Genomic DNA, 56,935 nt, shown 5'->3' with positions numbered 1-56,935 from the left:
CTGATGGTGGTCGGATGGTTGTAATGTGGAATAAGGGCCAGGGTTTTCATAAATATTTTTTAGACGACGTTAACACAATGCAGAGTATAGCAAATAAACATGCTATGGCGTTTGAAAAGGCCGTCTGAAACGGCGAGGACAAAATCGTTTGATTTCGTTTCTCACTGTTTCAGACGGCCTTTGGTATGCCCTTAATTCAGCATTGTACATGACCGACATCGAGGCATAAATCATGGAACTCGTTGAGCGTGCTGCGGTGTCCGATGCTGATGATGATGCTGTCGGGCAGTTTTTGTTTTAAAGCACGGTAGAGCATGGCTTCGGTCGGCTCGTCCAAGGCGGCGGTGGCTTCGTCGAGCAGGATGACTTTAGGCTGCGAGAGCAGGGCGCGGACGAAGGCGACGCGTTGCAGTTCGCCGGGGGAGAGTTTGTGTTGCCAGTCGTCGGTTTTGTCCAATTTATCAACGAGATAACCTAGGCGGCAGATATTCATGGCTTCGGCTAACTCAGGATGCTGTTTGTCGATGTCGGGGTAACAAATCGCGTCGCGCAGGCTGCCTTGCGCCGTGTACGGGCGTTGCGGCAGGAAGAGGATGTCTTGATGCGGTGGATGGCTGATTTTACCACTGCTGCCGAAAGGCCAAAGCCCAGCCAGCGCGCGCAGCAATGAAGTTTTGCCGCAACCGCTCGGGCCGCGTATCAACAGGGAATCGCCGCTTTTAAGGTTGATGTTGATGCTGTCCAATAAAACTTCGCCGTTGTGGCGGTATAGGGCGACGTTTTCCAAGATCAGGCCGTCTGAAACTTCGGTAAGGTCGGGTTGTCGTGCGGTGTGTTTTTCTTCCGTACTTAGCAAAAAGCCGTACAGACGCTCCAATCGGGCGCGGTAGGCGGTGAATTTGTTGTAGAACATCCGGAAGAAAGACAGCGCGTTTTGCAGTCGTGCGAAGGCTTGGACAGTCTGCTGGATGTCGCCGATTTTGATTTGTCCGGCAAACAGGCGCGGGGCTTGCAAAATAATGGGGAAGAGTTTGATGCCGTTGGTGAACATATCGTTAAAGCCGCTCAGGTAGACGCTTTGTCGCGCAATGCGCCAACGGTTGCGGATAATGGCTTTAAAGCGGTCGGAAAGCTGGTCATGTTCGTGTTTTTCGCCGCTGTAAAACGCCACGCTTTCGGCGTGGTCGCGTACGCGGATGAGGGAATAACGGTAGTCGCCGTTGAGCTTTTCGTTTTCATAGTTGTAACGAATCAACGGGTTACCTATCCACATGGCGATAAAGGTCGCCAAAATCACAAAGATAAAGACGAACCAAACAATGCCGCGCGGAATGTCAAAGCCAAACACGGTCAGGATGCCTGCCAAGCCCCACAAAACAACGGCAAATTCCAGCGAGGTAACGACCGAATTGACCATGCCGCGCACAAATTCTATGGTCGAGGCGATGAAATCCTGCGCGTCCTGTTGGATACGCTGGTCGATGTTGTCCGGCGCGTGGCGGCGCATTTGCAGGCGGTAGTAGTTTTTGTCGGCAAGCCAGCGTGAAGTCAAAACTTCATTGAGCCGCTCCGACCATTTAATCGCCAAGCCTTGATCGAGAAAGTCGTTGACGACGTTGTTAAACGCCCGTATCAACACCACGCCTGCATTCATCGCTGCAAACATCCAAAACGCGGAGGCATTCAAATCTTGCATCGAGTCGTAAAGCCCTTTGGACATAAAGGTACTCAACACATTCAGCCGTACTTCGGTTAACAGCAGCGTAATCATCGCCGTAATCAGCAGCAATACTTTAACTGCACTTTTCGGCGTCAGACACAGCCGCAGGATATAGCTAAACTCGCGCCCGAAGCGTGTATTGCGTGCAAAAAACAGAATTACCGCCGAGGCTGCAGCGACCATCAATAAGGTCTGCAATAGCCAAGACGGCGTGGAATAAAGCTCGATTTGCCATTTTTGCATGGAGTGTTCTCTGAAAGGATGTAAAGGCCGTCTGAAAGGACGGCAAATTTATTTGACTATGGTAACTGTAATAATAGTTTTCTGAACTGTTGTATTTTTTGTATGTACAAACGGTTCTTATTTGTTTTTGTGGAAGGCGGAAATCTTATCAAATATAATCGCAAAACCAAATTACTTTGTAATTTTTTACTCGATATAAGAATTATTAATATTTCAAACCAGAAGGTATTTTATGAACAGCAAATTAGCCCTGATGCCGCTTGTGGTTGCAAGCGCATTCGCCTACGCCGCCGATGAAGCCACTTCTGCTCCCGAAGCATATGCAGAAGTGCAGGAAGTCAAAGTCCACGCCGACGCTAAACGCGTGAAGGCCGCACGCTCGTATTCTATTGCCAGTGACGGCGATATGCGCGACCGTGTGAATTTGGGTGTGTTAGGTAAAGCCAATGCCTTTACCGCTCCGATTACTGTGGTAAATTACGACGAAAAAGCCCTCAACAATACCGAAGCGCGTACTTTGGTAGATGCCGTAGCGAAAAAAGACGCTTCGACTTGGCAGTTCGGCGGTGAAAGCAACACCTTGACCGGCCTGTATTTCCGCGGTTATCAGCTTGATGCGCGCCAATTCAGCGTCAACGGTTTGGCCGGTATGTACGGCACACAAGGCACGGCCAGCGTGCAAGTCGGTTCCGCACAGCTGATTAAAGGCGCGTCCACCGCCGTAAACGGTATGGATCCTGAAGGTGCGGTATCCGGTTCCGTCAACATCGAAACCAAAAAAGCCGCCGACGAAGGTAACCGCAAAATCGGTTTGGGCTGGTTCAGCAACAACCGCGCCCAAGGCACATTCGACTTGGGTCAACGCTTCGGCGAAAACAAAGAATTCGGTGTGCGCGCCAATGGCAAACTGCGCCACGGCGATACCCCGCGCCACGGTTACAGCGAAGACAACAAAGAATTTGCATTGAATGCCGATTATCGCGGCGAAAAAGTGCGCGTAGCGCTCGACTCTATCTACGCGAAACGCAAAACCAACGGCGGCCGCGCGCGTATGCAGGATATTCAAAACGCCAACGGCCGATTGTTTGATGCACCTGAAGGCAAAGTGAATCTCGCTCCGAGCTGGCAGGCTCAAAACACGCGCGGTCAAACGAATATGCTGACCTTCGAATGGGATGCGTTTGAAAATGCCCAAATTACAGGCGGCATCGGCTACAACAATGCACGTTATTACGGTAATTTCGCCTCTCCTACAGTTACAAGCAGCGGTTTGACCTACAATTCAGGTCGCGCGCGTTTGACTGACCAGCGTTTCAAAACACTCAGTATGAATCTGACTGCGCGTGGAGAATTTGAAACCGGTCCGGTAAGCCACAACTGGAGTACCGCATTTGACCGCATCGACCGCAAACGCACTACTTATCAAGGCGCACGTCAAACAAGAAGCAGCGTTATCGATCCGAGCATCGACATTCCTACTCAATTGGCAAAATTGGATTCCAACTTAGGCAGCGCATGGAATACAACACCTTCATTGGATACCGTGATCAAAGTAAACAGTTTGGCGGTATCTGACACGCTTGGTTTTGCCGACAATAAATACCGCCTCACTTTGGGCGGACGTTTCCAAGCCGTCGAGCAGAAAAATAAATTAAACGGTCGCAAAGCGGATGCGAGCCGTTTCAGCCCGATGTTGATGGCGGCATGGGTTCCGCAGCCTGACTTGGTGGTTTACGGCAACTATATGGAAGATTTGGAGCCGTCCGACATCCGTACCGATGATGACGGTCATGTAACGATGGCAGATCCGCGCGTCAGCCGTCAGTTTGAAGTCGGCGTACGCAAAAACTGGGGCGATTTCGTAACGACGCTGAACGCATTCCAAATCAAACGTCCGGGTTACTGGCGCGGTAACACGACTTCAGGTACTGACTTCGCAATGCGCAAAAATGCAGGCTTAGCTTATAGCGGTTCCGAGCAAGGCATGGAACGCAGTCGCGGTATCGAGTTCAATACCTATGCCAACTTGTTGGATAAAACCCTGCGTCCAAGCTTTGGTTTGATGTATCTGCAATCAACCGTAAAAGATTATCCGAATTTCGCCGACAATCTTGTTAACGGCGTACAAGTCGCCAACCCGCGCGTGATTGCCAAAGCGGGCGTGGAATGGGATACCCCGTTTGCTAAAGGCTTGACCTTGAACGGCAACGTTTCGTACTTCGGCAAGTCTTACCAAGACACGCAAAAAAAATACGCCTTCCCGTCCTATACCTTGGTTGACGTAGGCGCGCGCTACAAAACCAAGCTCGGTAAAAACACCCTGACCGTCAGCAGCTCGGTAGAAAACCTGTTCAACAAAAACTACTGGCAGGTACAGCGCGGCCAATACGACCGCAGCTTCGCCGTTGTCGGTATGCCGCGTACTTACTGGCTGAAAGCGGAATTGGATTTCTAATCTGATTTCGGTTTGACCGTAATAGCAGGCCGTCTGAAAGGGAATGATAAAAAGCAAAAATTTGTTTTTTTATCCCTTTTCAGACGGCCTGATTTGATTGCCTTATGTTTTTTGCTTGAAAAATCTTACATGTTTTTTATGGATTTCACGCGAAACAAGGTTAATATTCCATTTTCACAATACATTATTCGAGAAGACATATGAAAAAATCCATCAAACTGACCCTGTGCGCCCTCGCACTGTCACTTTCCGTGCAAGCGCAAGCGGTTACCCATGCCGTGATTGAAACCAATATGGGCAACATCCAACTGGAGTTGGATGAAGTCAAAGCGCCGAAAACCGTGGCAAACTTTGTCAATTATGCCAAAAAAGGTTTTTACGACAACACGATTTTCCACCGCGTTATCGACAATTTTATGATTCAAGGCGGCGGATTTACCGAGAAAATGGTTCAAAAGTCCACCGATAAAGCCATCAACAACGAAGCAGACAACGGCCTGAAAAATAATGTCGGCACCATCGCCATGGCGCGCACCGGCGATCCGAATTCCGCAACCAGCCAGTTCTTTATCAATACGGCCGACAACGACTTTTTGAATTTCAAAAGCAAAACCCCTCAAGGCTACGGCTATGCCGTTTTCGGTAAAGTCACTTCCGGCATGGACGTGGTCCGTAAAATTAGCAAAGTGAAAACTGCGACACGCGGCTATCATCAAGACGTTCCAACCGAAGCCGTGATTATCCGCAAAGTCAGCATCAAATAATTTTGATTGCTTGAGTCCAAACAACAGGCCGTCTGAAACATTCAGACGGCCTGAATTTATTTATTTGATAATAAGCGGCAATTTGGGCGATAATTCAGCATCCACAATTTAAGGAGTCGATTATGCAAACCCGCCTGCCTTTTTTCGGCGTTGTCCGTGTCAGCGGAGAAGACAGAGCTTCATTTCTTCATGGTCAATTATCCAACGATATTAATAATTTAGCTATCGGTCAGGCATGTTACGCCACATACAATACGCCTAAAGGCCGTGTGTTGGCGAATATGTTGGTCGTCAATCGCGGAGAAGATTTACTGTTGGTCATGGCGCAAGATTTGACCGAAGCCATCGTCAAACGCCTGAGAATGTTTGTCTTGCGTGCAAAAGTCGTCTTCGAGCTGATGCCTGATTTAGCAGTAAGCGGCGAGTTGGCAGACAATGCAGAACCTCATCCTGCTACCGAACCGCAACTGTCTTTTCCGGCCCAAATTCAAGAAAACACCGTAGAAATTACCTTGCCGCACACAGGCCGTCTGAAAATTTCAGCAGCCGAAAACGCAGCAGAATATCAAGCAGAAGCCGAAAACGCATGGAACCTGCACGAAATACGCAGCGGCTATCCGTGGATTTGCGCCGCAACCAAAGAAGCGGCCGTTGCCCAAATGCTCAACCAACACATCATCGGCGCAGTCCATTTCCGTAAAGGCTGCTACCCCGGCCAAGAAATCATCGCCCGCGCCCAATACCGAGGCCAAGTCAAACGCGGTCTGGCCGTATTAAGCGGCGATTCTTTAGAAGCCGCCGGTATTGCCATCAAAGTCGGCGAGGAAGAAGCAGGCGTCATCCTCAACACAGCACTGACTGAACAAGGCAGCCTCAGCCTTGCCGTTATCAAATTTTCCGCAGCAGAAGCAACATTGACCGATGCAGATGGTAATGCTTTGAAACAGGAAGAACTGTTTTTTACGGTAGAGAAAGATTGATTGTCAGATGATTGAATAAAAAGCTTAAATATTAGCTTGAAATGAAAACAGAAAGGCCGTCTGAAATTCAGACGGCCTTTGATATTGAGTTTTGTTGGTACATGACCCAAGCTGCGTTTGCTGCTGACTGGATTACGGCATGGTTTGGAATCATTCGGTAGCAACAAAAACCGCGTGCGTGCGTACTGCACACATCCTACACCTCAATCTTAAGGTTTGCGTCACCCGCAGGTAGGGTGTGGGGCGTAGCCACGCACGCGGTTGACAGGGGTGCGGGCTACGGCTTGCTGAAAATGGGAAATGGCGTTTTCAGGTTGCCTAATAACAGAATAAATATATTACTTATCCAACAACCTTTTTTTAATTTCTTTACTCACCAATTTGGCTCGCTCCTCAAAAAAGGTATCATAATCATCATCCCAGATACCAAATTTTTCTAAATCAGGAATTAAATGGGTCTTCATTGTTTGATCTAATTCATCATTTTCTTGTTGGAATTTTTTCATGTATTTAGACGGTTTTTGTGCTCCGATTTCTCTTTTATTCAAGAAGTCATCCACAATAGTAATATTAAGAATATGATTGATATAGAACTCTTCTTCTCCTTGTTTATTCAGATATGATTTAGGGAAAAAGTGGTGGTAATTTTTGCTATTTGCCTGTTTTAACCAGTCATTTCCAATATTAATATTGGCATTATTGCTAAATGATTTTGGTTGCTGGTAGGCATAAATACATAAGATTGCTTTAATATAGCTTTTCCCAGCACTAAACCATCCATTTTTTTCAATGGCTTCTACTGAGCTATCAACATCCCAATCATAATTAGGTTTCTCATTTTTAATAATTTTATTAATTCTTTTTATATCTTGTGCTAGCTTACTTTCAACCGCTGAGGAATACCGCTCTGCCAACGCACATCGCCAGAAAAAATCTTGTAGATATTTGGCTTGCTCTTTTGATGGTTTGGCATTCGGTTCTTTATAGAAAAAGTAAGAAAATGGAACAAGTAATGCGTTATAGGGTAATAATTGAGATACTGGAATGCGATAACTACTACGGAAGTAATCCACGGCATTTTTCACAGCTTCGACTAAATCATTCCACGTATCGATAAATTTTTGGCGAGGAATTTTTAAAATATCATGTCTTTTGCATTCATCTTGTAAAATTAACGACATAATTTGTAGGATAGAAGCATCAGATATGGTTTCGTATCCAACTTCACTTAATTCTTCTAGCAATTTTTCAAATTTTTCAGACAAGTCAAAATTTTGTTTTTCATCAAAAGTTTTTGCAACCATAATTTCAAATAGCGTAAGAGATTTTCCTCCTGTGTTAATCCGAGTGAAAACCTCAGTTGCAATTTCTATTGGCGCTTCTTTAAATTGGACAATAGAAAACTCATAAGTCTTGATACTATTTCTGTATTTATCTATTTTGCCAACATGGCTAGCATATTCTGAAACCAATTTTACTAAATCAGCATTAAGTAAATCTAGAATACTAATGTAATTGGTAGCATCTAATTTTGATACATCAGTAATAACAATATCTTGATTGTAATCGGCTGTTAGGTCAATATAAATTTTTGAAAAGTCATCTTCTGTGTTATCACGTTTAATAATTGCACCACGCAAACAAGCTAATAAACTAGTCAAACGTTGTTGCCCATCTAAAACATAATCAACGTATTCCCCATCTTCGCTATTGGGTAATGTGATATTGCCCAAGTTACGCACGGAACGCAGCTGTTCTTTCGTGCGCCAGAAAATAAATGTTCCTATGGGATACCCTTTGATAATACTATCCATCAGTTTGGCAGAATCAGAAACTGACCAAACAAAATTTCTTTGAAATTGTGGAATTTTAATTTGCCCTTTTTCAATTTCTTGTAAAAGTGATGGATAAGATTGACTTGAAGGTTTAGGTAGATACATTTTTGTCTCCATGAATATAAAAATAAAATTTTTAAAAAGGCAGCCTGAAAACCAATTTCCCATTTTCAGGCTGCCTTTCTACATCAAGCCAGCTTCGCACCAACCCAATCTTTCACGCTATTCAGCACTTCGGGCAGTTTCGCGACATCCGTGCCGCCGGCTTGCGCCAAGTCAGGACGGCCGCCGCCTTTGCCGCCGACTTGTTCGGCTGCAAATTTAACCAGATCGCCTGCTTTGACTTTAGCAGTCAACGGTTTGGATACGCCGGCGCATAGGGAGACTTTGCCGTCGTTGACTGCGGCGAGCAATACGATGGCTTGTTCTGATTTGCCGGTCAAGTCGGTCACGATTTCGCGCAGGGCGGCGGCATCGGCTTCGATTTGTGCGGCAACGAGTTTGGCTGAACCCAAGTCTTTTGCATCGTCCAAGAGTTTGGCGCCTGCATGGACGGCGAGTTCGGCTTTGGCGCGTGCCAATTCTTTTTCCAATGCTTTGGCGTGTGTTGCGCCTGCTTGGATTTTCGCCAGTACGTCTTTTTCGGTTTGGGCTTTGGTTTCGGCAATAATGTCTTTCACCAAACGCTCGAGTTCTTGCGCCCATTTGAGTGCGTTCAGGCCGGTGATGGCTTCGATACGGCGTACGCCTGCGGCAATACCGCCTTCGCTGATAATTTTGAAGAGGCCGATGTCGCCGGTGCGTGAAACGTGTGTACCGCCGCACAATTCGGTAGAGAAACCGCCCATTTGCAGTACGCGTACTTCGTCGCCGTATTTTTCGCCGAAGAGCATCATCGCGCCGGTTTTTTGGGCATCTTCCATGCTCATAATGGCTGCGTTGACGGCAACGTTGGCCAAAATGGCTTCGTTGACTCGGCGTTCTACTTCGGCGATTTCTTCGGCAGTGACCGCTTGAGGATGGGAAATGTCGAAACGGGTGGATTCGGCGGTAACCAAAGAGCCTTTTTGTTCAACGTGTTCGCCCAATACGTCGCGCAGGGCTTTGTGCATCAAGTGGGTCGCGCTGTGGTTGCGCATATTGGCATTGCGGATTTCGTCATCCACTTTGGCGGTAACGCTGTCGCCGACTTTCAGACGGCCTGAAGTCTGTACGCCGAATTGGCCGAATACGGCCGCTTTGATTTTTTGGGTATCGCGTACTTCAAAGCGGTTTTCGCCTGCGAAGATATAGCCGACGTCGCCGACTTGGCCGCCGGATTCTGCATAGAACGGGGTAAAGTCGATAACGACGGCACCTTCGTCGCCTTCGTTCAATTCGTTGACTTGCTCGCCGTTTTTGTAGAGGGCGAGGACTTTGGATTCGGTTTGGCGTTCGCTATAACCTTTAAACTCGGTGTCCTGACCTTCGTAAGGCAGTTGAGCGTTGGCTTTGAAGCTTTGTGCGGCGCGTGCGCGTGTGCGTTGGGCTTCCATCTCACGCTCGAAGCCTGCTTCGTCCAGTTCGATGCCCAGTTCGCGCGCCATGTCGGCGGTTAGGTCGTAGGGGAAACCGTAGGTGTCGTAGAGTTTGAAGATGTGTTCGCCGCCGATAACGAGTTTGCTGTTGGCGATGTTGTCCATCAAGTAGGTATTCAAGGCTTCGGCAAACGGTTTTTTCGCGTCGGGAATATGGGCGGTTTCCAAAGCAGCCTGCAAATCGATATACATGCCTTCGTTCAGGCTGCCTGAAACTCGAGGACGGATAACGATTTGCTTTTTGCTCGGAGCAACACGGGAAGCGGCGGTAAATTCCACACCATCTGCGGTTTTCAATGTCAGAGGTTTGCCTACACCGTCTTGCGGCAACAAGCTTTCCAGTTTCAGGAATTTCATGCCGTTGAGCACTTGGTTGAACAAGCCCATGCCTTTTTCCAGCGTTTCGCCGAAGCGGCTTTCTTCCGCGCGCAAGGCTTCCATAATCTGTGTCTGTTTCTCTTTCAACTCAGGATACGCGGCGCCCATTTCTTTCACCAAATCGGGCACGAGTTTGTAGAAAAACGCCTGTTTCTGGCCTAGTTTGTAACCGTGGCGCACGGCGCGGCGGATGATGCGGCGCAATACGTAGCCGCGGCCTTCGTTGGAAGGCAAGACACCGTCTGCAATCAGGAAGGAGCAGGATCGGATGTGGTCGGCGATGACTTTCAGGCTGGGTTCTTCCATGCTGAAAGCTGCGCCGGTTTCGCGGGCAACGGCTTTGAGCAGGTCTTGGAACAAGTCGATTTCGTAGTTGCTGTGAACATGCTGCATGACGGCGGCCATGCGCTCCAAGCCCATGCCGGTATCGACGGAAGGCTTAGGCAGTGGATTCATATTGCCTTGTTCGTCGCGGTTGAACTGCATAAATACGCAGTTCCAAATTTCAATCCAGCGGTCGCCGTCTTCTTCAGGGCTGCCCGGAATGCCGCCCCAGATTTCTTCGCCGTGGTCGTAGAAAATTTCGGAGCAAGGGCCGCAAGGGCCGGTGTCGCCCATTTGCCAGAAGTTGTCGGATGCGTATTTCGCACCTTTGTTGTCGCCGATGCGGACGATGCGTTCGGCAGGCATACCGATTTCGTTCAACCAGATGTTGTAGGCTTCGTCGTCTTCTGCGTAAACGGTCGCCAAGAGTTTGTCTTTAGGGATGTTCAACCATTCGGGGGAAGTCAGGAATTCCCAAGCGAAGTGGATCGCGTCGCGTTTGAAGTAGTCGCCGAAGGAGAAGTTACCCATCATTTCAAAGAAGGTGTGGTGGCGGGCGGTGTAGCCGACGTTTTCCAAGTCGTTGTGTTTGCCGCCTGCGCGTACGCATTTTTGCGCGGTAGTGGCGCGGTTGTAGGGGCGTTTGTCAAAGCCGAGGAATACGTCTTTAAATTGGTTCATGCCTGCGTTGGTAAACAGCAGGGTCGGGTCGTCGTGTGGCACGAGCGAGGAGGAGCGGACGATGGTGTGGCCTTTAGATTCGAAAAATTTTAGGAATTTTTGGCGTAGTTCGGTGGTTTTCATAATGTCTCGATAAATTTTTTACAAGGATTTCAGACGGCCCGGACGGCGCGTTGCGATTAAAAACGAATGGGCGTTATCTTACCGCAAAACCATATTTCAAGCTATCGGCAGAAAGGTTTTAAGTTGGCTGCAACCTATCTTTCAGACGGCCTTAAGCGGGACGATATCTTTTAACAATGAAGCCTATCCGCTCGGGCTTGCCTGCTTTATAATGCCTCTCTATTTTCAACCGGATACGCAAGGAATGATAATGACCAAACATCTGCCCCTCATCGTACTGACTGCGCTGGCGCTGGCCGGCTGCGGCGGCTCGGACAAAACTTCTGCCGACAAGGCGGCTCAAACCGATAATCAAAAGGTATTGAGCATTTACAACTGGTCGGAATATGTCGATCCCGAGACGGTTGCCGCGTTTGAGAAAAAACACGGTATCGCAGTAACTTACGATGTATATGACAGCGATGAAACGCTGGAAAGCAAGGTATTGACCGGCAAGTCGGGTTACGACATCGTGGGTCCTTCCAATGCGTTTGTCGGTAGGCAGATTAAGGCAGGTGCGTATCAAAAAATCGACAAATCCCTTATTCCCAACTATAAAAACTTGAATCCACAACTGATGAAGCTGATGGAAGGTGTCGATCCGGGGCATGAATATGCCGTTCCGTTTTATTGGGGTACTAACACCTTCGCTATCAATACCGAGCGTGTGAAAAAGGCTTTGGGCACGGATCAGCTGCCGGACAATCAATGGGATTTGGTGTTTAACCCCGAATACACGTCCAAACTCAAGCAATGCGGCATCAGCTATTTGGACAGCGCGGCGGAAATTTATCCTATGGTGTTGAACTATATGGGTAAAAATCCAAACAGCAGCGAAACGGCTGATATTAAGGCGGCTACGGAAGTCTTGAAGAAAAACCGTCCGTACATCAAGCGGTTTACCTCGTCCGGTTTTATCGATGATTTGGCACGCGGCGATACTTGTGTAACGATTGGTTTTGGCGGTGATTTGAACATTGCCAAACGCCGTGCGGAAGAAGCAGGCGGCAAGGAAAAAATCCGTGTGATGATGCCGAAAGAAGGCGTGGGGATTTGGGTGGATTCGTTTGTGATTCCGAAAGATGCCAAACATGTGGCCAATGCCCATGCATATATCAATGATTTCTTAGATCCTGAAGTTGCGGCGAAAAACGGCAATTTTGTTACTTATGCGCCGTCCAGCAAACCGGCTCAAGAGCTGATGGATGAAGAGTTTAGAAACGACAATACGATTTTCCCGACTGATGAAGATTTGAAAAACAGCTTTATCATGGTACCTATCCAACCGGCGGCGTTGAAATTTATGGTCCGCCAATGGCAAAGCGTGAAAGCAGGGACATAAGCTGATTTAAACGTATTAAGGCCGTCTGAATGGTGTAACCGAAATCCTTAATTTCATTTTACGGCTGTTCAGACGGCCTTTGTTTTGTGTCAGATTGGCTTGGGTAAGGTTTAAAAACAAAGGGCGTGTCTATCAATCACGCCCTTTGTGTTTGTTTCAGACGGCCTTAGAATTTCACGCCTTTATGCAGGGCAACGATGCCTGCGCTCATGTTGTGGTAATCCACGCTGTCGAAGCCTGCATCCAGCATCATTTGCTTCAAGGTTTCTTGGTCGGGGTGCATACGGATGGACTCGGCGAGGTATTGGTAGCTGTCGGCATCTTTGGCAATCAGTTTGCCCATAATCGGCAACAGTTTGAAAGAGTAGAGGTCGTACACGCCTTCCAAAGGTTTGTACACTTTGGAGAATTCCAACACCAGCAGGGTGCCGCCCGGTTTCAATACGCGGTACATTTCTTTCAGCGCGGCATCTTTGTGCGTCATGTTGCGCAGGCCGAATGCGACGGAAACCAGATTGAAATAGTTGTCGGGAAACGGCAATTTTTCAGCGTCTGCCAACGATACGGGCAGAATCATGCCTTCGTTGAGCAGGCGGTCGCGGCCGACCGTCAGCATGGAGGAGTTGATGTCTGTCAGCCAAACTTCGCCTTCTTTGCCCACACGTTTCGCCCAGCCTCGGGACAAATCGCCAGTACCGCCGGCGATGTCCAATACTTTGTCGCCTTTTTTCAGGCGGGCGGTATTGATGGTGAAATGTTTCCAAACACGGTGCAGACCGCCGGACATTACGTCATTCATAATGTCGTAGTTTTTTGCCACGGAGTGGAAGACTTCGGCAACTTTGCCTGCTTTTTCGTCTTCGTCAACGGTAGAGAAGCCGAAATGGGTTTTGTGGTCGCTCATAGTGTCTGCCTTCTTAAAATAATACGGATTCAGATATTGAATACGTCGAAATCGCCAACCACTTTCGACGCGGGAAATATAGTTTGTGGCTGCCGCTCCAGCATCAGGCATTGCTCTTCTTCGGTATAACGTGCGCTGATGTGGGTCAGGTAAAGTTCTTTCACATTGGCTTGCAAGGCCAGCTTGGCGGCATCGGATGCGGTCGAATGGAATACTCGTTCCGCTGTTTCTTCATCGCCTGCCGCAAAGGTTGCTTCATGCACCAAAACATCTGCGTTTTGCGCGGCGCGCACTGCCTGCGGGCAGGCTTTGGTATCGCCGAAGATGGCCACTACCCATCCTTTTTTGGGCGGGGAGATGAACGCTTTGCCGTCAATGATTCTGCCGTCGTCCAATGTCGGCTTCGCCTTTTTTCAGACGGCCTTTCCGCCGCAACCGCCGCTACCGCAGGAATGTGTGCGTTTGGGTTTTAAATCTTCTGCACTTGGCGTTCTAGACGCGCCTGCTTTCTCGAGGCGGTCGAGATAGTCTTGCCAAAGCGCGTCTTGATTGTGCGCCAGTCGGTAGAGATAGTCCCAGTCGTAAAGGCCGCTGTCGTGGCCGTCTGAAAAAGTAATTTTCAAGGCGTATTGGCCGACGGGGTCTAAATCGGTAATGCTGACTTCGGCTTTGCCTGTTTGCAAAACATCTTGGCCGGCACCGTGTCCGCGCACTTCCGCGCTGGGCGAGTACACGCGCAGGTATTCGGCAGGAAGGCTCTTGGCACCGTCAACATAGACCAAAGTCAGTACGCGCCGCTCTTGCTGGAGGCGGATTTCTTGTGGGATTTTATCGGCTTGGGTCATGTCATGCTCCGTTCTTTTTACGCAAATAGGCAACGCGTACAGAAAAAATACCGCCAAGTACGGCAAATAGCACGATTGCGTAGAGTGAAAACCGTATTAGGCTCACTTGGGTGTCCGCCGTCAGCCCCAAAGGCAGCAACATCACGGCAACGAACAGTAAAAATGCGGCCAACATGGCGGCAATGCTGGCAAAGGCATAGCGGGTATTGGCTGCTGTTTGCGGATGTTTGGTCATATTGGATAGCTTGCCATAGGGGGGTGAGGCGGTATTTTATCAGCTTTTTGGTGCTTCATGCCGTCTGAAAACGGCTTTATTTCCATAAATAAAGTGTAATGGCGCGCCTGTCTTCGCCTTCGGGCATTAAGCGGATGCTGCTGCCTTTGCTTCCGTTGACACGGATAATAATACCGCCGGCCTGTCGTTCGATAATGTCGATTTGGGTGTCGCGGTTCATGCGGTAGTTGTAGCGTTCGCATTGCTTCAAGCACCAAAAATCCTGCCAATGGATAAAATATTTTTGTCCGGATTCGATGGCCAGCGTTTCACCGCCTTTGACGATGAAGTAAGGATAATCGGGTTTTTGCGTGCTGAATGTCCATTCGGCCGTTTTGTCTTTTCCGTTTTGACGGTATTCGAACACGGCTCGGTAGTCGGTGTCGTATTCCAATGGTTGTAAAGGAAACAGCGCAAATTGACGTTCGGTCAGGAGGCGGTTCGGGTCATTATCTTTATCTAAGATTTTGACGTCTCTGATTTCTTTTGTGTCCTGATACAGTTTGAACGAACGCATTTTGACCGGAGGCGATTGTTCTGAGAAGGCGATGCTGATCGGATTGCCGGTCATTTCATAATGCGGCATAGGGTCGGGACGTTCGCCGTGGAAAACCGGCGAAGCGAAGTTGCCTTGCGGATAGGTGATGTAAGGCTGGGTTTTGCGGTTGGAAATTTCATCCGCATAAACAATGGCATGACCATGACAGGCATCTTGATAAAACGAACGGCTGAGGTCGGATAGGGGGCGGTTTTTTTGGCAGAGGCTGTTGAATCTGCTGTCGCCTTGATTGATGCTTAACGCGATTTGTTTGCCTTGTGATTCAAACGACGCTCCGGCCTCGTCGATATTTTGATCGAGTAAGGAGAGACGGTGGTAAATCGCCGTCATTAGATTGTCCAGCTGATGTTGGGCAGGCAGATGGTCGTTGATTTTTTCGTTTGGCGGGTGCTGGCCGGTGCTGACGTTTTCGTGCACGCCTTTATAGGCATAACCGGCTTTGCGCGTGCGGTCTGATGGGCGTGGGCCTGTATAAAAGGGATTGCGTATATTTTTTTCGTCATGTCCGTCGTCAGGGTTTTGCAGCAGATAGCGGGCATGATTACGCGCGGCGCGTTCGAGTGTGGCTGAGTGCGCCAGTGCGGGCAGATTGGCTGAGGCGCGGAGGAAGTTTAAATACGCCAAGGCGTCAAAATCGGCAACGGCAGAACGATTTTGCGGCGGTTGGGCGTAGATGAGCTGGTCTTCGGAATAGCGATGGGTTTCGTAGTATTGGAATATACCGAGGGCGACGGCAAAACCACCCAGCCAGTAAAGAATGTGTTTCATTATATGTACTGCGTTCAGACGGCCTTGAGCTACGGCTCTTTTTCTTTGAAACTCATGCCGTTAAATGATTATTTTGATAGCGGCTTGACTTGGAATGCTTCAGGATGGGATTTGAAATATTCGACAGCGATAAATCCGCCGCCAATAATAATCAACAGGGCAATGGCCATGCCGATCATCGCTAAAATGAATTTGTCCATATTTGTCCGTTTGAATGAAGGCCGTCTGAAACACTTGAAAGCGTTCAGACGGCCTTAAAGTCAGGTTAATTAACGTTCGATTTGCGATACGTCGCGTACTGCGCCTTTGTCGGCGGAAGTCGCCATCGCGCCGTAGGCACGCAGGGCTGCGGAGACGTAGCGGTCGCGGTTTTCCGGTTTCCACGCTTTGCTGCCGCGTGCTTCCATTTCGGCACGGCGTGCGGCAAGCTCTTCATCGGAAATGACAAGGTGGATGCTGCGGTTTGGAATATCGATTTCGATGGTGTCGCCTTCGTGTACCAAACCGATTGCGCCGCCTTCTGCCGCTTCAGGCGAAGCGTGACCGATGGACAGGCCGGAAGTACCGCCGGAGAAGCGGCCGTCGGTCAGCAGGGCGCAGGCTTTGCCCAAACCTTTGGATTTCAGGTAAGAAGTCGGATACAGCATTTCTTGCATACCCGGGCCGCCTTTAGGGCCTTCGTAGCGGATAATGACGATATCGCCGGCCACGATTTGATTGCCCAAAATACCTTCTACTGCGTCTTCTTGGCTTTCAAACACGCGGGCGCGGCCGGTAAATTTGAGGATGCTCTCGTCCACGCCTGCGGTTTTCACCACGCAGCCGCGCTCGGCGATGTTGCCGAACAATACTGCCAAACCGCCGTCTTGCGAGTAGGCATGTTCAACATCGCGGATACAGCCTTTTTCGCGGTCGAGGTCGAGGGTTTTCCACATACGGTTTTGCGAGAACGCCTGAGTAGTGCGCACGCCGCCGGGAGCTGCTTTGAAACGCTCGATGGCATGGGTGTTTTCAGGGTTGGTCACGTCCCATTTTTCAATTGCGTCTTTCAGGGTCGGCGCGTGGATGGTGTACACGTCGGTGTGCAGTTTGCCTGCTTTGTCCAATTCTTTCAGGATGGCGAAAATGCCGCCGGCGCGATGCACGTCTTCCATGTAGTAGTCGTGGTTGTTTGGCGCGGTTTTACAGATGCAAGGTACAACGCGGCTCAGGCGGTCTATGTCGGCCATTTTGAAATCCACGCCCGCTTCGTTGGCAACGGCGAGCAAATGCAGGATGGTATTGGTAGAGCCGCCCATGGCGATGTCCATGGTCATGGCGTTTTCAAACGCTTTTTTAGTGGCAATACTGCGCGGCAATACGGTTTCGTCGTCTTGCTCGTAGTAGCGTTTGGTGATTTCGACAATCATGCGGCCGGCTTCGAGGAACAATTCTTTGCGGCCTGTGTGGGTCGCCAAGTATGAACCGTTACCCGGCAGGGAAAGGCCGAGTGCTTCGGTCAGGCAGTTCATGGAGTTGGCGGTAAACATGCCGGAGCAGGAGCCGCAAGTCGGGCAGGCGTTTTGCTCGACTTCTTCGACTTGTTTGTCGCTGATATTGTCGTCAGCCGATTCGATCATAGCGTCAATCAAGTCCAAACGGCGTTCTGGTTGAATATTGGCTACGCCGATAACTTTACCGGCTTCCATCGGGCCGCCGGAAACGAAGATGGTCGGAATGTTCAGGCGCATGGCGGCAATCAGCATGCCTGGGGTGATTTTGTCGCAGTTGGAAATGCAGACCAGAGCATCGGCGCAGTGGGCGTTGACCATGTATTCGATGGAGTCGGCAATCAGGTCGCGGCTGGGCAGGGAGTAGAGCATGCCGCTGTGGCCCATGGCGATGCCGTCGTCAATGGCGATGGTGTTGAATTCTTTGGCAATGCCGCCGGCTTTTTCGATTTCACGGGCAACCAGTTGGCCCATATTGTGCAGGTGCACATGGCCTGGGACGAATTGGGTGAAGGAGTTGGCAATGGCGATAATCGGTTTGCCGAAGTCGGTTTCCATGACGCCGGTCGCACGCCACAATGCGCGCGCGCCTGCCATATTGCGGCCGTGGGTAGAGGTTTTGGAGCGGTATTCAGGCATTTTTGTTCCTTTGTTTTATGCTGAGGCCGTCTGAAATAGGCTGGTTGGTTGGCGGCCCGTTGTAGAAATAACTGGCTATTTTATACCAATTACGAGCGATGAAGCACGCTATTTTGTAATAAAACTAAACTGTGTTTGCTTCACCTGAATTTGCTGTCCTCTCGTTCAGACGGCCTGAAGTTTTCTTAGGATGAAACGTTGTCTTTCTCATTTGCAAAAAATGTTGGCATCAAAAAGTGATATGATAGGGAACTTCTCACATTTCTAAGGATAAGACGATGAAAAAAATCATGTTTGCATTGTGTTCGGCCATGTTGGCTTCTGCTGCGTCTGCCGCTGTTTATAAAGTGGACGAATTCCATGCCAATGCCCGCTTTGCCATCGACCATTTCAACACCAGCACCAACGTCGGCGGTATTTATGGTTTGACCGGCAATTTGGAATTTGACCGTGCCAAACGCCAAGGCTCAATCGATATCGTATTGCCTTTGTCCAAACTGCAAACCGGTTCTGACCGCTTTACCCAACACTTGAAATCTGCCGATATTTTCAATGCAGACAAATACCCTGAAATCCGTTTTGTATCCACCAAATTCAATTTCAACGGCAAAAAACTGCTTTCCGTTGATGGCAATCTGACTATGAACGGCAAAACTGCGCCGGTGAAACTCAAAGCCGACAAATTCAACTGCTACCAAAGCCCGATGTTAAAAGCAGAAGTGTGCGGCGGCGATTTCAGCACCACCATCGACCGTACCAAATGGGGCTTGGATTATTTGGTAAGTGCCGGTATGAGCAAAAAAGTTAACATAAATATCCAAATCGAAGCAGTGAAACAATAATACTGCTTGATTTCAAAATAAAGGCCGTCTGAACAGGTAAGGCAGAAATCGTTGATTTCGTTTATCCCTGTTCAGACGGCTTATGATTAAAGACGTTTAGGATTCTTTATTTTTATCGGCTTTGGCTGCCCAATAAGTTGCCAGAAGCGAGCCGGAGATATTGTGCCACACGCTGAACAATGCGCTGGGAACGGCAACGACCGGCGCGGCGGCAAAGTGTGCGGCGGCAAGGGCGGCACCCAAGCCTGAGTTTTGCATACCGACTTCGATGGCCAGCGTTTTTTGTGCATCATAAGGCAGGCCGGTCCATTTGGCGGCAAAGAAGCCGAGCAGATAGCCGATGCCGTTGTGGAGTACGACAACCGCGAAAATCAGCAGGCCGCTTTCAATAATCTTGCCTTTGCTGGCGCCGACTACCGCGCCGATAATCAGTACGATGGCGGCAACGGAAACCAGCGGCAGCGCGTCGGTCAGTTTTTCAGTTTTGTTGCCCAAGGCTTTATGGACAATCAAGCCCAAAACGATGGGGAATAAAACCATTTTGACGATGGACATCAACATACTGCCCGCTTGGATTTCCAGCATTTCACCGGCAAGCATCAGGAAGATAGCGGGGGTCAGCAATGGAGAAATCAGAGTAGAAACCGATGTAACGGCAACCGACAAAGCCACATTGCCGCGCGCCAGATAAGTCATTACATTGGAAGCCGTGCCGCCCGGGCAGCAGCCGACCAAAATCACACCGACTGCGATTTCGGCAGGCAGGTTTAACAGCTTGGCCAGCAGATAGGCGGTTGCCGGCATGATGGCGAATTGTGCAATCACGCCGATGATGACGGCTTTGGGGCGTTTGAACAAAATATCGAAGTCGGAAGGTTTGAGCGTCAAGCCCATGCCGAACATAATGATGCCCAGAAGCCAAGGAATGTAAGGGCCGACCCATTTGAAGGTGTCGGGTGCGAAAAAAGCGATGCCGGCAAAGAGCGCCGCCCAAAGGGAAAATGTTTTTCCAATAAAGTTGCTGATTTTATTGAGGATACTCATGATAATATGTTGTGAAGTTGTTTTTAAGGGAAATCAAGGATACACGCCTTAACCTTAATTTGCAAAATGACTTAAAAATAAACCAGGCCGTCTGAAAATAGAGATTGATTTTCAGACGGCCTGCAATTTGTATTTATGATATAGATAGTATTACTCTTTTGATAAAATATTGCGCAGCCATCGGGCGGCAGGTGCGATTTCTCCGGCGAGCATACCGGTTTCGATTTGGCCGCTGTGTTTGATAACATCGGCTGCCGCTCCGTGCAGCCATACGCCGGCGCAGGCGGCTTGGAATGTCGGAATGCCTTGTGCCAGCAGGCTGCCGATAATGCCGCTCAAGACATCGCCGCTACCTGCGGTGGCCAAACCGGCATTGCCGCTGGTGTTGGTATAGACTATGCCGTCTGCCGTGGCCACCAATGTATGATGGCCTTTCAATACGACGGTCGCGCCATATTTACGGCTGATTTCGGTTACGGCTTTTCGTCTGTCTGCCTGAACTGATTGGGTATTGGTGCCGAGTAAGCGGGCAGCTTCGGCCGGATGAGGTGTCAGGACGATATGTTTGTACGATTTGAGGCGTTCTGCCAATTCGGAAGAGCGGGCAAGCAGTGTCAGGGCATCGGCATCGAGCAATAAAGGCTGGTCATGGTGTGTAGATAGAATTTGGGGCAGCAGCTGCTCTGATAATCCGCCCAAACCAAAGCCGCAGCCGATTACGCGCGCGCTGACATCGTTACACTCCATTAGTTGGGTCGCAGTGGCGAGCATGATTTCAGGGCGTTCGGGAATAATGGCAAAGGGCAGCGTGGCTTGGTTGAAGCCTGCCCAAACCTTGCCGCATCCTTGATACATGGCGGCTGTGGCTGCCAAAACCACCGCGCCGCTCATTCCCGTTGCGCCGCCGATAATGGCAAGCGTGCCGTATGTGCCTTTGTGCGACTCTTGGGCGCGGGGGCGGAATACGTCGGGAAATGCTAAGGCCGTCTGAAAAGCTTGAAGCGATTCGGGAAGCGTGTAGATGGGCTGCATGGCGTAACCTTCCAAGATAAGAAATTTAATTTTAAATCAGAAAGTAAAAGGTAATGAAGCAAAAAATAAAAGTTTGGGACGCACCTACGCGCCTGTTCCATTGGCTCTTGGTGTTATTGATGGGATTCATGTGGTACAGCGCAACCCAAGGCGGCGATATGCTGGTATGGCACTTGCGCGGCGGCTTGTTGATGCTGGCTTTGGTGGTTTTTCGCTTGTGTTGGGGGATTTGGGGCAGCGATACGGCAAAATTCAGCCGATTTGTGCGCCCGTTTTCCGAAATCCGCCGCTATACGCAAGGCCAAATGTCTGAAGACGAATTGGTCGGCCACAATCCTTTGGGCGCGCTGATGGTCATCGCTTTATTGGCTGCCTTGGTTTTTCAGACGGCCACAGGCTTATTTGCCGCCGATGAAAATACGTTTACCAATTCCGGCTTTTTGAATCATTTGGTCAGCGAACACGCCGGTACGCTGGCGCGAAAAATCCATGTCAATTTTTTTAATGTTTTAGCCGTTTTGGCGGGCGTACATATCGCGGCTGTTTTGCTGTATCGCTTTGTGAAAAAACAGGATTTGATTACGCCGATGATGAGCGGCTTTAAAACCATTGATGCTAAGCAGCCTAAATTGGCCGGAATGGGACAACTGCTTGCCGCTTTGTTGGTGGCGATTGCTTTAGTGTGCGCAGTATGGATGTTGCGCGGCTGATGTTTTAAGGAGGACACCCAAAAACAAACCGACCCCGATAGCTGCAATGGCTGTTGGGGTCGGTTGCTTTTTAGGGTTTAAAAGATGATGTTCAGACGGCCTTAACGCAGCGCAGGATGCTGTGTCCGCGGCCGATGCCGTCTGAAATTTCCGCTACTTTCAATCCGGCTTTTTCAACGCAACGGATCAGGTCTTCAGAATGGAAGATTTTGCTGTTGCCGTTGGCCATGGCAGTGAAATACAGGCTGGTCATGGTCAGGCAGTAGGCGGCGGTTTCGTAGCGTTGTCTGTCCCAGAAAGGCTCCATAATGTAGAGGCTAGTGTTTTCGCTCATAGATGCAGCGGCGCGTTGAAGAATGCTGGTAGCTTGTTCTTCGGTAAAACAGTCTAGGAATTGGCTCATCCAGATCGCATCAAAACCGGTTGGGAACGGAATCTCAGGATCAAGCAGGTTGGCCGGATGGGCGTGGATACGGTCCGCGCCGTTTTTGCCTTTGGTCGCCTCACGCATTAAGCCGATTTGTTGCGGCAGATCCATGATGGTTACTTCAACTTCGGCATTGTGGTTGACACATTGTTCCGCCCAGCGACCGGTATTGCCGCCGACATCGAGCAGTTTTTTAACCGGTTTGGCGAACACAGTGTTCAGTGCTTCGGCGAAGGAATTGTCGGAATAATAATGGTCGAATGCAAACCATTTTTCCTGCGCAATGCTTGGCAATGAAGACAAGCCTTCGTAAATAGTCGGCCAGTCGCCGAATACTTTCAGGCCTTCAGGCTTGCCGGTTTGCAGGGTTTTTTCCAAATCAAACATGCCTAGGTAGCAGATTTCCTGCGTGAAATCCATGTTGACGCGAGCCATTTTGTCTTTGAGGACAAACCAACCGGCCTTGCTGATGAAATAGCGGTTGTCGCGAGTTAAGACAGTGCCGATAGAAAGTGAAGCTTCCAGCAGGACTTGTGCCGCGTAGTTGCTGATTTTCGCTTTTTCAGCGATTTCGGCTTGAGTGAGGCCGTCTGGATGGTCGTTCAGCAGGTCCAGAATGCCAAATTTCACCATCAGGCGGGAAACTTGGAACACAATCGGTGCAAAAGCGATTTCTTGAGCCAGACGTTGAGCCTCGCCTGCGGACTGGTGTTCGTGGGAGTAGCGTTGTTCTAGGGCGGGGAAGAGTTGCATATTGTTGGTTTTCCACTAAAAAGTTAATAGGTATATTCAGACGGCCTCAAAGACAATCCGTCCTGATGCACACGGATGCTCTCCGTTGTTGATTTTAAAGCTCAGTTTGTTTTTGCCTTCATCGTATTTCAGCGCTACCGACACTTCATCATGAGGACGGATAAACTGCTGATATTTTAGATTTTCGATGCGGATGATGCGCTGTTTGCCCCATGGCTGGGGCGCGATCAGGTTGCGCACCCATTGTAGCTCGACCACGCCGGGAACCAGCGGGAAGGTGGCAAAATGGCCGCCGAAATAAACCAAATCCAAAGGCACGCGGCCGATGAAGGTTTCGCTATTGGTTTCATCGTCAGATGATGTTTTCGACCAAACGGGTGAAGTTTGGGCAACGGTAAAGGCCGTCTGAAAATCCGCCGCGGCGATTTTGGCTTGGGCGTTGCGCGGCAGGCTGTCGGTAAAACGCCAGTAGCGCGGCAGGGCGATGGTGTCCTGCGTGGCGGCTAGGTGGCGTTTGAGCGTATCGGCAACCGCAGCGCGGCCTTTCTCGCGCAAGGCGGCGATACCGTCTGCGTTCAATGCCGACCATATGGCAATGCGTTGATGTTGCGGATGACGGCCGCAGTGGGCGTCGGCAATCCAAGGATGTTGTAAAAGTTCGTGTTCGATTTGGGTCAGCGACACGCGTTTGTCCTCAAATTTAATAATGCGGTCTTGCCGACCGAGTAACAGAAAACCGTCATCTTGCGGCTCGATCAAATCGGCTGTTTGACGGCGTTCGGGCGACCAAGGCGAAGAAGCCCAAAGTGCGCCTTCTTCGTTTTGCCCGATTTCCACGCCTTCGAAAGGCTGCCATTCTTGGCGTTCGCAACGTGAGGCAATCACGCCGGTTTCGGTACTGCCATAAACTTCAAACGGGCGGACGGCAGCCTGTTGCAGCAAATCCGCCGTGGCTGCGGGCAATGCGCCGCCGGCCGAGACAATGCCTGCAATTTTATGGCCGATACTCTGCCAGTTGCGGTTTTCGCCCAAGCGGTTGAGTACGGCTGGGCTGGCAATCCAAACCACTTTATCATGTGCGGCCGTGCTGGAAAGCAGGTTTTCCGGATAAACCGCCTGCTGTCGTTCCATAGTCCAACCCATTGTCAGCGCGAGTGCGAAGCGGAAAGTGAAGCCGTAAAGATGTTGCGGAATCACGCTGCCGATCACGGTTTCACTGTGTTGTCCAAATGGCAGCGTATTTGCCAAAGTCAGAGCTTCTGCCTGCATTTGCGCGGCGGTTTTCACAATAATCTGCGCTTCGCCGCTGGAGCCCGATGTTTTCAGCCATGCTTCGGCATGGTCGGGAATCAGATAGTTTTCAGGATAGGTGCTCAGTCCTTCCGATTCTGTTTGAGTCAATACATCAGGCAAGTGCCAGACGTTCAGGCCGTCTGAAGACAGCTTTTTATCTGTTGAATCTGTTAAAAACGCCTCTGCCGTTTTCCCCCACTCCAAATTGTCTTGCGCCAAATTGGGCAGCAATAAAACCTTTCCGCCAGAATGCCACACTGCCAACACGGCACAGGCAAACAGCGCGGCATCGTCAAACCACAACGCGGCAGTTTGCACGCCTGCCTGTTTCAGACGGCCTGACAGATGAAAAACCGCACGGTTGAAATCAGCACGCGTCCAATTCGGATGGGCGGCGATAAGGTCGTGTTGGGGTAGGTCGGGGGATAGGATTCGGATTAGGTGCATGATGGTTCTAAGGTTTTATAATTTTGATGTATTTGCCTTGGTATCTTCTTTGAATTGGGCCAAGCATTCATCGTATTGTTTGTTTGTCGTTTGGCGTATCAATTCGTAATCATTTGCCTGCCACTCTTCCAATGAATGGCTTTCACTTCGTTTGAAACAATGGAGTAAGTGATCGGTTTTGCCGCTTTGTCCGTCTAAAAAAAGGCTGACTTCATTGTTCAGAAAGAATCGGTCTCGTTTATTGAATTTTTCATAAACCAAATAGAAACGACCCGGTTGGACAAATAGTTTTTTATTGGCACTATTGCCTTTAAATGACCATTTTGCCGCCCAATCGCGAACTTTTGGGGTGAATTGTTCAAAAACGGGATTCGCAAAATTCGGTTTAATAGGCTTCCCGCTTAAACTGTGTTTGTCCAGCAGGTCAGGACCTTCATATCCAATATGATTGCTGTTGCGGGCAAGAATAAGTAATGCAAAAGTTGCTGTAAATACGGCTGTTTGTGCAGCTCTTGCTTTTACCGTATTGGATTTCCGAATAATCATCAAATTCATGCTGCTGGTTGTAGTATCGTCAGAATAACGATTGTGTATTCGGTCAATGACGGTCAGGTTTCCCGAGCGCGTTTTGATGGTGTGGCTGGCAACTTCCGTATAATTTTTCTTGTATTCGGCTTCTGCCTTTTCTTCTGGGGATAAAGGCGTTTTAGATGTCGAAGAACATGCGGTAAATGTGAAGGAAATCAGGGTAAGTAGGATGATTTTTTTCATTATGGTTATTCGTCTAATTGATAAAATATTTTTAATGGATTAAACCTTCAAAACCAATTTCCGATAAAGCCACTCTCCGGCAAATAAGATTCCCATTAACACATAAGACACGATGCCCGTATAAGCCGCCCACCAGTCGTAATATTGCAAGCCAGCCAAAATGGCGGCGGTTGCGCCGTTGAAAATGAAGAAGGCGCACCAGATTTGCGTAACGCGCCGAGTGTGGCGCACGCCTTCGGGGGAAAGGTCGGGATGTTGCAGTCGGGCGAGACGTTCAATGACGGTTTGTTTGGCAAACAGGCTGCCGCCGAAAACGGCAAGCATCAGCGCGTTGACGGCAACGGGATACCAATACATCGAGTCAGGCCGTCTGAAAACCAGTACCGCCGCAAAAAAAGCAGCAAGGATAATCGCTGTAATGCGTTGGGCTGTGGTTTGCGGCATGGCGGCGCGTATCAGCCATAACACACACATAGCCGCTGCAAGCCAGAAAAATGAGCCGTTTTCCCTGCCGTAATACCATAGGAGCGGATACGCGAGACTGGCAAGGGTCAGTAGGAGTTTTCCTAGTATTTTCATGGTTGTGATTGATTTTCAGACGGCCTTGCGGATTGACAAGGCCGTCTGAAAATATGCTGATTCAAAGCGGAATCAGGAATCTTGTTGTACTTTTAAGACCGCTTGAACCACGTCTTCTACGGTGCGCACGTTGCGGAAGTCTTCGGCTTGCAGTTTGCGGCCGGTTTCGCGTTTGATGTGGTCGATAAGGTCGATGGCGTCGATGCTGTCGATTTCCAAATCTTCGTAGAGGTTGGTTTCGGGTTTGATGCGTTCCGGTTCGATTTCAAACAGGTTAACTAGTGCATCGGTCAGCAGGGCGCGTACTTCTTGTTCGGTCATCTTCTCTCTCCCTTATGCTTGGCGGCTCTTGACGAACTCGGCCAGTGTTTTGACGTTGGCGAAGTTTTCGCGCAGGTTGTCGTTTTCTCCGTCGAGCTGGAAGCCAAAGGTTTTTTGTACGGCCAAACCAAGTTCCAATGCATCAACCGAATCCAGACCCAGGCCGTCGTCGCCGAAAAGCGGATCTTCGCTGCCGATGTCGGCAACGGTAATATCTTCCAGACCTAAGCTGTCGATGATTAATTGTTTGATTTGGTTTTCTAAATTGCTCATGTGGTTTTCCTTGTAAAATAGTCTTGCAGGTATTCGTTTAAACGTCGTGCGGCGATGGGCAGGGGTTTTTCTGCCAGCCATTCTTCAGGCAGGATATCGTCGCCGACGGTAATTTCATAATGAATTTTTTGTGGCGGGATTTTGTACCACGGTTGCCCCTTTTTAAAATTGGGCGGCGTCATCTTGATGCACACGGGCGTGATGACTGATGCGCTGCGCAAACCGAGCGATACGGCGCCACGGTGCATTTTAACCTGTCCGTCCCAACCTGTGCGCGTGCCTTCGGGGAAAATCAGCAGACTTTGCCCGCTTTTGAACACGGCATCTATTTCTTCCAGCATTTCCATGCTTTCGTCGTTGGGGATGTAGCCGGAAGCGATAATCTGGCTTTTCATGCTGGGGTTGTGCAATAGATCTTTTTTAACCAGTACGTTTGGCTCCGAATAATGGCTGATCAGCAAGACGACATCCAAAAGCGAGGGATGGTTGGCAAGAATGAGCTGGCCGGGCCTGCCGAGTTTTTCCAAGCCGTTGAAACGGACGCTCAATACGCCCGACCATTGCAGGTAGCCGACGAAGAAACGCCAAACTTTGCCTATCATGCGTCTTGCTTCAAGTTGGCGTTTGATGTCGCCTTTGGTCGATTTGAGCGTATAGGGCAAAAGTGCGATTTTGAACAATACGCCTGCAACGCCGAAGAGGATGAAGCCGAAGAGTGTGGCAAAAAAGCGACGGAAATAGTCTAAAGTCTTCATGCGTTTTTCTGCCAGTACCAGTTTCTACCGGCATAGTGTTGCGTGTGTTGTCGGCCGTCTGAAAGCAGGAAGCGTACCCACTCCAAGCTGCTCCAATAGGGCTCGACTGTTGTATCGTTAGGGTTTTCAGACGGCCTTGCGGATGTGGTTTCCAAGCTTAGGGTATAGTCTTCGCCCTTTGTGATTACCAGTGCCAATGCATAGGCAAACGGCGCACGTGTAGCCAAGACAGGATAGTCTTCAGACAACGGATCATCGGCGACAATCACTAAAACAGATGGCGCGCCGTCTTGCAAAAGCGCGAATGCTTCAGTCAGCGCGGTTTCAAAGGAATCGGCGGCAACGGCCAACGCGGTATGTTCGCTCATGTCTTTACGCAACATCGACCATTGCCCAATCGTCGCGTTGTGAACGGACAGGCCGAATGAGGTCGGCGAGACGGTATGCGTGTTCAGAAGCTCTTGCCATAATTCAAAGCTGCGGTTGCTTTCGCCGTCGTGCGAAACGTACACCGGGACGCTTTCAGGATATTGGTCGGCCAGATTCCATGCGGCATCACAAACCAAGCGCGCCGCTTTTCCCAAGCGGCGGCGTTGCATAGGCGGCAAAAAGGAGAGCGCGGGTTTGCACTCCGGCAGGGAGGCGGTATCGAGTTTTCCCTGCGCCCAGTCCTGCCATTGCTCCGGCGTACTGATTTTGCTGGAGGAGGCCTGCCATGCGGCGATATTAAAGCTGAAACGGCAAACGTTTTGAGGCATGATGTCTTTCAATGTTTTACATTTTCATACATTGTAATGAAATGGGTTAGTAAAAGCTAGGCTCTGTTATAATGCATATTGTAACGTAATTTATTCCCGGATGACATTTTATGCCTTCAATACCGAGTGCCCCGATTTATGATGTGGCTTCGCTGCTTCCGCACAGCGGACATATGGTGCTTATCGACTGTGTGAAAGAATTTGGCGATGACTACACGGTTTGCCGTGCGCCGGTTGGCGACAAGCATATTTTGCTGCAGGACGGCGTGTTGCCGTCTATGGCTTATATGGAATTGATGGCGCAGGGCATAGGCGCGTTTGCAGGCATTGAAGCTTTAAAGGCCGGAGAGCCTGTCCGTTTGGGTTTTTTATTGGGAACGCGCAAGCTGGATTTGTTTGCTGATTCCGTGCCTGTCGGTACTGAGCTGGAGGTCAGGGCGCATGTGTCCATTCAGGATTTGGGCGGTATGGGCGTATTTGATTGCGAGTTGCGCTGGACGGATGCGCCGGAAGATGTGAAGCATCTGTTGCCGCCGGACGGTTTACTGGCAAAAGCTTCTTTAAATGTGTACAGTCCGAAAGACGGTCAAGTCATTTAAACCGTTTACAAGGCCGTCTGAAAAGACAAAGATTCAGACGGCCTGTCGATATAGTGAGAAAACGTATGAGTGAAACTATTTTAATTACAGGGTCTAATCGCGGTATCGGCAAAGCTGTTGCGCTTGGTTTGGCGCAGGACGGCTTTGATATCGTCGTCCATTGCCGCAGCCGCCGCGATGAAGCGGAAGCTGTCGCGGAAGAAATCCGTGCATTGGGTAGAAATGCGCGCGTGTTGCAGTTTGACGTGTCCGACCGCGAAGCCTGCCGAGAAATTTTGACTGCCGACATTGAGGCAAACGGCACATATTACGGCGTGGTGCTGAATGCCGGCCTGACGCGAGACAATGCGTTTCCTGCGTTTACTGATGATGATTGGGACTTGGTGTTGCGTACTAATTTGGACGGTTTTTATAATGTGTTGCACCCTTTGACCATGCCGATGATCCGCCGCCGAAAAGCTGGACGGATTGTATGCATGGCGTCGGTGTCCGGTTTGACGGGCAATCGTGGTCAGGTCAATTACAGCGCGTCCAAAGCGGGCTTGATCGGTGCGGCAAAAGCGTTGGCGGTTGAGTTGGCAAAACGTAAAATTACCGTCAACTGCGTGGCACCGGGCCTTATCGATACCGATATTATCGATGAGAACGTACCTGTCGAAGAAATTTTAAAGGCCGTCCCTGCCGCGCGTATGGGATTGCCTGAGGAAGTGGCGCATGCGGTGCGCTTTTTGATGGATGAAAAAGCGGCGTACATTACGCGCCAAGTGATTGCTGTGAACGGAGGTTTGTGTTGAATACCAGAAGAGTCGTTGTAACAGGTATCGGCGGTATTACCGCCTTCGGCCGTGATTGGCAAAGTATTCAGACGGCCTTTAAAGCCGAAAAAAACGCGGTCAAATGCATGGACTGGAGCGGACGCTTTCCTGAATTGGAAGCGCAACTGGGCGCGCCGATTGAAGGCTATTCCCCTCCAGAGCACTGGACACGCAAGCAGCTCAGAAGCATGGGGCGCGTGTCGCATTTGTGTGTCGATGCGGCGGAACAAGCCTTGACGGATGCGGGTTTGCTGGGTGATGAAAGCATTACCGACGGCCGTATGGGCGTGGCGTGCGGTTCGTCTGTCGGCAGCACCAAAGACATCGGCGATATGGGCGAACTTTTGCTCACCGGCACATCGCGCAATTTCAACGCCAATACTTATGTGCGTATGATGCCGCATACGACTGCCGCCAATATCGGTATTTTCTTCGGCTTAAAAGGCCGCATTATCCCGACTTCGAGCGCGTGTTCTTCCGGCAGCCAAGGCATTGGTTATGCCTACGAAGCGATTAAATACGGCCTGATTGATATGATGCTGGCGGGAGGTGGCGAAGAGTTTTGTCCGTCCGAAGTGTATGTTTTCGATTCACTTTATGCTGCCAGCCGCCGCAACGGCGAACCTGAGCTGACCCCGCGTCCTTACGACAACGGACGCGACGGCTTGGTCATCGGCGAAGGCGCAGGCATTTTCGTATTGGAAGAATTGGAACACGCCCGTGCGCGCGGTGCGAAAATCTATGCCGAGCTTGTCGGCTATGGTGCCAACAGCGACGGCAGCCACGTTACCCAGCCGCAAAAAGAAACCATGCAAAAATGTATGGAGCTTGCGCTGAAAGACGCCGGTATTACGCCTGATAGAGTCGGCTATGTCAGCGGCCACGGTACGGCGACCGAAAAAGGCGATATTGCCGAAACATTGGCTACTGAGGCGGTATTTGGTTTTGTGCCGATGAGTTCGCAAAAAAGCTATCTTGGCCATACACTCGGCGCGTGCGGCGCATTGGAAGCCTGGTTTACCATCGAAATGATGAACAACGGCTGGTTTGCGCCGACTGTCAATTTGGAAAACATCGATCTGCGTTGCGGCAAGGTGGATTACATCCAAACAGGCGGACGTGAGATTCAAACCGATTATGTGGTCAGCAATAACTTTGCTTTTGGCGGCGTCAATACTTCGCTGGTGTTTAAACGTTGGCAAGAATAATCATTGCTTGATTTTATGATTAAAGGCCGTCTGAAACGTATCTTGAGTTTCAGGCGGCCTTTATTTTATTTAGAGCTTGAGATGCTTTTGGATTTTATTCGTTTGTTTTCTTCTGATTTAAATCCACCAGCCTTGTTCCGGCTAAGAAGTCGTAGAGGAACTGGCGGTCGGGATGGAACAGGGCGAAGCCCCATGGCAGGATGAGCCAAATGAGCGCGGCGCCGAATGCGCCTTTGGGCGGGATATTGAGCAGATGACGCAATCCGGCGTAGGCAAACAGGGGAATGAAGACAATAAAAATGCTTGCCCAAATAAAGCGCAGGCGCAGCTGCGGCAGGGGCGGCTGGGTATCGTTTTTATCGGCTAAACCGATCTTCCATGTCTGCATGGCGAGGGTTTGGCCTTTTTTGTGCCAGTTGGCGCGAAAGTAGAGCCACCATGCGTAGAACAGAATCAGGCAGGTTGTCAGCATGGACAGGCGCGTGGAAACGGGATTGAGAAAGATGGCGATAATACCGGCTACAAGGGCGGCAATGCTGGTAACGGCGCCGGTCAGCAGAAGTTCGTAAACCAGTGCGGCGAGGCGGCGTTTGAGTGGGGCGGTGGGAAGACGGGTCATAATGCGATGGAAACGGAAATGGGTTTGATGGAAATAAAAACAGGCCGTCTGAAACGGGATAGGATGTTCAGACGGCCTGTTACTGTCGGGTTTAGCGATGTGGACGTTTTTGACCGCGTGCCTGTTGGGCAGCCATTTGGTTCATTTCCTGACGGGTCGGACGTTTTTTGAAGATGGCGTGCGCTTCGTCAACGGAACATTTTTGAGACAGGCAAACCAGGGTAATCGCGTCTTTTTGATGTTGGCCGCCGCTGTGGTACATACGGCGCAGGTTGGCTTCGTTGATACGGCCTTTTTCCGGATCGATGTCGAATTTTTTCAGACGCTCGAGGAATTGGCGTTGCTGACGGCGTGAAGTCCAAACGAAACCGCCTGCGGCAGCGGCCACGATGATGACGGCCAACAGGATGGCCAGCGGCCATGAATCGACGATCAGAACGATGATGAGGCTTAATACGGCAGTGGTCAGCAGGGCCAGACCACCGATGCGAAGTTTGGTTTTATTATCCATATAGTTGGTGTTTCCTTGTTTTTTTGCTGGAAGAGGCCGTCTGAAATGCGAGGTTCAGACGGCCTGAATTTGAGTTTACGCTATTTTACAGTATTTTCTGTTTTTGGGGCGTATTGCGTGCAAGTTTCTTGACGCGTGGCAACGGTTTCAAGCGGCCAGCGAAGTAACGAGTTGTTTGAACTCGGTCCATGCATCGCCTTCTTCTGCGCCTTTGATGATGCGGTCGATTTTGGCGCAGGTTTTGAGCGCGTCGAGCAGGCGGTTGATGGAAATGCGTTTGGCCGCCATCGGTGCAAGGGTCTGCTTGTCGCCCCATAAGCGCAGGCTGTTGCGCAGGCTTTGGATGTTTTGGCCCTGCTTGAGTGCGGCAGTCAGGCGGATTAGGGTGCGGATGTCTTCGGCAACTGCCCACAACAGCAAAACCGGCTCTTCGCCTTCTTCTTCCAAGCCGTCCAGCAAACGGGAAACGCGCAGGGCATCGCCTTTCATCCATGCGCCTGCCAGTTGGAATACGTCGAAGCGGGCGACGGTGGCAACTGCGGCTTCTGTGTCGGCAATATTGATTAAATGGCCTTGGGGATGGAGCAGGGCGAGTTTTTCGATTTCCTGACGGGCGGCCAAAAGATTGCCTTCGACGCGCTCGGCAAAAAGGGCGAGTGCTTCAGGTTCGATATCCAAACCCTGCTGTTTCAGACGGCCCTGTATCCATTGCGGCAAAGCATGTGGCGCAACGGCTTTGGCTTCTAAGACGATGCCTTTGCCTGCCAATGCGGAAAACCATTTGGACTGGATTTGCGCTTTTTCAAGCTTGGGCAGGAGGATGAGCGTAACCGTATCTTCGGGTAGGCGTTCGGCGAAGGCTTGCAGGGCATCGCCTCCGTTTTTGCCGGGTTTGCCGTTGGGAATATGGATTTCCAGCAGTTTCAAATCGGCAAACAAACCTGCGCTGCCGGCACTTTGCAACAGCTCGTTCCAGTCAAAATTGTTTTCGGCGGTATAGACTTCGCGGTTGAGATAGCCTTGTTTTTTTGCGGCTGCGCGCAGGGTATCCAATGCCTCGATGCGCAACAAATCCTCTTCGCCGTGAATAATGTACAACGGTTTGAGCGGCGTATCGGGGCGCAGGCTCTCAATGGGCGCGGCAGCCATTATTGCGCTTTCAGGAAAGTCAGGCGGCGGACGATTTGATCTGCTGCGTCGATGCGCATTTCAGACCAAATGGTTTCTTCCTCTTCCTGTTTACCCAAAACTTCGCTGTCGGCGTAGTCCATGGTACGGTGAACCTTAACTTCCATCGGTTCGCCAACCGGCTCGCCGTTACGGAAGGCTTGGGCTTTGACGGTCATGGCCAGCAGGTATTCGTTGATTGCGGCGGCGCGGGTGATGGTGTAGATATCTCGGCGTTTTTGAAAGTCGACAACGCGCAGGGTGATTTGTGATTCGGCTTCGCTAACCGGATGACCGTCGGCACGGCGTAAGGCATTTTCCAGCGCTTTTTGCATGACGGCTCCGCCTTCTACATGCCAGTTCTGATAAGGCAGCGGTTGCGAAGTCACGCCTGTGCCTTTTAGGTGGAAACCGCAAGAGGCAAGCAATATGGCGAGTGCAGGCAATAGGATTTTTTTCATTGGATATTCCTTCGTTGAAACCGGTTACGGTATCGTCGGATTATAACGAATAATGTTTAGGCCGTCTGAAACCGTAAACGGAAAATATTTCAGACGGCCTTGTCTTTGATGGTGCAAATCTTATTTTTCCAACCAAATCAGGCTGACCATGCGACCGGTTTGCCCGTCGCGGCGATATGAGAAGAAAGTATCGCGTTCCAAAACGGTGCAATGGGTGCCGCCATAAATCATGTTCACGCCTTCGCGGTGCAGAACCATACGCGCCAAAGCGTAAATGTCGGCAAGGTATTTGCCGCCGCCGATGTCTTCAAACGCATCGACAGCTTCCGGCATAGGTGTGCAAAACGCATCAAATACATCTTGTCCCACCTCAAACGCATCAGGGCCGATGGCAGGCGCGAGATAGGCCATGATTTCCAACGGCTCGACATTCATTGCCGCAATGGTGTTTTGCAAAACGCCGCCGGCCAAACCACGCCAACCTGCATGAGCCGCCGCAACAACGGTCCCTGCTTTGTCGCAAAACAAGACAGGCAGGCAATCGGCAGTCATCGAAGCGCAGGCAACCGTACCCGTTGTATCAACCGAGGCATCGGCATCAGGCGTATTGCCTAATGCTTCTGCAGCATTCACAACGATGGTGCTGTGGATTTGATTAAGGTAGGCAACGGGCAGGCCGACTTGTTCCTGTACGATTTCGCGGTTGCGGAGTACGGCTTCGAGATTGTCGCCGACGTGCGAGCCGACATTCAGGCTGTGGTACACGCCTTCGCTGACACCGCCGTTGCGCGTGGTAATAAGCGTTTTAACATTGGCAGGGGCAGGCCAGTCGGCAGTCAAAAAATTCTTACCTTGGGGAGCAAGGTTTAGGGTATCTGTGATGGTTTTCATAATCTTTGAATCGCTGAAGTATTGGAACGGATTGATTTCAGACGGCCTCAAATAATATTTTAGGCCGTCTGAAAAATGGATTTAATCCCTCACATAAACCACTTCGACATCGTAGTCGTCTTCATTCCAATCATCGTCATCATCCATGCCGAATTTCTCTTGCCATTCTTCCTCGTTGCTTAGGGACGAATCCAAACCGGCTTCCAGACGCAGGACGGAAAGCAGGTGGTACATATCGTCAGGTATAGGCGCTTCAAAGGAAACGGTTTCGCCGGTTTTCGGATGGACAAAGCTCAAGCGGTAGGCATGCAGGGCTTGGCGCGCGCCGAGGGCTTTGATGGCTTCTTTAACTGCGTCGCTACATGGATGGCGCAGGTTGCCGTAAACAGGGTCGGCGGCCAGCGGATGGTTGGCTTCGCGCATATGAACGCGGATTTGGTGTGTGCGGCCGGTTTCGAGCGAGCATTCGATGTAGCTGTGTGCCAAATAACGTTCCAACACTTTGACGTGGGTAATGGCAGGTTTGCCGCCGAATTTGACGACTGCCATTTTCAGGCGGTTGTGCGGATCGCGGCCGATTTGGGTTTCGATTTTGCCGTCGAAAGGAACGATGCCGTTGGCGACTGCGCGGTAAATGCGTTTGACTGTGCGCTCTTGAAGCTGCTGAACCAGGGAATTTTGCGCCGGCAGGGTTTTAGCGACCACCATCAGACCGCTGGTTTCTTTGTCCAAACGGTGTACGATACCCGCACGCGGCACTTGGCTTAATTCGGGACAGTGCGCCAACAGGCCGTTGAGCAGGGTGCCGCTCCAGTTGCCTGCGGCAGGATGGACGACCAATCCGGCCGGTTTGTTGATGACGATGACGGTATCGTCTTCGTAAATAATGTCCAAATCCATCGGTTCGGGCGTGAACGCGAGGTTTTCTTCGCTCGGACGTACCGTAACGGCAATCAATTCACCGCCTATCATTTTATCTTTGGGTTGCGCGGGCTTATCGTTTACAATGACTGCACCCTCTTTAATCCACGAACTCAGGCGGTTGCGCGAGTAGTCGGGCATGAGTTTGGCCAATACGGCATCCAGCCTTCCGCCCGCCATTTCGAGCGGAACGGTCAAATTAACACAACTTTCTGTTTCAGGGGATGACGGAAAGTCTAAATCATCGCTATAATCGGCTTCGTTATCAAAGGAAGTATTCTGCATGAAAAAAATTCTTTTAGTAGTTTCTTTAGGTTTGGCACTGAGTGCCTGCGCAAATAAAGGCACAATCGATAAAGACGCCCAAATTACTCAAGATTGGAGTGTGGAAAAGCTTTATGCCGAAGCGCAAGACGAGTTGAACAGCAACAATTATACGCGAGCTGTCAAGTTATACGAAATTTTAGAATCCCGTTTTCCAAACGGCCGCTATGCCCAGCAGTCCCAGTTGGATACGGCGTATGCCTATTATAAAGACGATGAGCCGGAAAAAGCCTTGGCTGCCATTGCGCGCTTCCAACGCCATCATCCGCAACATCCGAATATGGACTACGCGCTGTACTTGAAAGGTTTGGTCCTGTTTAACGAAGACCAGTCTTTCTTGAACAAGCTGGCTTCCCAAGACTGGTCCGACCGCGACCCGAAAGCCAACCGCGATGCTTATCAGGCGTTTGCCGAGTTGGTTCAACGTTATCCAAACAGCAAATACGCTGCCGATGCAACCGAGCGTATGGCCAAACTGGTGGACGCTTTGGGTGGTAACGAAATATCTGTGGCGCGTTATTACATGAAACGCGGTGCTTATGTCGCAGCGGCCAACCGTGCGCAAAAAATCGTTAGCCGTTACCAAAATACCCGTTACGTCGAAGAAGCTTTGGCGATGATGGAATTGGCATACAAAAAACTGGACAAGCCGCAACTGGCTGCCGATACACGCCGTGTTTTGGAAACCAACTTCCCGCAAAGCCCGTTCTTGCAACACGAATGGCGATCTGACGATATGCCTTGGTGGCGTTACTGGCGTTAAGCGTCGAGTTGTTCAGGCATGAATAAGGCCGTCTGAAAATGATGCATCTATGCATTTGGTTTTCAGACGGCCTTTGTTTTTAATGTTTTTTTACGTTTCCTGCAAACAGGGTGCAAAATTTGTTTTAATATGGTAAAGTCTGATTTTAATAACTCGACGGTTTGAAGCCGTCACTCAGGGGCTGTTTAAATTTAAAATCAGTTTTGTTGAAGCCGCATCGGATGTGCCATCGATGCATTCAGGAAAATTTCAGTCGTCAGGCTGATTTGGTTTTAAATTTAAGCAGCCCTTTGTGTTTACAAAAAACAGAGGTAGATTCTCATGAAGTCTTGGCAGCTTCCTGAACACGTCGCCGACGTATTGCCGACCAATGCGCGACAATTGGAAAGCGCCCGTGAGCGGCTGTTGGCTTTGTTCCGCGTGCATGGTTATGAATTGGTGCAACCGCCATTGATGGAATACAGCCATTCTTTATTGACGCATATCGATGCCGGTTTGTCTTTGAAAACCATTTTGGTCGTCGATCAGCTTAGCGGCCGTCAGCTCGGTATCCGCGCGGATATTACGCCGCAGGTGGCGCGTATTGATGCCCACTTGCTTTCTGCCAACCAGGGCATCAACCGTTTATGCTATGCCGGTTCGGTGCTTCATGCGCGGCCTGACGGATTGCTCAATATGCGCGAGCCTTTACAGGCAGGTGCGGAAATGTATGGCTTGGAAGGCATTGAAGCGGATATTGAATTGATTGATTTGATGCTGAAAAGCATGAAGATTGCCGACATGGGCGAAGTTTTGCTTTCGTTGGGCCATATCGGCGTATTCCGTGCTTTGGCAAATGCCGCGCATTTAGATGAGCAGCAATCGGCAACCCTGCTGTCATCGATGCAGGACAAAGATGCCGAGGTTGTCAGCCAGTTGGTTAAAGAGTGGAAACTTGACGGTATGTGGGCAAAAGCGTTTTCATTGTTGCCCCGACTGTACGGTGGTCGTGAAGTGCTGACTGTGGCTCGTGAGAAATTACCGGAATTGTCCGCAGTCAGTGCGGCCTTGGATGAATTGCAGGCAGTATGCGATGCGTTCACAAATCAAAAAGTGCATATAGATTTGTCGGAACTGCGCGTTGACAATTACCACACCGGTTTGCTTTACGCGGCTTATGGTTCAAACCGTCATGATGCCGTGGCACGTGGCGGCCGTTATGACGGATTGGGCGGATACTTCGGACGAGCGCGTCCTGCAGCCGGATTCAGTTTTGATTTGCGCAGCTTCATCGGCCGCCTTCCTGCTATCGGACGGGAATCCGTGGTGGCTGTTGATGTAAAAGACATGCCCGCAGCTCAAGAAGCGGTAGATGCTTTGCGCGAACAAGGACAATGTGTCGTTATCGATTACGGTATCGGCTATAACGGTTCGGAAGAGGTTACAGGCCGTCTGAAACAGGTAGACGGCGTTTGGAAAGTAATCGCTTTGAACGATTGAGTTTTATTTTGAAATTTTGTATCTGAAATAAGGTTAGATGGCTATGGCTAAAAATGTTGTCGTAATCGGTGCCCAATGGGGTGATGAAGGCAAAGGTAAGATTGTTGACTGGCTGGCGGAAGAAACCAGCGGTGTAGTACGTTTCCAAGGCGGCCACAATGCCGGCCATACTTTGGTCGTCGGTGGCAAAAAAACCATTTTGCGCCTGATTCCAAGCGGCATTTTGCACGAGACTTTGGACTGCTTCATCGGCTCAGGCGTTGTCGTTTCTCCTGAAGCATTGTTGGGTGAAATCGATGAATTGAACGCTGCCGGTGTGAAAAACGTCGAAGGCCGTCTGAAAATTGCGCCAACCTGCCCATTGATTCTGCCTTACCACATTGCGCTTGACCAAGCACGCGAAGCTTCCCGCGGTAAAAGCAAAATTGGTACAACCGGTCGCGGCATCGGCCCAGCCTATGAAGATAAAGTTGCCCGTCGCGCGATTCGCGTGGTGGACTTGTTGCACCCTGAAAAACTGGTTGAAAAACTGGAAGCTGTTTTGGCTTATTACAATGTTCAGTTGCAACACCTGCACAATGCCGAGCCGGTAAAAGTTGAAGATGTGATGGCGGTCATTGAAAAAGTTGCACCGCGCATTACGCCGATGATTACCGATGTTTCCCGTGTTTTGAACGAGAAAAACCGCAAAGGCGAAAGCCTGTTGTTTGAAGGCGCACAAGGTACGTTGCTGGACATCGACTACGGTACTTATCCGTTTGTAACTTCGTCCAACTGCTTGGCAGGTGCCGCTTCTGCCGGTGCAGGCGTGGGCCCGCAAATGCAGGATTACGTTTTGGGTATCGTTAAAGCCTATACCACCCGCGTGGGTTCCGGCCCATTCCCGACTGAATTGTTTGACGAAGTGGGCGCAGGCTTGGCTGAACGCGGCCATGAGTTCGGCTCCGTAACCGGTCGTGCGCGTCGTTGTGGCTGGTTTGACGCAGCTGCTCTGAAACGCTCTATTCAAGTTAACGGCATTTCCGGCATGTGCATTACCAAGCTGGACGTGATGGATGGTATTGAGAATATCAATATCTGTGTAGGTTATGAATTGCCTGATGGCAGCAAAACCGACATTCTGCCTTGCGGCTCCGATGCGGTAGAAACCTGCAAACCGATTTATGAAACCATGCCGGGTTGGAGCGAGTCGACTTTCGGTGTGAAAGAGTACGACAAGCTGCCTGAAAACGCTAAAGCTTATCTGAAACGTATTGAAGAAGTGTGCGGTGCGCCTGTGGCCATTGTTTCAACCGGTCCTGACCGTGAAGAAACCATTGTTTTGCATCATCCGTTTGCTTAATTGATTAAGTGAATAAAAGGCCGTCTGAAAATTCAGACGGCCTTTTATATAAAATGCAATAAAAACTCAGCCCTGAAGAACACCTGTCTTCAGGGCTGAATTTTGTATTTTACGCTGTTTTTAAGTACGAATGTTTGGAAAGTGAGATGTAGTGCCAAGTAACAATTATTCTCATTGACGTAAATCAAGAAAAACCAAATCTGTAATTTTATTTCATAAAAACCCCTGTAAATAAATGGGTATTGATGTTATCCTTTCAGAAAATTTACAGTCTATATTTTCAATAAAATTAGGAGCTTGATATGTCAAATGATGTTCAGCAACGTCCAGCCGCTTGGGAAGGTTTTGTCGGTGGCAACTGGGAAACCAACGTAGATGTCCGCGATTTTATTCAAAAAAACTACACGCCATATGAAGGCGATGCCTCTTTCTTGGCACCAGCAACCGAAGCCACAACCAAACTGTGGGCGGAAGTGATGGAAGGTATCAAGGTTGAAAACCGTACACACGAGCCGTATAAAATCGACGCGCAAATCGTCTCCGGTATTACCAGCCACGCTCCAGGCTACATCAACAAAGATTTGGAAACCATTGTCGGCCTGCAAACAGACGAGCCTTTGAAACGCTCTATCATGCCGTTTGGCGGTTTGAAAATGGTGCAAGACGCGTGCAAAGTGTACAACGTTGAATTGAATCCCGAAGTCAGCGAAATTTTCACCAAATACCGCAAAACCCACAACCAAGGCGTATTTGACGTTTATACGCCCGACATCCGCCGCTGCCGCAAATCAGGCGTGATTACCGGCCTGCCGGATGCTTATGGCCGCGGCCGTATTATCGGCGACTACCGCCGCGTGGCATTGTACGGTATCGACTTCTTGATGAAAGACAAACTCAACCAGTTCAACTCACTGCAAGCCGATTTGGAAAACGGTGTGGACTTGGAAGAAGTGATCCGCCGCCGCGAAGAAATCAATGAGCAATATAAAGCATTGAACCAAATGAAAGAAATGGCAGCTTCTTACGGCTACGATATTTCCGGCCCTGCAAAAAATGCACAAGAAGCCATCCAATGGACTTACTTTGCCTACCTCGCTGCCGTTAAATCTCAAAACGGTGCGGCGATGTCTTTCGGCCGTGTATCTTCATTCTTGGACATCTACATCGAACGCGACCTGAAAAACGGTGTGATTACCGAAACCCAAGCGCAAGAATTCATTGACCACTTGGTGATGAAACTGCGTATGGTCCGTTTCCTGCGTACTCCGGAATACGATCAACTGTTCTCCGGCGACCCGATTTGGGCAACCGAATCTATCGGTGGCATGGGCTTGGATGGCCGTACCTTGGTAACCCGCACCAACTTCCGCGTGCTGCATACTCTGTACAACATGGGCCCGTCTCCTGAGCCAAACATCACTGTATTGTGGTCAGAACAACTGCCGCAAGGCTTTAAAGAATTCTGCGCCAAAGTATCCATCGATACTTCGTCCATCCAATACGAAAACGACGATTTGATGCGCCCTGACTTCAATAGCGACGACTACGCCATTGCCTGCTGCGTCAGCCCGATGGTGGTCGGCAAACAAATGCAGTTCTTCGGCGCACGCGCCAACTTGGCTAAAACTCTGCTGTACGCAATCAATGGCGGCGTGGACGAGAAATCTAAAGAGCAAGTTGGTCCGAAAACCGAGCCGATTATGGACGAAGTTTTGGACTACGACACTGTCTTTGAGCGCATGGACAAATTCATGGATTGGTTGGCAACCCAATACGTTACCGCGCTGAACATTATTCACTACATGCACGACAAATACAGCTACGAAGCTGCATTGATGGCATTGCATGACCGTGATGTGAAACGTACGATGGCATGCGGTATCGCCGGTTTGTCTGTGGCTGCCGACTCATTGTCCGCCATTAAGTACGCCAAAGTGAAACCGATTCGTGACGAAAATGGCATTGCCGTTGACTTCGAAATCGAAGGCGAATACCCACAATTTGGTAACAACGACGACCGCGTTGACGATATTGCTTGCGATTTGGTTGAACGCTTCATGAAAAAAGTGGCAACCCACAAAACTTACCGCAACGCCACTCCGACTCAGTCCGTACTGACCATTACTTCCAACGTTGTTTACGGTAAGAAAACCGGTAATACTCCAGACGGCCGCCGTGCAGGCGCTCCGTTTGGTCCGGGTGCAAACCCAATGCACGGTCGTGACGTCAACGGTGCAGTCGCTTCATTGACTTCCGTAGCCAAACTGCCATTTGAGTTTGCCAAAGACGGTATTTCCTATACCTTCTCCATTATTCCTGGCGCGTTGGGTAAAGACGAGTATTCTCGCGAACGCAACCTTGCCGGTTTGATGGACGGTTATTTCCACCATGAAGACGGTATTTTGGAAGGCGGCCAACACTTGAACGTCAACGTATTGAATCGCGAGACTTTGGAAGATGCGATGCACAATCCAGAGAAATATCCGCAGTTGACCATTCGTGTGTCCGGTTATGCGGTTCGCTTCAACTCGCTGACCCGCGAACAACAGCTTGACGTGATTACCCGTACATTCACAGAAACCATGTAATCCGGGTGGAGAAACAAACCGGAAGCTAAATTTGCATTTGGTTTGTTTTGAAACAAAGCTCCGAGGCCGTCTGAAATGTTCAGACGGCCTTTATTATCGTACAATCCATATAAGCAAAAACATTTTTGAGCCGAACACTATGTCCACGACTTTTGCCATTACCCCCGAGCCGGCACTGAAAGACCTTGGCCACCGTCACTATAACGGTAAAGGCATTATTCATTCGATTGAATCTTGCGGTGCTGTCGATGGTCCGGGTTTGCGCTACGTGCTCTTTTTGCAAGGCTGCCTGATGCGTTGCCTGTATTGCCATAATCGTGACACATGGGATCTTCATACTGAGCAGGCGCAGGAATTGGATGTGGCAACTGTGATGAAGCAGGTCATGACCTATCGTCATTATTTGCGTGCGACAGGCGGAGGCGTAACGGCAACCGGCGGCGAGCCGTTATTGCAATATGAGTTTGTATGCGATTGGTTTACGGCCTGTCGGGAACACGATATCCATACCTGTCTAGACAGCAATGGCTATGCTTTGCACTATGATTCGATTTTGGATGATTTGCTCGATCATACCAATTTGGTCATGCTCGACTTAAAACAAATCGATCCTGAAATTCATAAAGTGCTTGTCGGTATTCCAAATACCAAAACGCTGAAATTCGCGCGCTATCTTGCTGAACGCAATCAGCCGACGCGTGTGCGTTATGTGGTTGTTCCCGGTTATACCGATGATGAGCGGTCAGCGCATTTATTGGGCGAGTTTATCGGTGATATGGATAATGTCGAAATGGTCGAGCTCTTGCCGTATCACGAATTGGGCGCACACAAATGGGCTTTGTGCGGCGACGAATACAAATTAAAAGGCGTACATCCGCCGCCCAAAGAAACCATTCTGAAAATCAAAGAAATATTAGAGAGCTACGGAAAAAACATTATTTATTAAAACAGAAAAAGGCCGTCTGAAACGAAATAATCAGTTTCAGACGGCCTTTTCATTATTGAAAAAAATTTAAGCGTTCAATGCGGCCAAAACCTTGGCGACAACTTCTGATACTGCAACGGCTTGAGCCTGATTGTTACGGCGCTCGGCATATTCGACATTGCCTTCTTTCAATGCGCGATCGCCGATCACGATGCGGTGAGGAATACCCAACAGCTCGGAGTCATTCAGCAATACGCCTGCACGTTCGTCGCGGTCATCCAACAAAACATCCGCACCAGCAGCCAAAAGCTCGGCGTAGATTTTGTCGGCGGCTTCGCGCACGGCGTCTGATTTTTTGTAGTTCATCGGCACGATAACGACTTCAAACGGCGCCATTGCTTTGGTCCAAACAATGCCTTTTTCGTCGTTGTTTTGTTCGATGGCGGCGGCCACAACGCGGGTAATACCGATACCGTAGCAGCCCATTTCCATGATTTGGGATTTGCCGTTATTGTCCAAGAAGCTGACATTCATGGCTTGGGTATATTTGTCGCGCAATTGGAAAACGTGGCCGACTTCAATACCGCGCGCCAGTTTCAGACGGCCTTGTTCGTCAGGGCTAATGTCGCCTTCGATGACATTGCGTAAATCGACAAATTCAGGCTCGGCAGCATCTCGGCCGAAGTTGAAGCCGGTATAGTGGTAGTCGTCTTCGTTTGCGCCGATAACCCAGTCTGCGCCTTTTTCGGTGGCGAAATCGGCATAGACTTTGCCTTTGAAGTTGACAGGGCCGAGAGAGCCGCCGTTGGCGCCGAACTGTTCAATAATCGCGGCAGGGCTTGCCATGGTCAGTGGCGATTTCACGCCGGCCAGTTTTTCCGCCTTGATGTCGTTAAACTCATGGTCGCCACGCAACAGCAGCAGGACGAGTTCGCCTTCGTTTTCGCCTTCAACCACGATGGATTTGAGGGTTTGTTCAACCGGAATATTGAGGAATTCAACCAAAGACTCAATGGTTTTGACATTTGGTGTATGTACTTTGGTCAACTCGGCCTGAGCAGCGGCGCGTTCGCCTTTGAGCGGCAAGGTGGGTGCCAATTCGATATTGGCGGCGTAATCGGAAGTATCGCTGTATGCGATAACGTCTTCGCCGCTTTCAGCCAATACTTGGAATTCGTGAGAGCCGGTACCACCGATGCTGCCGGTGTCTGCGGCTACGGGGCGGAATTCCAAGCCCAGACGGGTAAAGATACGGCAGTAAGCGTCGTACATATCCTGATAGGTCGTCTGAAGCGAGGCATAGTCGGCATGGAAGGAATAAGCGTCTTTCATGACGAACTCGCGCGCGCGCATCACACCGAAGCGCGGACGCACTTCATCGCGGAATTTGGTTTGGATGTGATAAAAGTTTTTCGGCAGTTGTTTGTAGCTGTTGACTTCTTTGCGCACGATGTCGGCAATCACTTCTTCACAAGTCGGACCCATACAGAAATCACGGTCATGACGGTCTTTCAGGCGCAGCAGTTCTTTACCGTAAAACTCCCAGCGGCCGGATTCCTGCCACAGCTCGGCAGGTTGTACCACCGGCATCAGCAGCTCCACGCTACCTGCGCGGGCCATTTCTTCACGCACGATATTTTCAACTTTGCGCAATACGCGCAGACCCATCGGCATCCAAGTATAAAGACCGGATGCGTTGGCTTTGATCAAGCCGGCACGAATCATCAGCTTGTGGCTGGCAAGTGCGGCTTCGGCAGGGGCTTCTTTAAGGGTAGAAATGAAGAACTGGGAGGCTTTCATGGCGTATTTTTCTTTCTTAAAAATAAGTGCGTATTGTAACGCAAAATGTATGGCCGCGTGTCTTTTGAATGGCATCTGATGAAATCGGCCGTTGTTTTACGCAGCTTTTGATTCGGGGTGATTTTTAGGGATGTCAACCCTAATTTATGCACAAAGCCGCATAACCTTGTTTTACCTATAAATTTTCACTGTATGATTATAGTAAAATCTTATAAATATAACCACTTGATTTTATTATATTTTATTTGATTAAATTTTAGTCAATTTAAGACTTGGTTTGTTCCTAAAGAAAATTTTACGATTACCCAAAGCTTATCAACAGATTTATCCACAGAGATTGTGTATAGATTTTAAATGCTGTCGGCGTAATGATTTCGCATGATTGGCAAGCCTTGTTTAAAGCAGATTGGGTTGCCTTAAAAAGATGGGGCAACAACACGATGAGCAGGTTTTGCGCTAACATTCTGCTCATTGTTGTTTCCTTACAAGGAATAAAATGAAAAATTCAGAATTGCATTTGCTGGAACGCAGAAAGATGTTTAACGGGTATCAGGAACGGTACCGCCATTTTTCTCAAACCTGCCGGACGGATATGGTATTTGATGTCTATCTGCCGCCACAAGTCTTAAAAGGCTATCCCGCGCCTGTTTTATATTTTCTTTCCGGCTTAAATAGTGATGGTTCTGAATTGGTTCAACAAAGCGGGATCCAACGTTTTGCGGCGCAATGGAATATTATCGTGGTTTTCCCGGATACCTCGCCACGCGGTCGGCATGTTGCCGACAGTGAGGAACATTATCTTGGACAGGGCGCCGGATTTTATGTCAATGCAACTGAAGCACCTTGGGCGCAGCATTACCAAATGGAAAGCTATATCAGCCAAGAATTGCCTGATTTGATCGAGCATCATTTTCCGGTAACGCAAGAGCGCAGCATTGCAGGTTTCAGCATGGGCGGGCATGGTGCGCTGCAGTTGGCTTTGAAGCATCCCGGCCGATATGCTGCGGTTTCAGCCTTTGCGCCTTTATGTCATCCTATCGATACGGAAGGCGGCAGGCAGGCGTTTTCGGCTTATTTGGGCCAAAACGTGGAAACGTGGAAACGCTATGACAGTACAGAGCTGCTTCAGACGGCCTCGCATAAATTGCCTGTTTTGATTGATGTCGGCAGTGAAGATGCTTTGTATCCTGAAGTCCTGCAACTGGAAGGGTTTGTCCGCTCAGCACGCGAAAAAGGTTTCAATATCCAATATAAAGTACGCCCGGGCTATGGGCATGACTATTTCTTTATTGCCAGCTTTATCGATTCGCATATTGAGTTTCATGCTCAGGCATTGGGGCTTTAAGCAGTATTGAATAAAAGGCCGTCTGAAATCCGATTAATGGTCGGATTTCAGACGGCCTTTTATTTGGTCTTTAACCTTTAATTTCAGACAGACTTATTCCTCAGGACGTTCGCCGTCGGTGTCGTCCAATTTGCCTTCGGTAATATCGACATTGATACCGACTGCCGCACGGATTTTGGCATCGATTTCGTTGGCGATATCAGGGTTTTCTTTCAGCCAAACGCGTACATTGTCTTTACCTTGGCCGATTTTTGCGCCGTTGTAGCTGTACCATGCGCCGGATTTTTCAACGATGTCATGTTTGACGCCCAAGTCGATCAATTCACCTTCCCAGCTAATGCCTTCGCCGTAAAGAATATCGAATTCGGCTTGACGGAACGGAGGGGCAACTTTGTTTTTGATGACTTTGACTTTGGTTTCGTTACCAATCACGTCATCGCCTTTTTTAATCTGACCGGTACGGCGGATGTCGAGGCGGACAGAGGCATAGAATTTGAGCGCGTTACCGCCGGTTGTGGTTTCAGGGCTGCCGAACATCACGCCGATTTTCATACGGATTTGGTTAATGAAAACAACCAATGTATTGGTGCGTTTGATGTGGCCGGTCAGTTTGCGCAGGGCTTGGCTCATCAGGCGGGCTTGCAGGCCGACGTGGCTGTCGCCCATTTCGCCTTCGATCTCGGCTTTAGGCACAAGTGCGGCTACGGAGTCGACAACGACCATATCGATACCGCCGGAGCGTACCAAGGTATCACAGATTTCCAATGCCTGTTCGCCGGTATCCGGTTGGGAGAGATAGAGTTCTTCAACTTTTACGCCGAGTTTGCGGGCGTAAATCGGGTCAAAAGCATGCTCGGCATCGATGAATGCGCAGATGCCGCCATTTTTTTGGCATTGGGCAATGGCTTCGAGACAGAGTGTAGTTTTACCGGAGGATTCCGGGCCGAAAATTTCAACCACGCGGCCGCGGGGCAGGCCGCCGACGCCGAGTGCTAAGTCCACGCCGAGGGAGCCGGTGGAAATAACATCAAGGTTTTCTTCCTGTTGGCTGCCGTCCATTTTCATGATGGAGCCTTTGCCGAAGTTTTTTTCGATTTGGGCAAGGGCTGCGGCTAAGGCTTTGCTTTTTTCGTCTGACATGTTTTCTCTCCGAAAGGAAATATGAATCGCTAAGAATTTATTTAGCTATTATCGCACAAATTAAGAAAAAGTATAGTTTTATTTTTATTTTTCAGACGGCCTGTGTTTTTTGTATGCAACAGGCCGTCTGAAATGTTGAATAATCAATCAGTTGGTCAATGATGCAAAAACTTGGAAATAGTCGGGGAAAGTTTTATGCGTACATTTCGGGTCGTTGATGATGACGGGGACGCCCAAAAGCGAAACCAGCGAGAAACACATGGCCATGCGGTGGTCGTCGTAAGTGTCGATAACGGCATCGGGGGTAAGCGTTTCGGGCGGCGTAATATGGATGGCTTCGGCTTCTTCGATGACGTCTGCGCCCAGTTTGCGCAGTTCGGTTGCCATGGCGGCGATACGGTCGGTTTCTTTGACGCGCCATGAGCCGATATTGCGCAGGGTGCAGGGTTGTTTGGTGGCCAGCGCAACAATGGCCAAGGTCATGGCCGCATCAGGAATATGGTTGGCATCTAAATCAAAAGCCTGAATCTTGCGCTCGGCAGGACGGGAAATTTCTACAAAATTTTCGCCCCAAATGACATCTGCGCCGATTTTTTCCAATTCACGCGCAAAGGCAACGTCGCCTTGAATACTGTGTGCGCCGATGCCGGTTACGCGGATGGGTGTACCGGCAATCAGGCCTGCGCCCAAGAAATAAGACGCGCTGGAGGCATCGCCTTCTACATATAAATGTTCGGGCGCATGATATTTGGCACCGGCCGGGATTTTAAATACACGGTAGTCTTCATTGATGATGTCCACACCGAACTGCGCCATCAGCTTGAGCGTGATGTCGATATAAGGTTTGGAAATCAACTCGCCTACCATGTGGATTTCAAATGCTTGTCCCGTCAAGGGCAAAGCCATCAGCAGGGCGGTCAGGAATTGGCTGGAAACATTGCCTTTAATCGGAATAACGCGCTCGCCGTTGTCTTGGCGTTTGCCGATCTGAAGAGGCGGATAGTTTTCATTGCCCAGATATTGTACGTCCGCTCCGGCAATACGCAACGCGTCGACCAAATCGCCGATAGGGCGTTCGTGCATACGCGGTACGCCATGCAGATGATAGTCGCCGCCCAAAACGGCAAGTGCGGCAGTCAAGGGGCGGAATGCCGTACCGGCATTGCCTAAAAACAAATCGGAGGATTGGTTGGGAAAGCGGCCGCCGGCACCATGAACTTTCAGACGGCCTTCAGGTAAAGATTCAATTTGCACGCCGAGTTTGTCGAGTGCTTCAAGCATTCGGTCGGTATCGTCGGATTTGAGCAAAGAATGGATTTCGCAAACGTTGTCGGAGAGTGCTGCCAAGAGCAGCGTGCGGTTGCTGATGCTTTTGGAACCGGGCAGGGCAACGGTGGAGGGCTTGAGTGTGGAAGCGGGCAGGCGGATGGATTCGGTCATTGGTTAGGATTTCAAATTGTAGACAAAACGATATTATACGCAGGCAAAGGCCGTCTGAAAAATGGAAGTGGCGTTGCAGGCAAGAAAAGCCGGACTCTTTTTGAAAGTCCGGCTTTGGGATGCTCGATATTTTAATGGTTAACCTAAAATATGCATTAACTGGTCAATGTTGAACGTACCTTCGTCAAAGCGGAATTCGCTGACTGAGGGGATTTTTTGACCTTGGACGTCGGTATGGATGTCGGCATATTGGTGGTCGATGGTGATGAGGTCGTTGTGATTGTTTTCGCCACGAATGGTGATGTTCCAAGTCGTGCCGTCTTTTTCGTTGACCGTTTCGAGCGACAGATCCGAGAGGGAAATGCCAGCGCCGAATTGGTTGGCGTTTGTGCTGTGATGGTCGAAAATGGTGTCATGGCCTTCGCCGCGATTGAATACGTAGGTATCGTTACCGGCTTCGCCGTGCAATATATCGTCCCCTAAGCCACCAAACAGTGTGTCGTTGCCTGCGCCGCCGTGAAGGATGTCGTTGCCTGCTTCGCCCAACATAGTATCGTTACCGGAGCCGCCATACAGCGTGTCGTTGTCTAATCCGCCGTTCAGATGGTCATTGCCACCGCCTCCGTAGAGAATATCGCTGCCGGCATCGCCGTTGATGACATCGTCGCCGGTGCCGCCGGACAATTTGTCATTGCCGCTGCCGCCGTGAATCTCATCATTACCCCGGTTGCCGTAGATGATGTCTTCGCTTTCAGTACCTTTGATATGGTCGTCGGCGTGGGTGCCGTTGAATGTGGTTTTGCCGTCGGCAAAGGTTTGGCTGACGCTTGCCTGCCCTAAATTGCTGACATAAAGCATATCCCAGACATCCAGGCTCGGGACGGTGACTTCCAGTGCCACCGGTTTGCCGTTTTCATAGATGACGGAAGATTCCAATGTGTGCATGGATATATCGTCTGAGTCGGGGGAAGCCAGTTGTACGATGGCTTGCTCGGCCTGTTCTGCGCTGATTTCCATATCAAACGGGATTCTGACTTTAGGGTTGTCGAGTTTCAGCGTGTGGTGGTTGGAGCTGTTCCAATTGGTGTCTTTGTCGAGGCCTGCGAGATTGATTAATTGGACAACTCGGCCGCCGTCTGCGGTGGCCTTGGTCCATGTATAAACTTTGCCTCCTTCGCCTGAAGTGGAAGTCATGTCATAGCCGTCGGATGCTACGATGGAGGCATGACTGTCTTTGAGTTCAACCAAGCCTTCGCCGCGAAGCAGCTCCTCATAGGCGGTAATGAATTGTTGATAGTTGAATTCTGATTTGGCCAGGGTTTCGTTGGTTTTGAGCGTCTGAGCGGGATAGTATGGATCTTGCAAAATACCAAAACCATGTGCGTTTTTATCCGGGAGGTTGTTTAATGCGGCAACAGTCATGTGGTAGCCGCCACTCGCTCCGATAACGGCATCGACCAGCAATTCGTTGTCCGGATTGAGTTCGGAAGAATTATCTTCCGGGTGGGTACCTTTTCGAGTATAGGCGGCAATAATCGGGGAAACGTGATTGTAATCGTACAGACGGCCTACCAAGCGTTTAAGCTCGGCATAGTTGTGGTTTTCATAATGGGTATTTCCGGCTGTATCTTTAAAATCGCGCGGCCAGATTTCTGAGTAAGGAACATCCATGCCGGTGGTGGATAAGACATCGGCCCTGCCTGTGCTGATGTCGTTGATCATATAAGTTTGACCGTAATCGTGTAACTTTTCCGCAGCCGCGGCTGACAAATCGTCATAACCGTCAGACATTCTGAAGTTTTCAGTCTTTTGGCCATTTTGTATTTTGTAAACGAGGTTATCACCCATGGTATCGGCCTGCCAGCCGTCAAAGCCGCCTGTTTTCAGGGCTTTGATCATGGTGTTGACGATATAGTTTTGCCAGCTTTTGTCGGCAGGATCGACGAATTGTTGTACGGATGTTTTGGTCTCTGCACCGGCTTTGCCGAAGTTGGAATGCTCTTGGGCATTGTAGAGTTTGACATTATTTAAAATTTCTTTGATGGCCGGATTATCGAGTTCGTCATTGGAGGCGGCGTTAAGCATATTGTAGAGCATGGCACTGCCGCCTTTTTCGTGAATTTTGTTCACGAGGTTTTTAATCAGCAGGGTATCGATTTGGGGAGGGTTGGGTTGGCCGTTGTCGACAGCCCAAGTCGCCCATTCTTGCTTGAAGCTGTTGACATTTGGAAATGGATTGGAGGTTGTGTCGTACACATCATAGAAGAAATAATTGTTGATGTGCATTTGTGCCAGCTGATCGATATTGTTTTGATAGCCTTCGAGCTGGTCATTGGTCATGGCGTTGTTTCGTTCTGCCGAATTATCGTTAGATCCTGCCACTACGCCATAGCGGGGAAAAATAGTCCAGTCGTCTTCGACAGACAATCCCAGTGTTTTGCTGGTGTGGTTGCCGGTGTTGTCAACGGTTTCTACTTTGACGACGTAGCCTGAATTGGGTGAAAAAATATCGGAAGAGAGTTTGACGGAGGTTGAGTTCAGATGATCCAATTTTTGGATTTCCGTACCCAAATGGCTGACGGTGACAGAGGTGATTTTGTCTGTCGCATTGGAGATGTTCAGAATAACATCATCGCCGTTGGTATAGGCTACCTTGTTAAAGAGAATAGTCGGTAAAGGGGCTGTTTTTGCTTCAGTTGTCATGCTGTATATTCGCTTCTAAATATTATATTTTGAAATTACCTTAATAAATCAATATCACTTAAGTTGTTGATATGAATAATTGTTAAGACTTTTTAGTAGGCAGAGCGGAAAATAAGTTCCCCGTTTGATAGCAAATATCTAAAATAATTCGGTTTGTGATTGAAATTTAAAAATGCTGTCTGAATGTTTTGTTATTCAAAAGACGGTTTTTTGCAGGTATATAACCAAACACCATAAGAAAATCAGAAACCATTCTTTCCTATTTTTTCAGACGGCCTTTAATATCGGCGGACAATCATTGATAAAGTAAGAGCACGACTATGAGCCATTATCCGTTGTTTGCCGATTTGAAAAACCGCCCTGTTTTACTGGCAGGTGCGGGTAAGGTTGCCGAGCGTAAGGCGGAAAGCCTGTTGTCTGCCGGAGCGCGCGTGCGTGTTGTTGCGGAAACTTTGAATCCGCAGTTTCAGCAATGGGCGGCTGAAGGGAAAATAGTTTGGCTGGGTGGCTTGTTTGAAGAAGCCATGCTGGACGAGGTGTATTTCGTTATTGCGGCGACGGATAATGGCATGTTTAACCGCCGTGTTTTTGAAGCGGCGGAACGACGGGTGAAATTGTGCAATACGGTGGATACGGCGGACTTGTGTTCGTTTATCGTGCCTGCCGTGGTGGATAGGGGGCCATTGAAGATAGCCATATCCAGCGGCGGTACTGCGCCTGTATTGGCGCGTAAATGGCGGCAGATTATTGAAACATTGATTCCGCTGCATACGGGCACGATGGCGCGTATTGCCGGTAAATGGCGCGAAAAGGTTAAACAGACTATTCATCATGTCGAACGACGCCGTTATTTTTGGGAAAAGTTGTTCGACAGCCGTTTCAGTATTTTTGCGGCTCAAAACAATATCGAGGCGGCAGAACGTGAATTGATCACGCAGTTAAACCGGGAAACGCCGTTTGGCGGCGAAGTGGTTTTGGTGGGCGCAGGGCCGGGAGATCCGGGCTTGCTGACCATACATGCTTTGCAGGCGATACAGGCTGCGGATACCGTGTTTTACGATGCTTTGGTGTCGGATGAGATTTTGGCGATGGTGCGTAAAGATGCGGTGAAAATCAGCGTGGGTAAACGTGCTGGTGCGCACCATGTTCAGCAGGAAGAAACCAACCGTCTATTGGTTGAACACGCTCAAAAAGGCGAGCGTGTGGTAAGGTTGAAAGGCGGCGATCCTTTTGTGTTCGGTCGCGGCGGGGAGGAAGTGCAAACCCTGCATCAGGCCGGGATTGCCTACCGCATTGTGCCGGGTATTACTGCCGCGCTTGGAGCTACTGCTTATGCCGGTATTCCGTTAACCCATCGCGATTGTGCCCAAGGTGCTTTATTTGTAACCGGCCACAGCAAACACGAGGGCAGTCAGCCCGATTGGCAGACTTTGGCTTTAAGCCGCCAAACGTTGGTAATCTATATGGGCACGCTTAAAGCGGCTGAGATTGCGGAAAAGCTGATGGCTTATGGCAGGCAGCCTTCTACACCTGTTGCCGTGATTTCCAATGGGACTTTACCGCATCAAACCGTGCGGACAGGCCGTCTGAAAGATTTGGGCTTGTTGGCTGCCGAAGCAGAACGTCCGGCTTTAATGGTAATTGGCGAAGTGGTTGCCCTGCACGATGAGATGAAATGGTTTGGAGAATTTGTCGAATGCTATGAAGAAGCTGCATAAAGAGGAATGATCAAACAAGGCCGTCTGAATATTGGTTTTCAGACGGCCTTGCCTTATTTAAAAGCTTGGCAATATTGCTGATAACGTTCTGCCAGTCCATATAGGATGATTGCTGTCAGCCCCCAGATGTCGTAGTGTCGGAAAGGCAGGGCGGGGAGGGCGAGGGTTTGATTGTTGTGATGAAGATGACGGTATGAGTAGTTTTGCAGGTTTAAGGTGAAGTCCAAAGGCAGATAAAAAATTTCTGCTACTTCATCGGGATTTGCTTTGGGGTTGACGGGCTGGGTGCAAATTGCCGGAACAGGCGTAACACGGTAGCCGGAAGGTGTGTCATAAAAGGGTAGCGGCGCAAAAGTCTGCCATGCGGCAATCGGAATGGCGGTTTCTTCGTAAGCTTCTCTTAACGCCGTTGCCGTTAGGCTGTCGTCTTGGGCATCTTTGCGGCCGCCGGCAAAGGCGATTTGTCCGGTGTGTTGCCTTAAGGTCTCGGCCCTTTTGGTCAGTAAAATTTGCCACGCTCCTTCATGCAAGGCGATGCCGACCAAAACGGCTGCTTCTTTGACCGTTTTAGTGGTAACTAATTGATTGCGCTCTGCTTGCATACGGCTGCTGAAGCGTGAAGCTTGAGTTAGGAAATGGATAAGGTGGTCGGTATTCATTTTTGGCGCTGATCGTTTTATGCAGATGAGGATTACACAAGGTTTACGGTTACCGTGTCAACAAAATAGGGTGCGTGTGTTACAGTTATGCCTGAATGATAAATAAAGCTTTGCGTCTGTTCTGCAAGTGCTTAGGCCGTCTGAAAATGTCGGCAGGTTCTCAAAAAGGATAGTTATGTTGTTTTCCCCATCCCGTATTCGAGTGGCAGCTGCGGCTGTCATGATGTTGTTTGTTACACAAACTTTTGCCGCGCCCGGCGATTCAAATGCAGTTTTTGAATCGGCTAAGATTATTAAAAAGAAAAGCCGTACCGACCGTTTTTCTCCCGAAGAGCGCGAGCAGGAGCGGATACGTCTGTTGGGTATACAAAACCGTACATCTCAGGTTTTCACTTTGTTAAATTCAGAACTGGCCCTGCAAAAGGGTGATGCAGCTTCTGCGTTGTTTACTTATATTTTAACGTTGCATCGCACCAAATCTCCCGAAGTGGCCGAACGCGCTTTGGAGATGGCGGTTTCGTTAAACGCATTTGAACAGGCTGAAGCCATTTACCAAAAATGGCGCGAAATCGAGCCGGAGCCTGGTGAAACACAAAAGCGTATGACTTGGTTGCGCAATTTGCTGCTGGGTAAAGCCGATAAGAATTTGAGCGGATTGGACAAGGTAATTGCCGGCGGTAGTGAAGATGAGCAAAAGCGCGTGTTCCTGCTTTTAGCACAAACCGCAGCACAACAGCCGAATCTGACCAGCGATGCGGTTAAACAGGTGCATAAAACGGCCTTGAATTATAAAGACTTTCCAGAAGCGGCGATTGCGGATGCAATTTTTAGTGCAAAAGACGGTCAAAAGAAACACGCCATTGCGGCATTGCAGCGATTGGCCAAGTTGGACAACGAAATTTTGCCGCCGACTTTTGTGACGTTGCGGCTGATGGCGCAACGGCATCCTGATATTTTGGACGGCTTCTTCAAAGAGACAGACACCAAAACCTTATCTCCGATTTGGCAGGAATTGGACATCGCCAATTTGATCGCCCATGGTCAAAATGATAAGGCCTTTAAGCGTTTGCAGACTTTATTGGAAGAAAATCCCAACCCTGATTTGTATATTCAGGCTGCCTTATTGTCAGCGAGCAAGACAGAAAATATTTCTGCGGTAAACAGCTATCTGGAAAAGGCTTATAAAGCTGGCACGGAAGAGCAGCGCAGCCGTGCAGCGTTGATTGGTGCGGTTTCATATAATGATGTAGAAGAATTGGCCAAAGCCAAACAATGGCTGGATAAGGTAACGGCTACGGCTTATACGTTTGATAAAACCATTTTGGCTGCTTCTATCGAAGCCAAACAGGGCAACCATAAAGAGGCTTGGGCTTTGGTACAACGCGCACAAAAAATGCCCGAGCAAAGAGGACGTTATTTTGAAGTTAAGGATTTGTTGAGTACGGCTTTGTTCGTATTGTCTAAAAATACCAATCTTCAAGAATCGTTGAACGCTTTGAACAGCTTGGTAAATTCCACCGAAAAATCCTTGAAAACCCAAGCTTCTCCGGAGCTGCTTGCCAATGTGCTGTATCAGCGTTCGATGGTGTATGAGAAGCTGAATCAGCCAGGCAAGGCGATTGCCGATTTGCGCCGAGTTGTTGAGTTGTATCCGGACAATCCGCATGGTTGGAATGCTTTGGGCTATACCTTGCTGTCCAACGGCAAGGATTTGGACGAGGCTTTCAAAATGGTTCAGATGGCCTATCAAATGGATCCGGAAAGCGCAGCCATTAATGATAGTGTAGGCTGGGCATATTATCTTAAAAGCGATGCCCAAATGGCTTTGCCGTATATCCAATATGCCTATGGAAAAGAACCTGAAGCCGAAGTCGCCGCACATTTGGGCGAAGTCCTATGGACGCTTGGAGACCAAGACAAGGCCAAAGAAATCTGGAATGACGGCTTGAAACGTGGAAGCAATCTCCGAGTATTAAAAGAGACAATGTCCAAATTCGGTATAACGCCCAGCAAACCGCATACTCAAAAACACAAATAAAACCCAAAGGCCGTCTGAAAGCGTTTGATTTCAGACGGTCTATGAAGGAATATCCATGAATTTAAAACGATTATCATCGGTTGCAGCCTTATTGCTTTTAGCTGCCTGTGCGCAGCCAAACTTACCTCAGCAAAACAGTTGGCAAGCAGCAGAGCAGGTGCAGGATTTTAGCGCAGACGGTCGTTTGGCTGTCAAAGTGGAAGGAAAAGGCTCTTATGCCAATTTCGATTGGACTTATCAGAACGCGGTTCAAACCATTGATGTGAATACCCCATTGGGCAATACCGTAGGCCAGCTGTGTCAAGACAGTGAAGGTGTATTGGCGGTAGACAGTAAGGGTAAGGTTTATCAGGCGGAAACTGCTGAGGAATTGAGCAGACAGCTTTTGGGCTTTGCTTTGCCGGTACAATATTTGCATATTTGGGCAGATGGTAAACGCGTTGCCAATGCGCCATACAAAATCCTGCCTGATGGACGTCTGGAGCAGTTTGACTGGACGATATCGCGCACTTTAAATAGTTCAGGACAGCCCAAAACGCTTCAACTTGAAAATGCCAAGTTTAATATCCGCTTGGTGTTTGACACGGTAAACCACTCTTTGGATAAGAATGGACAAACCCGATGCGCAGCACGCAAATAGAGGATGCCATGTCTGTTTCAGAGGAAATCCAAGCCTTTCCTGCGCCGGCTAAATTAAATTTGGATTTGAGGATTACCGGCCGCAGGAGCGATGGTTATCATAATTTGGAAAGTATTTTCTGTTTGATCGGCTTATATGATACCGTTCATCTGAAAATCCGTACTGATGGGCAGATTATTCTGCATACGCCGGTCGAAGGGCTTGAACCTGAGCAAGACTTAACTTATCGGGCGGCTAAATTATTACTGCCATATGCAAGCGTAGCGCACGGTGTCGAAATCTGGTTGGATAAAGTGATTCCAACCGGAGGCGGATTGGGCGGCGGAAGCTCTGATGCAGCCACGGTTTTAATGGTTTTAAACCAATGGTGGCAATGCGGTTTGAGTAGGCAGCAACTGATTGATTTAGGCGTAAGTCTTGGTGCAGATGTTCCTTTTTTTATTTTTGGCAGAAGTGCTTTTGCCAAAGGTGTGGGTGAGAAGCTGGCTGAAATAGATGTCCCTAAACAATGGTATGTTATCGTTAAGCCCCCCGTCCATGTGGCAACAGTTAAAATTTTTGCACATGAAGGCTTGACACGGGATTCCAAACCCAGCATAATGCCGACTTTCCAATCGTTACAGCCGTTTCAAAATGATATGCAGGCGGTTGTATTTCAGGAATATCCTGAAGTTTGGAAGGCTTATGTTGAGTTATCCCAATATGGTCATGCATTAATGACCGGTTCTGGGGCTTGTTTGTTTATAGCAAGTGAATCTCATCAAGAAGCAAATACAATTTACCAACAGGTTTCTCAATCATATGAAGCTTATTGTGTGGAAGGGTTAGATATTCATCCGCTGTTTCATATGATTTAGTAAGTTGGGGAGTCGTCAAGCGGTTAAGACACTGGAT

At 49.5% G+C, this 56,935-nt stretch carries 52 protein-coding genes (1 of these 52 cut by a window edge); 19 read left to right on the top strand and 33 right to left on the bottom strand.

Annotation, left to right across the window (positions count from 1 at the left end; genetic code table 11):
* Together HMPREF2871_RS00365 and HMPREF2871_RS00360 are read right to left on the bottom strand one after the other, a co-directional pair.
* On the bottom strand, positions 1 to 50 hold the beginning of the coding sequence (locus tag HMPREF2871_RS00365) for a glycosyltransferase family 2 protein (protein ID WP_039862192.1). It extends 676 nt beyond the left edge of the window; 50 of the gene's 726 nt are visible here — the first part of the coding sequence; its start codon is at positions 48 to 50; its stop codon lies off the left edge, out of view.
* Between the two features lie 146 nt (positions 51 to 196).
* Positions 197 to 1,963 (bottom strand): ABC transporter ATP-binding protein/permease, encoded by a 1,767-nt coding sequence (locus tag HMPREF2871_RS00360; protein ID WP_070629724.1) that lies wholly within the window; start codon positions 1,961 to 1,963, stop codon positions 197 to 199.
* A 232-nt stretch (positions 1,964 to 2,195) separates the two neighbouring features.
* On the opposite strand from HMPREF2871_RS00360, the gene HMPREF2871_RS00355 reads away from it, so the two are divergent.
* The 3 genes from HMPREF2871_RS00355 (at position 2,196) to HMPREF2871_RS00345 (ending at position 6,162) form a co-directional block, all read left to right on the top strand.
* Positions 2,196 to 4,418 (top strand): TonB-dependent receptor, encoded by a 2,223-nt coding sequence (locus tag HMPREF2871_RS00355; protein ID WP_070629722.1) that lies wholly within the window; start codon positions 2,196 to 2,198, stop codon positions 4,416 to 4,418.
* 200 nt (positions 4,419 to 4,618) lie between these two features.
* The gene (locus tag HMPREF2871_RS00350; RefSeq protein WP_070629721.1) at positions 4,619 to 5,182 is read left to right on the top strand and encodes a peptidylprolyl isomerase; all 564 of its coding nucleotides are present in this window, start codon (positions 4,619 to 4,621) and stop codon (positions 5,180 to 5,182) included.
* 122 nt (positions 5,183 to 5,304) lie between these two features.
* Entirely contained in the window at positions 5,305 to 6,162 is an 858-nt protein-coding gene (locus HMPREF2871_RS00345; protein WP_070629719.1) for a CAF17-like 4Fe-4S cluster assembly/insertion protein YgfZ, read from the top strand.
* A gap of 338 nt (positions 6,163 to 6,500) precedes the next feature.
* Here HMPREF2871_RS00345 and HMPREF2871_RS00340 read toward each other — a convergent pair whose 3' ends face one another.
* Positions 6,501 to 8,165, bottom strand: coding sequence for a DUF262 domain-containing protein (locus HMPREF2871_RS00340; RefSeq protein ID WP_234395978.1), 1,665 nt, complete (start codon positions 8,163 to 8,165; stop codon positions 6,501 to 6,503).
* A gap of 20 nt (positions 8,166 to 8,185) precedes the next feature.
* Complete coding sequence (gene alaS, locus HMPREF2871_RS00335) at positions 8,186 to 11,080, bottom strand: alanine--tRNA ligase (protein WP_049344225.1); 2,895 nt, start codon at positions 11,078 to 11,080, stop codon at positions 8,186 to 8,188.
* A 250-nt stretch (positions 11,081 to 11,330) separates the two neighbouring features.
* On the opposite strand from alaS, the gene HMPREF2871_RS00330 reads away from it, so the two are divergent.
* Positions 11,331 to 12,461, top strand: coding sequence for a polyamine ABC transporter substrate-binding protein (locus HMPREF2871_RS00330; protein ID WP_003685623.1), 1,131 nt, complete (start codon positions 11,331 to 11,333; stop codon positions 12,459 to 12,461).
* Between the two features lie 166 nt (positions 12,462 to 12,627).
* Here the strand turns inward: HMPREF2871_RS00330 and ubiE are convergent, their stop codons facing one another.
* The 7 genes from ubiE to ilvD form a co-directional block, all read right to left on the bottom strand.
* A complete protein-coding gene (gene ubiE / locus HMPREF2871_RS00325) occupies positions 12,628 to 13,365 on the bottom strand; it encodes a bifunctional demethylmenaquinone methyltransferase/2-methoxy-6-polyprenyl-1,4-benzoquinol methylase UbiE (RefSeq protein ID WP_004519946.1) in 738 nt (245 codons plus the stop codon).
* 29 nt (positions 13,366 to 13,394) lie between these two features.
* Entirely contained in the window at positions 13,395 to 13,760 is a 366-nt protein-coding gene (locus tag HMPREF2871_RS00320; protein WP_224783360.1) for an MBL fold metallo-hydrolase, read from the bottom strand.
* A gap of 18 nt (positions 13,761 to 13,778) precedes the next feature.
* Complete coding sequence (locus HMPREF2871_RS00315; RefSeq protein ID WP_049344227.1) at positions 13,779 to 14,210, bottom strand: gamma-butyrobetaine hydroxylase family protein; 432 nt, start codon at positions 14,208 to 14,210, stop codon at positions 13,779 to 13,781.
* 1 nt (position 14,211) lies between these two features.
* Positions 14,212 to 14,445 carry a hypothetical protein gene (locus HMPREF2871_RS00310; protein WP_003679719.1) on the bottom strand — a complete coding sequence of 78 codons (234 nt, stop codon included), beginning with the start codon at positions 14,443 to 14,445 and terminating at the stop codon, positions 14,212 to 14,214.
* A 76-nt stretch (positions 14,446 to 14,521) separates the two neighbouring features.
* Positions 14,522 to 15,811, bottom strand: a complete 1,290-nt coding sequence (locus HMPREF2871_RS00305) for a CAP domain-containing protein (protein ID WP_004519942.1) — start codon at positions 15,809 to 15,811, stop codon at positions 14,522 to 14,524.
* A 68-nt stretch (positions 15,812 to 15,879) separates the two neighbouring features.
* Positions 15,880 to 16,011 carry a hypothetical protein gene (locus HMPREF2871_RS12020; RefSeq protein ID WP_256388404.1) on the bottom strand — a complete coding sequence of 44 codons (132 nt, stop codon included), beginning with the start codon at positions 16,009 to 16,011 and terminating at the stop codon, positions 15,880 to 15,882.
* Between the two features lie 69 nt (positions 16,012 to 16,080).
* Positions 16,081 to 17,940 carry a dihydroxy-acid dehydratase gene (ilvD, locus tag HMPREF2871_RS00300; RefSeq protein ID WP_039862189.1) on the bottom strand — a complete coding sequence of 620 codons (1,860 nt, stop codon included), beginning with the start codon at positions 17,938 to 17,940 and terminating at the stop codon, positions 16,081 to 16,083.
* 278 nt (positions 17,941 to 18,218) lie between these two features.
* Between ilvD and HMPREF2871_RS00295 the strand changes: the two genes are divergently transcribed.
* On the top strand, positions 18,219 to 18,782 hold the full coding sequence (locus tag HMPREF2871_RS00295) for a YceI family protein (protein WP_004519939.1): 564 nt from the start codon (positions 18,219 to 18,221) through the stop codon (positions 18,780 to 18,782).
* Between the two features lie 96 nt (positions 18,783 to 18,878).
* Here HMPREF2871_RS00295 and HMPREF2871_RS00290 read toward each other — a convergent pair whose 3' ends face one another.
* On the bottom strand, positions 18,879 to 19,826 hold the full coding sequence (locus HMPREF2871_RS00290; protein ID WP_004519938.1) for a bile acid:sodium symporter family protein: 948 nt from the start codon (positions 19,824 to 19,826) through the stop codon (positions 18,879 to 18,881).
* A 150-nt stretch (positions 19,827 to 19,976) separates the two neighbouring features.
* Positions 19,977 to 20,858, bottom strand: coding sequence for an NAD(P)H-hydrate dehydratase (locus HMPREF2871_RS00285; RefSeq protein ID WP_049344228.1), 882 nt, complete (start codon positions 20,856 to 20,858; stop codon positions 19,977 to 19,979).
* Positions 20,859 to 20,911: 53 nt separating this feature from the next.
* Between HMPREF2871_RS00285 and HMPREF2871_RS00280 the strand changes: the two genes are divergently transcribed.
* Positions 20,912 to 21,568 carry a cytochrome b/b6 domain-containing protein gene (locus HMPREF2871_RS00280; protein WP_049344230.1) on the top strand — a complete coding sequence of 219 codons (657 nt, stop codon included), beginning with the start codon at positions 20,912 to 20,914 and terminating at the stop codon, positions 21,566 to 21,568.
* A 91-nt stretch (positions 21,569 to 21,659) separates the two neighbouring features.
* Here the strand turns inward: HMPREF2871_RS00280 and HMPREF2871_RS00275 are convergent, their stop codons facing one another.
* The 8 genes from HMPREF2871_RS00275 to HMPREF2871_RS00240 all read right to left on the bottom strand — a co-directional run bounded on the left by HMPREF2871_RS00275 (position 21,660) and on the right by HMPREF2871_RS00240 (position 27,945).
* A complete protein-coding gene (locus tag HMPREF2871_RS00275; protein ID WP_049344231.1) occupies positions 21,660 to 22,748 on the bottom strand; it encodes a FlxJ family methyltransferase in 1,089 nt (362 codons plus the stop codon).
* Between the two features lie 36 nt (positions 22,749 to 22,784).
* On the bottom strand, positions 22,785 to 24,488 hold the full coding sequence (locus HMPREF2871_RS00270) for an ApeI family dehydratase (RefSeq protein ID WP_049344233.1): 1,704 nt from the start codon (positions 24,486 to 24,488) through the stop codon (positions 22,785 to 22,787).
* Between the two features lie 15 nt (positions 24,489 to 24,503).
* Positions 24,504 to 25,259: a hypothetical protein gene (locus HMPREF2871_RS00265; protein ID WP_049344235.1), complete on the bottom strand. Its 756-nt coding sequence runs from the start codon at positions 25,257 to 25,259 to the stop codon at positions 24,504 to 24,506.
* A gap of 39 nt (positions 25,260 to 25,298) precedes the next feature.
* Positions 25,299 to 25,838: a COG4648 family protein gene (locus HMPREF2871_RS00260; RefSeq protein ID WP_049344236.1), complete on the bottom strand. Its 540-nt coding sequence runs from the start codon at positions 25,836 to 25,838 to the stop codon at positions 25,299 to 25,301.
* A gap of 72 nt (positions 25,839 to 25,910) precedes the next feature.
* Positions 25,911 to 26,159, bottom strand: coding sequence for an acyl carrier protein (locus HMPREF2871_RS00255; protein WP_049344238.1), 249 nt, complete (start codon positions 26,157 to 26,159; stop codon positions 25,911 to 25,913).
* A 12-nt stretch (positions 26,160 to 26,171) separates the two neighbouring features.
* Complete coding sequence (locus HMPREF2871_RS00250) at positions 26,172 to 26,432, bottom strand: phosphopantetheine-binding protein (RefSeq protein WP_003680822.1); 261 nt, start codon at positions 26,430 to 26,432, stop codon at positions 26,172 to 26,174.
* A complete protein-coding gene (locus tag HMPREF2871_RS00245; RefSeq protein WP_049344240.1) occupies positions 26,429 to 27,187 on the bottom strand; it encodes a lysophospholipid acyltransferase family protein in 759 nt (252 codons plus the stop codon). The genes HMPREF2871_RS00250 and HMPREF2871_RS00245 overlap by 4 nt, the downstream gene beginning before the upstream one ends.
* The gene (locus HMPREF2871_RS00240) at positions 27,184 to 27,945 is read right to left on the bottom strand and encodes a beta-ketoacyl synthase chain length factor (RefSeq protein ID WP_049344241.1); all 762 of its coding nucleotides are present in this window, start codon (positions 27,943 to 27,945) and stop codon (positions 27,184 to 27,186) included. The genes HMPREF2871_RS00245 and HMPREF2871_RS00240 overlap by 4 nt, the downstream gene beginning before the upstream one ends.
* Positions 27,946 to 28,055: 110 nt before the next feature.
* Between HMPREF2871_RS00240 and HMPREF2871_RS00235 the strand changes: the two genes are divergently transcribed.
* From HMPREF2871_RS00235 to HMPREF2871_RS00225, 3 genes are all read left to right on the top strand, one after another.
* Positions 28,056 to 28,544 carry a hotdog family protein gene (locus HMPREF2871_RS00235; protein ID WP_049336784.1) on the top strand — a complete coding sequence of 163 codons (489 nt, stop codon included), beginning with the start codon at positions 28,056 to 28,058 and terminating at the stop codon, positions 28,542 to 28,544.
* A 65-nt stretch (positions 28,545 to 28,609) separates the two neighbouring features.
* Positions 28,610 to 29,338 (top strand): 3-oxoacyl-ACP reductase FabG, encoded by a 729-nt coding sequence (gene fabG / locus HMPREF2871_RS00230; RefSeq protein WP_003746422.1) that lies wholly within the window; start codon positions 28,610 to 28,612, stop codon positions 29,336 to 29,338.
* The gene (locus HMPREF2871_RS00225) at positions 29,332 to 30,567 is read left to right on the top strand and encodes a beta-ketoacyl-ACP synthase (protein ID WP_049344243.1); all 1,236 of its coding nucleotides are present in this window, start codon (positions 29,332 to 29,334) and stop codon (positions 30,565 to 30,567) included. Before fabG ends, HMPREF2871_RS00225 begins: the two co-directional genes overlap by 7 nt.
* Positions 30,568 to 30,661: 94 nt before the next feature.
* On the opposite strand, the gene HMPREF2871_RS00220 is transcribed toward HMPREF2871_RS00225, so the two are convergent.
* The 6 genes from HMPREF2871_RS00220 to rluD form a co-directional block, all read right to left on the bottom strand.
* The gene (locus tag HMPREF2871_RS00220) at positions 30,662 to 31,186 is read right to left on the bottom strand and encodes an RDD family protein (RefSeq protein ID WP_049344245.1); all 525 of its coding nucleotides are present in this window, start codon (positions 31,184 to 31,186) and stop codon (positions 30,662 to 30,664) included.
* Between the two features lie 91 nt (positions 31,187 to 31,277).
* Positions 31,278 to 31,697, bottom strand: a complete 420-nt coding sequence (locus tag HMPREF2871_RS00215; RefSeq protein ID WP_003746427.1) for a hypothetical protein — start codon at positions 31,695 to 31,697, stop codon at positions 31,278 to 31,280.
* A 147-nt stretch (positions 31,698 to 31,844) separates the two neighbouring features.
* Positions 31,845 to 32,846 (bottom strand): DNA polymerase III subunit delta, encoded by a 1,002-nt coding sequence (holA, locus tag HMPREF2871_RS00210; RefSeq protein WP_049336780.1) that lies wholly within the window; start codon positions 32,844 to 32,846, stop codon positions 31,845 to 31,847.
* Positions 32,846 to 33,325: an LPS-assembly lipoprotein LptE gene (gene lptE, locus HMPREF2871_RS00205; RefSeq protein WP_049336779.1), complete on the bottom strand. Its 480-nt coding sequence runs from the start codon at positions 33,323 to 33,325 to the stop codon at positions 32,846 to 32,848. The genes holA and lptE overlap by 1 nt, the downstream gene beginning before the upstream one ends.
* A 120-nt stretch (positions 33,326 to 33,445) precedes the next feature.
* Positions 33,446 to 34,216 (bottom strand): peptidoglycan editing factor PgeF, encoded by a 771-nt coding sequence (gene pgeF / locus HMPREF2871_RS00200; RefSeq protein ID WP_049336778.1) that lies wholly within the window; start codon positions 34,214 to 34,216, stop codon positions 33,446 to 33,448.
* Positions 34,217 to 34,297: 81 nt separating this feature from the next.
* Positions 34,298 to 35,422 (bottom strand): 23S rRNA pseudouridine(1911/1915/1917) synthase RluD, encoded by a 1,125-nt coding sequence (gene rluD / locus HMPREF2871_RS00195; protein ID WP_049336777.1) that lies wholly within the window; start codon positions 35,420 to 35,422, stop codon positions 34,298 to 34,300.
* Here rluD and HMPREF2871_RS00190 point away from each other — a divergent pair.
* The 5 genes from HMPREF2871_RS00190 to pflA all read left to right on the top strand — a co-directional run bounded on the left by HMPREF2871_RS00190 (position 35,421) and on the right by pflA (position 42,579).
* Positions 35,421 to 36,224, top strand: a complete 804-nt coding sequence (locus HMPREF2871_RS00190; RefSeq protein WP_003680807.1) for an outer membrane protein assembly factor BamD — start codon at positions 35,421 to 35,423, stop codon at positions 36,222 to 36,224. The two genes, rluD and HMPREF2871_RS00190, sit on opposite strands and share 2 nt — an antisense overlap.
* A 321-nt stretch (positions 36,225 to 36,545) precedes the next feature.
* Positions 36,546 to 37,703: an ATP phosphoribosyltransferase regulatory subunit gene (locus tag HMPREF2871_RS00185; RefSeq protein ID WP_049336776.1), complete on the top strand. Its 1,158-nt coding sequence runs from the start codon at positions 36,546 to 36,548 to the stop codon at positions 37,701 to 37,703.
* 43 nt (positions 37,704 to 37,746) lie between these two features.
* A complete protein-coding gene (locus tag HMPREF2871_RS00180) occupies positions 37,747 to 39,045 on the top strand; it encodes an adenylosuccinate synthase (RefSeq protein ID WP_049336775.1) in 1,299 nt (432 codons plus the stop codon).
* Between the two features lie 302 nt (positions 39,046 to 39,347).
* On the top strand, positions 39,348 to 41,633 hold the full coding sequence (pflB, locus tag HMPREF2871_RS00175; protein ID WP_049336774.1) for a formate C-acetyltransferase: 2,286 nt from the start codon (positions 39,348 to 39,350) through the stop codon (positions 41,631 to 41,633).
* Between the two features lie 139 nt (positions 41,634 to 41,772).
* Positions 41,773 to 42,579, top strand: a complete 807-nt coding sequence (pflA, locus tag HMPREF2871_RS00170) for a pyruvate formate lyase 1-activating protein (protein WP_049336825.1) — start codon at positions 41,773 to 41,775, stop codon at positions 42,577 to 42,579.
* Positions 42,580 to 42,645: 66 nt separating this feature from the next.
* Here the strand turns inward: pflA and HMPREF2871_RS00165 are convergent, their stop codons facing one another.
* Both HMPREF2871_RS00165 and HMPREF2871_RS11825 read right to left on the bottom strand, forming a co-directional pair.
* A complete protein-coding gene (locus HMPREF2871_RS00165) occupies positions 42,646 to 44,358 on the bottom strand; it encodes a proline--tRNA ligase (RefSeq protein WP_039862211.1) in 1,713 nt (570 codons plus the stop codon).
* Positions 44,359 to 44,659: 301 nt separating this feature from the next.
* Complete coding sequence (locus HMPREF2871_RS11825; protein WP_004519914.1) at positions 44,660 to 44,830, bottom strand: hypothetical protein; 171 nt, start codon at positions 44,828 to 44,830, stop codon at positions 44,660 to 44,662.
* Positions 44,831 to 44,854: 24 nt separating this feature from the next.
* On the opposite strand from HMPREF2871_RS11825, the gene fghA reads away from it, so the two are divergent.
* The gene (gene fghA, locus HMPREF2871_RS00160) at positions 44,855 to 45,703 is read left to right on the top strand and encodes an S-formylglutathione hydrolase (RefSeq protein WP_049336773.1); all 849 of its coding nucleotides are present in this window, start codon (positions 44,855 to 44,857) and stop codon (positions 45,701 to 45,703) included.
* 93 nt (positions 45,704 to 45,796) lie between these two features.
* On the opposite strand, the gene recA is transcribed toward fghA, so the two are convergent.
* The 3 genes from recA to HMPREF2871_RS00145 all read right to left on the bottom strand — a co-directional run bounded on the left by recA (position 45,797) and on the right by HMPREF2871_RS00145 (position 50,986).
* Positions 45,797 to 46,843 carry a recombinase RecA gene (recA, locus tag HMPREF2871_RS00155; protein ID WP_003680794.1) on the bottom strand — a complete coding sequence of 349 codons (1,047 nt, stop codon included), beginning with the start codon at positions 46,841 to 46,843 and terminating at the stop codon, positions 45,797 to 45,799.
* Between the two features lie 147 nt (positions 46,844 to 46,990).
* On the bottom strand, positions 46,991 to 48,283 hold the full coding sequence (aroA, locus tag HMPREF2871_RS00150) for a 3-phosphoshikimate 1-carboxyvinyltransferase (protein WP_039862183.1): 1,293 nt from the start codon (positions 48,281 to 48,283) through the stop codon (positions 46,991 to 46,993).
* 138 nt (positions 48,284 to 48,421) lie between these two features.
* Complete coding sequence (locus tag HMPREF2871_RS00145) at positions 48,422 to 50,986, bottom strand: glycoside hydrolase family 66 protein (RefSeq protein WP_049344247.1); 2,565 nt, start codon at positions 50,984 to 50,986, stop codon at positions 48,422 to 48,424.
* 320 nt (positions 50,987 to 51,306) lie between these two features.
* On the opposite strand from HMPREF2871_RS00145, the gene cysG reads away from it, so the two are divergent.
* Positions 51,307 to 52,704, top strand: coding sequence for a siroheme synthase CysG (gene cysG / locus HMPREF2871_RS00140; RefSeq protein WP_049344248.1), 1,398 nt, complete (start codon positions 51,307 to 51,309; stop codon positions 52,702 to 52,704).
* 53 nt (positions 52,705 to 52,757) lie between these two features.
* Here the strand turns inward: cysG and HMPREF2871_RS00135 are convergent, their stop codons facing one another.
* A complete protein-coding gene (locus tag HMPREF2871_RS00135; protein WP_049336772.1) occupies positions 52,758 to 53,363 on the bottom strand; it encodes a CoA pyrophosphatase in 606 nt (201 codons plus the stop codon).
* Between the two features lie 175 nt (positions 53,364 to 53,538).
* Here HMPREF2871_RS00135 and HMPREF2871_RS00130 point away from each other — a divergent pair, with 175 nt between their 5' ends.
* Genes HMPREF2871_RS00130 through ispE form a run of 3 tightly spaced genes read left to right on the top strand, consistent with a single transcriptional unit; the run spans position 53,539 to position 56,898 of the window.
* The gene (locus HMPREF2871_RS00130; protein WP_004519906.1) at positions 53,539 to 55,401 is read left to right on the top strand and encodes a tetratricopeptide repeat protein; all 1,863 of its coding nucleotides are present in this window, start codon (positions 53,539 to 53,541) and stop codon (positions 55,399 to 55,401) included.
* 55 nt (positions 55,402 to 55,456) lie between these two features.
* Positions 55,457 to 56,041, top strand: coding sequence for a lipoprotein insertase outer membrane protein LolB (gene lolB / locus HMPREF2871_RS00125; RefSeq protein WP_004519905.1), 585 nt, complete (start codon positions 55,457 to 55,459; stop codon positions 56,039 to 56,041).
* A gap of 8 nt (positions 56,042 to 56,049) precedes the next feature.
* Positions 56,050 to 56,898 carry a 4-(cytidine 5'-diphospho)-2-C-methyl-D-erythritol kinase gene (ispE, locus tag HMPREF2871_RS00120; RefSeq protein WP_039862210.1) on the top strand — a complete coding sequence of 283 codons (849 nt, stop codon included), beginning with the start codon at positions 56,050 to 56,052 and terminating at the stop codon, positions 56,896 to 56,898.
* Positions 56,899 to 56,935 lie beyond the last annotated feature (37 nt).

The organism is Neisseria sp. HMSC067G12 (genome assembly GCF_001812725.1).
GTDB lineage: Bacteria > Pseudomonadota > Gammaproteobacteria > Burkholderiales > Neisseriaceae > Neisseria > Neisseria perflava.
Note: the sequence above shows the minus strand (reverse complement) of the source record. Positions and strands in the feature narration are given on the sequence as shown.

Bases quoted from the DNA above. Each gene is read 5' to 3' on its own strand.
- HMPREF2871_RS00360 (WP_070629724.1), bottom strand. From the start codon at position 1,963: ATGCAAAAATGGCAAATCGAGCTTTATTCCACGCCGTCTTGGCTATTG.
- HMPREF2871_RS00355 (WP_070629722.1), top strand. From the start codon at position 2,196: ATGAACAGCAAATTAGCCCTGATGCCGCTTGTGGTTGCAAGCGCATTC.
- HMPREF2871_RS00350 (WP_070629721.1), top strand. From the start codon at position 4,619: ATGAAAAAATCCATCAAACTGACCCTGTGCGCCCTCGCACTGTCACTT.
- HMPREF2871_RS00345 (WP_070629719.1), top strand. From the start codon at position 5,305: ATGCAAACCCGCCTGCCTTTTTTCGGCGTTGTCCGTGTCAGCGGAGAA.
- HMPREF2871_RS00340 (WP_234395978.1), bottom strand. From the start codon at position 8,165: ATGGGAAATTGGTTTTCAGGCTGCCTTTTTAAAAATTTTATTTTTATA.
- alaS (WP_049344225.1), bottom strand. From the start codon at position 11,080: ATGAAAACCACCGAACTACGCCAAAAATTCCTAAAATTTTTCGAATCT.
- HMPREF2871_RS00330 (WP_003685623.1), top strand. From the start codon at position 11,331: ATGACCAAACATCTGCCCCTCATCGTACTGACTGCGCTGGCGCTGGCC.
- ubiE (WP_004519946.1), bottom strand. From the start codon at position 13,365: ATGAGCGACCACAAAACCCATTTCGGCTTCTCTACCGTTGACGAAGAC.
- HMPREF2871_RS00315 (WP_049344227.1), bottom strand. From the start codon at position 14,210: ATGACCCAAGCCGATAAAATCCCACAAGAAATCCGCCTCCAGCAAGAG.
- HMPREF2871_RS00310 (WP_003679719.1), bottom strand. From the start codon at position 14,445: ATGACCAAACATCCGCAAACAGCAGCCAATACCCGCTATGCCTTTGCC.
- HMPREF2871_RS00305 (WP_004519942.1), bottom strand. From the start codon at position 15,811: ATGAAACACATTCTTTACTGGCTGGGTGGTTTTGCCGTCGCCCTCGGT.
- HMPREF2871_RS12020 (WP_256388404.1), bottom strand. From the start codon at position 16,011: ATGGACAAATTCATTTTAGCGATGATCGGCATGGCCATTGCCCTGTTG.
- ilvD (WP_039862189.1), bottom strand. From the start codon at position 17,940: ATGCCTGAATACCGCTCCAAAACCTCTACCCACGGCCGCAATATGGCA.
- HMPREF2871_RS00295 (WP_004519939.1), top strand. From the start codon at position 18,219: ATGAAAAAAATCATGTTTGCATTGTGTTCGGCCATGTTGGCTTCTGCT.
- HMPREF2871_RS00290 (WP_004519938.1), bottom strand. From the start codon at position 19,826: ATGAGTATCCTCAATAAAATCAGCAACTTTATTGGAAAAACATTTTCC.
- HMPREF2871_RS00285 (WP_049344228.1), bottom strand. From the start codon at position 20,858: ATGCAGCCCATCTACACGCTTCCCGAATCGCTTCAAGCTTTTCAGACG.
- HMPREF2871_RS00280 (WP_049344230.1), top strand. From the start codon at position 20,912: ATGAAGCAAAAAATAAAAGTTTGGGACGCACCTACGCGCCTGTTCCAT.
- HMPREF2871_RS00275 (WP_049344231.1), bottom strand. From the start codon at position 22,748: ATGCAACTCTTCCCCGCCCTAGAACAACGCTACTCCCACGAACACCAG.
- HMPREF2871_RS00270 (WP_049344233.1), bottom strand. From the start codon at position 24,488: ATGCACCTAATCCGAATCCTATCCCCCGACCTACCCCAACACGACCTT.
- HMPREF2871_RS00265 (WP_049344235.1), bottom strand. From the start codon at position 25,259: ATGAAAAAAATCATCCTACTTACCCTGATTTCCTTCACATTTACCGCA.
- HMPREF2871_RS00260 (WP_049344236.1), bottom strand. From the start codon at position 25,838: ATGAAAATACTAGGAAAACTCCTACTGACCCTTGCCAGTCTCGCGTAT.
- HMPREF2871_RS00255 (WP_049344238.1), bottom strand. From the start codon at position 26,159: ATGACCGAACAAGAAGTACGCGCCCTGCTGACCGATGCACTAGTTAAC.
- HMPREF2871_RS00250 (WP_003680822.1), bottom strand. From the start codon at position 26,432: ATGAGCAATTTAGAAAACCAAATCAAACAATTAATCATCGACAGCTTA.
- HMPREF2871_RS00245 (WP_049344240.1), bottom strand. From the start codon at position 27,187: ATGAAGACTTTAGACTATTTCCGTCGCTTTTTTGCCACACTCTTCGGC.
- HMPREF2871_RS00240 (WP_049344241.1), bottom strand. From the start codon at position 27,945: ATGCCTCAAAACGTTTGCCGTTTCAGCTTTAATATCGCCGCATGGCAG.
- HMPREF2871_RS00235 (WP_049336784.1), top strand. From the start codon at position 28,056: ATGCCTTCAATACCGAGTGCCCCGATTTATGATGTGGCTTCGCTGCTT.
- fabG (WP_003746422.1), top strand. From the start codon at position 28,610: ATGAGTGAAACTATTTTAATTACAGGGTCTAATCGCGGTATCGGCAAA.
- HMPREF2871_RS00220 (WP_049344245.1), bottom strand. From the start codon at position 31,186: ATGACCCGTCTTCCCACCGCCCCACTCAAACGCCGCCTCGCCGCACTG.
- HMPREF2871_RS00215 (WP_003746427.1), bottom strand. From the start codon at position 31,697: ATGGATAATAAAACCAAACTTCGCATCGGTGGTCTGGCCCTGCTGACC.
- holA (WP_049336780.1), bottom strand. From the start codon at position 32,846: ATGGCTGCCGCGCCCATTGAGAGCCTGCGCCCCGATACGCCGCTCAAA.
- lptE (WP_049336779.1), bottom strand. From the start codon at position 33,325: ATGAAAAAAATCCTATTGCCTGCACTCGCCATATTGCTTGCCTCTTGC.
- pgeF (WP_049336778.1), bottom strand. From the start codon at position 34,216: ATGAAAACCATCACAGATACCCTAAACCTTGCTCCCCAAGGTAAGAAT.
- HMPREF2871_RS00190 (WP_003680807.1), top strand. From the start codon at position 35,421: ATGAAAAAAATTCTTTTAGTAGTTTCTTTAGGTTTGGCACTGAGTGCC.
- rluD (WP_049336777.1), bottom strand. From the start codon at position 35,422: ATGCAGAATACTTCCTTTGATAACGAAGCCGATTATAGCGATGATTTA.
- HMPREF2871_RS00185 (WP_049336776.1), top strand. From the start codon at position 36,546: ATGAAGTCTTGGCAGCTTCCTGAACACGTCGCCGACGTATTGCCGACC.
- HMPREF2871_RS00180 (WP_049336775.1), top strand. From the start codon at position 37,747: ATGGCTAAAAATGTTGTCGTAATCGGTGCCCAATGGGGTGATGAAGGC.
- pflB (WP_049336774.1), top strand. From the start codon at position 39,348: ATGTCAAATGATGTTCAGCAACGTCCAGCCGCTTGGGAAGGTTTTGTC.
- pflA (WP_049336825.1), top strand. From the start codon at position 41,773: ATGTCCACGACTTTTGCCATTACCCCCGAGCCGGCACTGAAAGACCTT.
- HMPREF2871_RS00165 (WP_039862211.1), bottom strand. From the start codon at position 44,358: ATGAAAGCCTCCCAGTTCTTCATTTCTACCCTTAAAGAAGCCCCTGCC.
- HMPREF2871_RS11825 (WP_004519914.1), bottom strand. From the start codon at position 44,830: ATGAGCAGAATGTTAGCGCAAAACCTGCTCATCGTGTTGTTGCCCCAT.
- fghA (WP_049336773.1), top strand. From the start codon at position 44,855: ATGAAAAATTCAGAATTGCATTTGCTGGAACGCAGAAAGATGTTTAAC.
- recA (WP_003680794.1), bottom strand. From the start codon at position 46,843: ATGTCAGACGAAAAAAGCAAAGCCTTAGCCGCAGCCCTTGCCCAAATC.
- aroA (WP_039862183.1), bottom strand. From the start codon at position 48,283: ATGACCGAATCCATCCGCCTGCCCGCTTCCACACTCAAGCCCTCCACC.
- HMPREF2871_RS00145 (WP_049344247.1), bottom strand. From the start codon at position 50,986: ATGACAACTGAAGCAAAAACAGCCCCTTTACCGACTATTCTCTTTAAC.
- cysG (WP_049344248.1), top strand. From the start codon at position 51,307: ATGAGCCATTATCCGTTGTTTGCCGATTTGAAAAACCGCCCTGTTTTA.
- HMPREF2871_RS00135 (WP_049336772.1), bottom strand. From the start codon at position 53,363: ATGAATACCGACCACCTTATCCATTTCCTAACTCAAGCTTCACGCTTC.
- HMPREF2871_RS00130 (WP_004519906.1), top strand. From the start codon at position 53,539: ATGTTGTTTTCCCCATCCCGTATTCGAGTGGCAGCTGCGGCTGTCATG.
- lolB (WP_004519905.1), top strand. From the start codon at position 55,457: ATGAATTTAAAACGATTATCATCGGTTGCAGCCTTATTGCTTTTAGCT.
- ispE (WP_039862210.1), top strand. From the start codon at position 56,050: ATGTCTGTTTCAGAGGAAATCCAAGCCTTTCCTGCGCCGGCTAAATTA.